58 protein-coding genes (2 of these 58 only partly in view) are annotated in these 57,671 nt (G+C 44.7%); 12 read left to right on the top strand and 46 right to left on the bottom strand.

The window, feature by feature from the left end:
* The 7 genes from MHB46_RS22885 to MHB46_RS22855 all read right to left on the bottom strand — a co-directional run.
* On the bottom strand, positions 1-809 hold the 5' portion of the coding sequence (locus MHB46_RS22885; protein WP_341163529.1) for an ABC transporter ATP-binding protein. It extends 193 nt beyond the left edge of the window; the window shows 809 of its 1,002 coding nt (coding positions 1-809); its start codon is at positions 807-809; the stop codon falls past the left edge of the window.
* A complete protein-coding gene (locus MHB46_RS22880; RefSeq protein WP_061829731.1) occupies positions 793-1,782 on the bottom strand; it encodes an ABC transporter ATP-binding protein in 990 nt (329 codons plus the stop codon). Before MHB46_RS22880 ends, MHB46_RS22885 begins: the two co-directional genes overlap by 17 nt.
* Positions 1,783-1,845: 63 nt before the next feature.
* On the bottom strand, positions 1,846-2,781 hold the full coding sequence (locus MHB46_RS22875; protein ID WP_341163528.1) for a DUF1177 domain-containing protein: 936 nt from the start codon (positions 2,779-2,781) through the stop codon (positions 1,846-1,848).
* A gap of 13 nt (positions 2,782-2,794) precedes the next feature.
* Positions 2,795-4,066 carry a M20 family metallopeptidase gene (locus tag MHB46_RS22870; protein WP_023989677.1) on the bottom strand — a complete coding sequence of 424 codons (1,272 nt, stop codon included), beginning with the start codon at positions 4,064-4,066 and terminating at the stop codon, positions 2,795-2,797.
* A 134-nt stretch (positions 4,067-4,200) separates the two neighbouring features.
* Complete coding sequence (locus MHB46_RS22865; RefSeq protein ID WP_341163527.1) at positions 4,201-5,793, bottom strand: ABC transporter substrate-binding protein; 1,593 nt, start codon at positions 5,791-5,793, stop codon at positions 4,201-4,203.
* A gap of 35 nt (positions 5,794-5,828) precedes the next feature.
* Positions 5,829-6,737 carry an ABC transporter permease gene (locus MHB46_RS22860; protein WP_341163526.1) on the bottom strand — a complete coding sequence of 303 codons (909 nt, stop codon included), beginning with the start codon at positions 6,735-6,737 and terminating at the stop codon, positions 5,829-5,831.
* A 36-nt stretch (positions 6,738-6,773) separates the two neighbouring features.
* Positions 6,774-7,784, bottom strand: coding sequence for an ABC transporter permease (locus tag MHB46_RS22855; RefSeq protein ID WP_341163525.1), 1,011 nt, complete (start codon positions 7,782-7,784; stop codon positions 6,774-6,776).
* A gap of 309 nt (positions 7,785-8,093) precedes the next feature.
* Here MHB46_RS22855 and MHB46_RS22850 point away from each other — a divergent pair, with 309 nt between their 5' ends.
* Together MHB46_RS22850 and MHB46_RS22845 are read left to right on the top strand one after the other, a co-directional pair.
* Positions 8,094-8,321 (top strand): hypothetical protein, encoded by a 228-nt coding sequence (locus MHB46_RS22850; RefSeq protein WP_341163524.1) that lies wholly within the window; start codon positions 8,094-8,096, stop codon positions 8,319-8,321.
* Positions 8,272-9,096 (top strand): hypothetical protein, encoded by an 825-nt coding sequence (locus tag MHB46_RS22845; RefSeq protein ID WP_341163523.1) that lies wholly within the window; start codon positions 8,272-8,274, stop codon positions 9,094-9,096. The genes MHB46_RS22850 and MHB46_RS22845 overlap by 50 nt, the downstream gene beginning before the upstream one ends.
* Here MHB46_RS22845 and MHB46_RS22840 read toward each other — a convergent pair.
* Together MHB46_RS22840 and MHB46_RS22835 are read right to left on the bottom strand one after the other, a co-directional pair.
* Positions 9,074-9,235 carry a hypothetical protein gene (locus MHB46_RS22840; RefSeq protein WP_341163522.1) on the bottom strand — a complete coding sequence of 54 codons (162 nt, stop codon included), beginning with the start codon at positions 9,233-9,235 and terminating at the stop codon, positions 9,074-9,076. The genes MHB46_RS22845 and MHB46_RS22840 overlap by 23 nt on opposite strands.
* A gap of 171 nt (positions 9,236-9,406) precedes the next feature.
* Complete coding sequence (locus MHB46_RS22835; protein ID WP_341163521.1) at positions 9,407-10,609, bottom strand: MFS transporter; 1,203 nt, start codon at positions 10,607-10,609, stop codon at positions 9,407-9,409.
* A 380-nt stretch (positions 10,610-10,989) separates the two neighbouring features.
* Between MHB46_RS22835 and MHB46_RS22830 the strand changes: the two genes are divergently transcribed.
* The 3 genes from MHB46_RS22830 (at position 10,990) to MHB46_RS22820 (ending at position 14,351) form a co-directional block, all read left to right on the top strand.
* Positions 10,990-12,750, top strand: a complete 1,761-nt coding sequence (locus MHB46_RS22830; RefSeq protein ID WP_341163520.1) for a methyl-accepting chemotaxis protein — start codon at positions 10,990-10,992, stop codon at positions 12,748-12,750.
* 306 nt (positions 12,751-13,056) lie between these two features.
* Positions 13,057-13,923: an Ig-like domain repeat protein gene (locus MHB46_RS22825; RefSeq protein WP_341163519.1), complete on the top strand. Its 867-nt coding sequence runs from the start codon at positions 13,057-13,059 to the stop codon at positions 13,921-13,923.
* 20 nt (positions 13,924-13,943) lie between these two features.
* A complete protein-coding gene (locus MHB46_RS22820) occupies positions 13,944-14,351 on the top strand; it encodes an S-layer homology domain-containing protein (RefSeq protein WP_341163518.1) in 408 nt (135 codons plus the stop codon).
* A gap of 83 nt (positions 14,352-14,434) precedes the next feature.
* Here the strand turns inward: MHB46_RS22820 and MHB46_RS22815 are convergent, their stop codons facing one another.
* The 4 genes from MHB46_RS22815 to MHB46_RS22800 form a co-directional block, all read right to left on the bottom strand.
* Entirely contained in the window at positions 14,435-15,397 is a 963-nt protein-coding gene (locus tag MHB46_RS22815) for a helix-turn-helix domain-containing protein (RefSeq protein ID WP_341163517.1), read from the bottom strand.
* 141 nt (positions 15,398-15,538) lie between these two features.
* Positions 15,539-16,522, bottom strand: a complete 984-nt coding sequence (locus MHB46_RS22810) for a sensor domain-containing diguanylate cyclase (protein ID WP_341163516.1) — start codon at positions 16,520-16,522, stop codon at positions 15,539-15,541.
* A 21-nt stretch (positions 16,523-16,543) separates the two neighbouring features.
* Positions 16,544-17,353: an alpha/beta fold hydrolase gene (locus MHB46_RS22805; RefSeq protein WP_341163515.1), complete on the bottom strand. Its 810-nt coding sequence runs from the start codon at positions 17,351-17,353 to the stop codon at positions 16,544-16,546.
* Between the two features lie 183 nt (positions 17,354-17,536).
* Positions 17,537-18,091, bottom strand: a complete 555-nt coding sequence (locus tag MHB46_RS22800) for a TetR/AcrR family transcriptional regulator C-terminal domain-containing protein (RefSeq protein ID WP_103744715.1) — start codon at positions 18,089-18,091, stop codon at positions 17,537-17,539.
* Positions 18,092-18,287: 196 nt separating this feature from the next.
* Here MHB46_RS22800 and MHB46_RS22795 point away from each other — a divergent pair, with 196 nt between their 5' ends.
* A complete protein-coding gene (locus MHB46_RS22795) occupies positions 18,288-18,782 on the top strand; it encodes a nuclear transport factor 2 family protein (RefSeq protein WP_341163514.1) in 495 nt (164 codons plus the stop codon).
* Positions 18,783-18,870: 88 nt separating this feature from the next.
* Here MHB46_RS22795 and MHB46_RS22790 read toward each other — a convergent pair whose 3' ends face one another.
* From MHB46_RS22790 to MHB46_RS22680, 23 genes are all read right to left on the bottom strand, one after another.
* Positions 18,871-19,707: a methyl-accepting chemotaxis protein gene (locus tag MHB46_RS22790; RefSeq protein WP_023989690.1), complete on the bottom strand. Its 837-nt coding sequence runs from the start codon at positions 19,705-19,707 to the stop codon at positions 18,871-18,873.
* A gap of 253 nt (positions 19,708-19,960) precedes the next feature.
* Positions 19,961-21,418: a glycoside hydrolase family 1 protein gene (locus MHB46_RS22785; RefSeq protein WP_250260784.1), complete on the bottom strand. Its 1,458-nt coding sequence runs from the start codon at positions 21,416-21,418 to the stop codon at positions 19,961-19,963.
* A 31-nt stretch (positions 21,419-21,449) separates the two neighbouring features.
* Positions 21,450-23,363 (bottom strand): beta-glucoside-specific PTS transporter subunit IIABC, encoded by a 1,914-nt coding sequence (locus MHB46_RS22780; protein ID WP_341163513.1) that lies wholly within the window; start codon positions 23,361-23,363, stop codon positions 21,450-21,452.
* A 106-nt stretch (positions 23,364-23,469) separates the two neighbouring features.
* Positions 23,470-24,300, bottom strand: a complete 831-nt coding sequence (gene licT / locus MHB46_RS22775; protein WP_341163512.1) for a BglG family transcription antiterminator LicT — start codon at positions 24,298-24,300, stop codon at positions 23,470-23,472.
* 585 nt (positions 24,301-24,885) lie between these two features.
* Positions 24,886-25,902, bottom strand: a complete 1,017-nt coding sequence (gene moaA, locus MHB46_RS22770) for a GTP 3',8-cyclase MoaA (protein ID WP_341163511.1) — start codon at positions 25,900-25,902, stop codon at positions 24,886-24,888.
* A gap of 37 nt (positions 25,903-25,939) precedes the next feature.
* Positions 25,940-26,173 carry a MoaD/ThiS family protein gene (locus tag MHB46_RS22765; protein WP_069290094.1) on the bottom strand — a complete coding sequence of 78 codons (234 nt, stop codon included), beginning with the start codon at positions 26,171-26,173 and terminating at the stop codon, positions 25,940-25,942.
* Complete coding sequence (locus MHB46_RS22760) at positions 26,166-26,609, bottom strand: molybdenum cofactor biosynthesis protein MoaE (RefSeq protein ID WP_341163510.1); 444 nt, start codon at positions 26,607-26,609, stop codon at positions 26,166-26,168. Before MHB46_RS22760 ends, MHB46_RS22765 begins: the two co-directional genes overlap by 8 nt.
* An 85-nt stretch (positions 26,610-26,694) precedes the next feature.
* Positions 26,695-27,714 carry a ThiF family adenylyltransferase gene (locus MHB46_RS22755; protein ID WP_341163509.1) on the bottom strand — a complete coding sequence of 340 codons (1,020 nt, stop codon included), beginning with the start codon at positions 27,712-27,714 and terminating at the stop codon, positions 26,695-26,697.
* The gene (locus MHB46_RS22750; RefSeq protein WP_341163508.1) at positions 27,707-28,861 is read right to left on the bottom strand and encodes a nitrate/nitrite transporter; all 1,155 of its coding nucleotides are present in this window, start codon (positions 28,859-28,861) and stop codon (positions 27,707-27,709) included. Before MHB46_RS22750 ends, MHB46_RS22755 begins: the two co-directional genes overlap by 8 nt.
* Positions 28,862-29,026: 165 nt before the next feature.
* Entirely contained in the window at positions 29,027-29,557 is a 531-nt protein-coding gene (locus tag MHB46_RS22745) for a hemerythrin domain-containing protein (protein ID WP_341163507.1), read from the bottom strand.
* Between the two features lie 22 nt (positions 29,558-29,579).
* Complete coding sequence (locus tag MHB46_RS22740) at positions 29,580-30,227, bottom strand: response regulator transcription factor (RefSeq protein ID WP_165178753.1); 648 nt, start codon at positions 30,225-30,227, stop codon at positions 29,580-29,582.
* A 7-nt stretch (positions 30,228-30,234) separates the two neighbouring features.
* Positions 30,235-31,299, bottom strand: coding sequence for a PAS domain-containing sensor histidine kinase (locus MHB46_RS22735; protein ID WP_341163506.1), 1,065 nt, complete (start codon positions 31,297-31,299; stop codon positions 30,235-30,237).
* A gap of 1 nt (position 31,300) precedes the next feature.
* Complete coding sequence (locus MHB46_RS22730) at positions 31,301-31,753, bottom strand: GAF domain-containing protein (protein ID WP_341163505.1); 453 nt, start codon at positions 31,751-31,753, stop codon at positions 31,301-31,303.
* 45 nt (positions 31,754-31,798) lie between these two features.
* A complete protein-coding gene (gene narI / locus MHB46_RS22725) occupies positions 31,799-32,482 on the bottom strand; it encodes a respiratory nitrate reductase subunit gamma (RefSeq protein WP_028542277.1) in 684 nt (227 codons plus the stop codon).
* Positions 32,482-33,048, bottom strand: a complete 567-nt coding sequence (gene narJ / locus MHB46_RS22720; protein ID WP_220028170.1) for a nitrate reductase molybdenum cofactor assembly chaperone — start codon at positions 33,046-33,048, stop codon at positions 32,482-32,484. Before narJ ends, narI begins: the two co-directional genes overlap by 1 nt.
* On the bottom strand, positions 33,041-34,618 hold the full coding sequence (gene narH / locus MHB46_RS22715; protein ID WP_028542275.1) for a nitrate reductase subunit beta: 1,578 nt from the start codon (positions 34,616-34,618) through the stop codon (positions 33,041-33,043). Before narH ends, narJ begins: the two co-directional genes overlap by 8 nt.
* Positions 34,608-38,282, bottom strand: a complete 3,675-nt coding sequence (locus MHB46_RS22710; RefSeq protein WP_341163504.1) for a nitrate reductase subunit alpha — start codon at positions 38,280-38,282, stop codon at positions 34,608-34,610. Before MHB46_RS22710 ends, narH begins: the two co-directional genes overlap by 11 nt.
* 197 nt (positions 38,283-38,479) lie before the next feature.
* Positions 38,480-39,157: a molybdate ABC transporter permease subunit gene (gene modB, locus MHB46_RS22705; protein WP_028542273.1), complete on the bottom strand. Its 678-nt coding sequence runs from the start codon at positions 39,155-39,157 to the stop codon at positions 38,480-38,482.
* Complete coding sequence (modA, locus tag MHB46_RS22700) at positions 39,154-40,005, bottom strand: molybdate ABC transporter substrate-binding protein (protein WP_341163503.1); 852 nt, start codon at positions 40,003-40,005, stop codon at positions 39,154-39,156. The genes modB and modA overlap by 4 nt, the downstream gene beginning before the upstream one ends.
* A gap of 29 nt (positions 40,006-40,034) precedes the next feature.
* Positions 40,035-40,754 (bottom strand): iron-sulfur cluster repair di-iron protein, encoded by a 720-nt coding sequence (gene ric, locus MHB46_RS22695; RefSeq protein WP_341163502.1) that lies wholly within the window; start codon positions 40,752-40,754, stop codon positions 40,035-40,037.
* Between the two features lie 108 nt (positions 40,755-40,862).
* Positions 40,863-42,284: a protoporphyrinogen oxidase gene (hemG, locus tag MHB46_RS22690; RefSeq protein ID WP_341163501.1), complete on the bottom strand. Its 1,422-nt coding sequence runs from the start codon at positions 42,282-42,284 to the stop codon at positions 40,863-40,865.
* Positions 42,268-43,383, bottom strand: coding sequence for a TIGR04053 family radical SAM/SPASM domain-containing protein (locus MHB46_RS22685; protein ID WP_165178594.1), 1,116 nt, complete (start codon positions 43,381-43,383; stop codon positions 42,268-42,270). Before MHB46_RS22685 ends, hemG begins: the two co-directional genes overlap by 17 nt.
* Positions 43,384-43,397: 14 nt before the next feature.
* A complete protein-coding gene (locus tag MHB46_RS22680; RefSeq protein WP_341163783.1) occupies positions 43,398-44,186 on the bottom strand; it encodes a YwiC-like family protein in 789 nt (262 codons plus the stop codon).
* 169 nt (positions 44,187-44,355) lie between these two features.
* Here MHB46_RS22680 and MHB46_RS22675 point away from each other — a divergent pair, with 169 nt between their 5' ends.
* Positions 44,356-44,778: a hemerythrin domain-containing protein gene (locus MHB46_RS22675; protein WP_025718091.1), complete on the top strand. Its 423-nt coding sequence runs from the start codon at positions 44,356-44,358 to the stop codon at positions 44,776-44,778.
* Positions 44,779-44,807: 29 nt separating this feature from the next.
* On the opposite strand, the gene MHB46_RS22670 is transcribed toward MHB46_RS22675, so the two are convergent.
* The 4 genes from MHB46_RS22670 to MHB46_RS22655 all read right to left on the bottom strand — a co-directional run bounded on the left by MHB46_RS22670 (position 44,808) and on the right by MHB46_RS22655 (position 47,977).
* A complete protein-coding gene (locus MHB46_RS22670) occupies positions 44,808-45,605 on the bottom strand; it encodes a hypothetical protein (RefSeq protein ID WP_341163500.1) in 798 nt (265 codons plus the stop codon).
* 78 nt (positions 45,606-45,683) lie between these two features.
* The gene (locus MHB46_RS22665) at positions 45,684-46,151 is read right to left on the bottom strand and encodes a hypothetical protein (protein WP_341163499.1); all 468 of its coding nucleotides are present in this window, start codon (positions 46,149-46,151) and stop codon (positions 45,684-45,686) included.
* Between the two features lie 177 nt (positions 46,152-46,328).
* On the bottom strand, positions 46,329-47,039 hold the full coding sequence (locus MHB46_RS22660) for a DUF1963 domain-containing protein (protein ID WP_445667599.1): 711 nt from the start codon (positions 47,037-47,039) through the stop codon (positions 46,329-46,331).
* Positions 47,040-47,050: 11 nt separating this feature from the next.
* Positions 47,051-47,977 carry a cell division protein ZipA C-terminal FtsZ-binding domain-containing protein gene (locus MHB46_RS22655; RefSeq protein WP_341163497.1) on the bottom strand — a complete coding sequence of 309 codons (927 nt, stop codon included), beginning with the start codon at positions 47,975-47,977 and terminating at the stop codon, positions 47,051-47,053.
* A gap of 160 nt (positions 47,978-48,137) precedes the next feature.
* Here MHB46_RS22655 and MHB46_RS22650 point away from each other — a divergent pair, with 160 nt between their 5' ends.
* The 4 genes from MHB46_RS22650 (at position 48,138) to MHB46_RS22635 (ending at position 51,589) form a co-directional block, all read left to right on the top strand.
* Entirely contained in the window at positions 48,138-48,884 is a 747-nt protein-coding gene (locus MHB46_RS22650; RefSeq protein ID WP_254325676.1) for a hypothetical protein, read from the top strand.
* Between the two features lie 271 nt (positions 48,885-49,155).
* The gene (locus MHB46_RS22645) at positions 49,156-50,241 is read left to right on the top strand and encodes a WXG100 family type VII secretion target (protein ID WP_341163496.1); all 1,086 of its coding nucleotides are present in this window, start codon (positions 49,156-49,158) and stop codon (positions 50,239-50,241) included.
* A gap of 33 nt (positions 50,242-50,274) precedes the next feature.
* Positions 50,275-51,111 (top strand): hypothetical protein, encoded by an 837-nt coding sequence (locus tag MHB46_RS22640; protein ID WP_341163495.1) that lies wholly within the window; start codon positions 50,275-50,277, stop codon positions 51,109-51,111.
* A complete protein-coding gene (locus tag MHB46_RS22635) occupies positions 51,104-51,589 on the top strand; it encodes a DUF5381 family protein (protein ID WP_254350422.1) in 486 nt (161 codons plus the stop codon). Before MHB46_RS22640 ends, MHB46_RS22635 begins: the two co-directional genes overlap by 8 nt.
* Before the next feature lie 18 nt (positions 51,590-51,607).
* Here MHB46_RS22635 and MHB46_RS22630 read toward each other — a convergent pair whose 3' ends face one another.
* From MHB46_RS22630 to MHB46_RS22620, 3 genes are all read right to left on the bottom strand, one after another.
* The gene (locus MHB46_RS22630) at positions 51,608-52,318 is read right to left on the bottom strand and encodes a 5'-methylthioadenosine/adenosylhomocysteine nucleosidase (RefSeq protein WP_341163494.1); all 711 of its coding nucleotides are present in this window, start codon (positions 52,316-52,318) and stop codon (positions 51,608-51,610) included.
* Between the two features lie 42 nt (positions 52,319-52,360).
* Positions 52,361-53,536: an aminotransferase class I/II-fold pyridoxal phosphate-dependent enzyme gene (locus tag MHB46_RS22625; protein ID WP_341163493.1), complete on the bottom strand. Its 1,176-nt coding sequence runs from the start codon at positions 53,534-53,536 to the stop codon at positions 52,361-52,363.
* A 69-nt stretch (positions 53,537-53,605) separates the two neighbouring features.
* Positions 53,606-54,445: a MetQ/NlpA family ABC transporter substrate-binding protein gene (locus MHB46_RS22620; protein WP_341163492.1), complete on the bottom strand. Its 840-nt coding sequence runs from the start codon at positions 54,443-54,445 to the stop codon at positions 53,606-53,608.
* A 290-nt stretch (positions 54,446-54,735) separates the two neighbouring features.
* Here MHB46_RS22620 and MHB46_RS22615 point away from each other — a divergent pair, with 290 nt between their 5' ends.
* On the top strand, positions 54,736-55,293 hold the full coding sequence (locus MHB46_RS22615; protein WP_165178607.1) for a YdhK family protein: 558 nt from the start codon (positions 54,736-54,738) through the stop codon (positions 55,291-55,293).
* An 87-nt stretch (positions 55,294-55,380) separates the two neighbouring features.
* On the opposite strand, the gene MHB46_RS22610 is transcribed toward MHB46_RS22615, so the two are convergent.
* The 3 genes from MHB46_RS22610 to MHB46_RS22600 form a co-directional block, all read right to left on the bottom strand.
* The gene (locus MHB46_RS22610) at positions 55,381-57,171 is read right to left on the bottom strand and encodes a stalk domain-containing protein (RefSeq protein WP_341163491.1); all 1,791 of its coding nucleotides are present in this window, start codon (positions 57,169-57,171) and stop codon (positions 55,381-55,383) included.
* A gap of 167 nt (positions 57,172-57,338) precedes the next feature.
* Positions 57,339-57,626 (bottom strand): antitoxin Xre/MbcA/ParS toxin-binding domain-containing protein, encoded by a 288-nt coding sequence (locus MHB46_RS22605; RefSeq protein WP_341163490.1) that lies wholly within the window; start codon positions 57,624-57,626, stop codon positions 57,339-57,341.
* Positions 57,627-57,646: 20 nt separating this feature from the next.
* Positions 57,647-57,671 carry the final stretch of a hypothetical protein gene (locus tag MHB46_RS22600; RefSeq protein WP_341163489.1) on the bottom strand. It continues 176 nt past the right edge of the window, so 25 of the gene's 201 nt are visible here — the last part of the coding sequence; its start codon lies off the right edge, out of view; its stop codon occupies positions 57,647-57,649.

Raw genomic sequence — 57,671 nt, 5'->3', positions numbered from 1 at the left:
ATCCGATCACGTTCCGCTTCCGGATCAGCTACAGGTACCGCAGACATTAACGCCTTTGTATACGGGTGCAGCGGCTCTCTGAACACTGCTTGGGTCGGTGCGAGTTCGACCAGCTTGCCCAGGTACATCACACCCACGCGGTCGCTGATAAATTTGACGACCGACAGATCATGGGAAATGAACATATACGTCAGGTCATATTGTTTTTGCAGGTCCTTCATCAGATTGAGCACTTGCGCTTGAATCGACACATCGAGGGCCGAGACTGGCTCGTCACACACGATAAATTTGGGATGAAGCGCCAGTGCCCGTGCGATCCCGATCCGCTGGCGTTGACCACCCGAGAACTCATGCGGATAACGATGGGCGTGATAAGGAGACAATCCGACCACTTCGAGCAGCTCGTCCACCCGCTCTTTGAGCTGCGTTTTGCTTAGCTTTTCATGCGTGATGAGCGGTTCTTCCAGCACCTGCTGTACTGTCCATCTGGGATCAAGCGAAGCAAACGGATCTTGAAACACCATCTGCATATCCGTTCTGAATTTGCGCAGCTGCTCTGTGTTTAGCTTACGTATATCCGTGCCATTAAACAGAATCTCTCCATCCGTCGGTTCGATCAATCTGAGAATTGCCCGTCCAGTTGTGGATTTGCCGCAGCCGGATTCTCCCACGATTGCCAGGGTTTCACCCTGCTGTACAATCAGGTTAATACCATCCACCGCTTTGACTGCTCCCACTTGTTTGGAAAAAAGTCCTTTTTTGATCGGATAGTGTTTTTTCAAATTACGTATTTCAAGCAGTGTACTCATGATATCCCTCCTGCTGTAGCAAGCAGCGGCTTTTGTGTCCGGGTTCCACTTCTGTAAGCTCCGGGGCCTCTGCACGGCAAATTTCCTTAGCAAACTGACAACGCGGTGCAAAGCGGCAGCCTTTTGGCATATCGAGCGGGTTGGGAACCTGGCCCGGAATGGAAGCCAGACGCTCCTGATCACTGTTCAATTGCGGCAGTGAGGCTAGCAAACTTTGTGTATACGGATGCTTGGGATCTTTAAAAAGCGTTTTTACATCGGTTTCTTCTACCACTTGTCCGGCGTACATAATCACGACCCGATCGCACATTTCAGCAACGACACCAAGGTCATGAGTAATCATCAGAATGGAAGTTCCTTCGGACTTCTGCAGCTCACGCATCAAGTCAAGAATCTGTGCTTGAATGGTTACATCGAGTGCCGTTGTCGGTTCATCGGCGATCAGCAGCTTCGGATTGCACACCATCGCCATCGCAATCATCACCCGTTGGCGCATACCGCCCGAGAGTTCATGCGGATAAGAAGCGGCTACTTTTTCTGGACGTGGAATTCCTACTTTCGTCAGCATTTCCACAGCCATGTCTTTTGCTTTGTGTTTGCTTACACCGTGGTGGTAGCGGGCAGACTCCGCAATTTGCTTGCCGATTTTGAACACAGGATTTAGCGAAGTCATGGGCTCCTGAAAAATCATAGCCATCTCGTTGCCACGAATCGAGCGCATTTTCCGCTCCGAAAAATCCAGCATGTTTTCACCGTTAAACCGTACTTCCCCAGCGGCTACTTTCCCAAGTCCCTTGGGGAGGAGCTGCATAATGGAAAGGGAGGTAATGCTCTTGCCGCACCCGGATTCGCCAACGATTCCGAGTGTTTCGCCTTTGCCAACCGATAGATCGACGCCGTCCACAGCCCGGATGGTGCCAGCCGCAGTCTTGAACTCCGTCCGGAGGTTGGTTACTTCAAGCAGTTGTGCCATGCCCTCTTCCTCCTCCTTGTCCATCATTGATCCTTCATGTTCTTTTTTTCTTAGGGAATAAGCTTATTCAGACTTACCCATCGTTTGCAGATGCCTCATGGTACCGTACAATTTAGTAATATGTTGAAACTCCTTTTCCGAATGAAAAGAGCATTGCCCACGTCCATAAGCTTTGGCTGTTTCTACAGCCAATTTGGCCGCCAGCGCAATATCGCTTTCGTGGCTGGCCCCCGTTGCACTGCCTGGGACAGGAGCAGCGGCCGTGATGGCTACACCAACCACTGGAGCGGAAGTTGCCACCGCTGGTTGCAAAATGCTGTTGATGTGATACAGGTCGTTACCATAAGGTGTGATGTCCTGCGTAGTTACAGCAAACGTGACACACGGTTCGCCAGTAACGGTCTGAACAATATCGACGAGGTCTTCACTAATTCGTAGCACATAGCCTTCACGTACAGTAGGGGAAATGGCAATACCTTTATGGTTAATGACCCGATTCCCTTTGGTCGTATCAATGGACAGGATCGCTTCCATTTCGGGTGTCACTTCATATTTGTTCATCGTCAAAATATCTACGGGTGAATCCATAAATGGAACCGGATCATGGGGCTGAGTAGGTGCATCTGGACAAATATGTGTACAGATAATCACATCTCCATCAAGCACATCTCCTTTGGACTGCATGCTCAAAAGTTTAGCCGCCGCAGAAATTGCCGCTGCCGCACCGTCACCATCGGATACAAATCCGATCATCTCCGGTCGTGCTCCAAGTCCACCAAGTCGCCCTACTACACCCAAGGTTGGAGAATCGCCCCCCTGAATGCGACCCGTTTTACCGGCAATGACAATTTTAATAAAATCCGTAGACCCCTTTTCACCTTTCACGGTGGAGACCGTAATCTCCGCTTGACCCAGTTGTTCCAAATAAGCTTTGACTTCTGCCCCGCTGGCAAACGGACTATCCAAAAGGTCATAGACTTCAAAAACTTGTTTCATCATACGGCAGATCCCCTTATGCTTCTTTTTGTGTTGTTTTCAGATATTTAAGCGCCGTCAAGGCGTATACTTTCGCAGATTGAATGATCTGCCATACCGGAGCTTTTTCATTAAAATTGTGAATGGTCGACAGTTCGGCAGGACCGTATTGCAATACCGGGATATTGTATTTGCGGAATGCACGTGCGTCGCTGGTTGCCCATTGCAGTACGCCATAGGCCTCTTTACCGCTGACCTCAGCGATAGATTCCACAAGTTCCTGTACAATCGGCTCGGTTGGAGGGGTCCAGTTGGCATTACCATAAAATCCGAATTGTTTGGGTTCCGCGTCAATGCCTACACTTGCAAGCAATTCTTTGGCTTTGGCCAGTACATCCCGGTGGTCTACGCCAAATGGAACACGGGAATCCACTTGCACTGTGCAACGGTCTGCAACCACATTGACTTTGGTGCCTCCCTGAATCGTACCAATGTTCACTGTTACATGATCAAACGCTTGTCCATAGCTTGGGTTCTCCCGTTCACTTGCATAACGCTTGGAAATTTCAATGATCTCTTTGACTTCTTCCGGGATGTCCGGCTTGATGTCCCACAGTTGTTGCAGCGCTTCAATTCCTTTTGCTGCCTTCAAAATAGCACTTTCACCTGCTATCGGCTGCAAACTGCCATGACCCGGTGTGCCTTCAACGGTAAATTCAAACCAGCAGCTTCCTTTTTGCCCGATGGTCGGGTTTTGCGGGCCTGAAGGCTCTGCGATCACAGCAGCTGTTCCTTCAATCAGCTTTCTTTCCAGCACCCAAGGTACTCCAAGATGTCCCCCGGTTTCCTCGTCTGGAACTACAAGCAACGACAACGCACCTTCGAGTGGTACGCCTAGTTTGGAGAACAGCGCAACGGTAAATATTAATCCGCCCAGTCCGGCTTTCATGTCCGAAGCACCGCGACCCAGGAGATAGCCATCACGTATTTCACCACAAAACGGATCAAAATCCCAACGAGTACGATCCCCTGCCGGCACAACGTCTGTATGCCCACAGAAAATCAGTTTTTTTCCGTCCGCCGTTTCAGCGCCATAATCAGAAATGAGATTCCACATATTCGGCCCGGATTCATGCACCGTTGTTTCTATACCTGCTTCTTTAAGATAGTCCATAATGAACTGACTAATTTCGCGTGAATCACCTGGAGGATTTTCCGAAGGAAATTGAATCAACCGCGAGCATAGCTCAAGCAATTCGTCCTGCCGTTTATCTATTTCATCGAGAACTAACGTTTTCCAATCTGTCATTTCCATTCAGTCCCTTCACGTTTTCCATTTAGCCAACTACATTTTTTACGATCCATCGGGATCAGCTTCCTCCTTCAGGTGTAAAATGATAGCCTTCGGCTGTAAAAACCGAAGGCATAAGGTAAGATCACAACTTACTCTTTATTCAATGAATAGAATCGGATAACCTCATCTGGGTAGTAGACATATCCAGTGACGTCTTTGCTCATGCCAACAACGCGATTGTATTCATACAGGTACGCCCATGGCGAATCTTGATTTATAAGTTCTTGTGCTTTGCCATACAGCTCTTTACGTTTATTTTCATCTTGCTCTTTGCCTGCTTGTTCCCAAAGCTTATCCACTTCTGCATTAGCGTAATGCATATAATTCGATGAACCGCCGCTGTACATCAGAAACCCGAGATGATAACCAGGGTCGTTGACGAAGGAAGTCCATTTGGAAATGTATGCTGTCAGGTTGCCTTCTCGTTGCTGTTCAAGGAACTGTGCACGAGCAACATTGACAACATTCATCTTTACGCCAATCTTGGCAAGTTCAGCTTGAATCAATACGGCATCATCTGCCCAGTCCTGGAAGCCGGAACCCAGTGTCAGGTCAAAATTAAACCCATTAGGATAACCCGCTTCTGTAAGCAGCTGTTTTGCTTTGTCCAGGTCGTGCTTATAGCTGTAACCCGCATCAGTGTAGCCAGGCGTGTTACTCGCTACAGAACTCTTCATTTGTTTCGCTTGACCGTACATGACATCATCGATTAATTGGTCGTAAGGGATGGCATAAGCAATCGCTTGACGCACTTTTGGATCATTAAAAGGTTTGACTTTGTTATTCATGGCGAAATACAGAATCCGGTTACTTGCATTGGATTGAACCTTTAGATCGGCGTTGGTTTCCAGCTTCGAAACATCCTTTGCAGGAATCTCAATCGCCATGTCGACATCGCCTTTATCCAGCAGAAGTACACGGTTGGAAGCTTCCTTGGTAAACTTCATCGTTACTTTGCTCAGATTTGGCGCTCCTTGCCAGTAGCTGTCATTAGCATTAAAGACAGCTTCTGTCGCAGGGTCCCATTTTTCAAGCTTAAACGGGCCTGAACCTGCCGCATGTGTTTTCAAATAGTCACCATCGCCATTTTCTTTGACAAGCACATCATCCACAATGGAGAAGTTGTACAATGACAGGATTTGCAGAAACATATGATTGGGTTGGGACAATGTAACGACAACGGTGTGCTCATCAGGCGCTATAGCGGTTTTAATAGAGCTCATACCATACAGGAAGCTACCGGAATCGGAATTTTTAAGCCGTTCAAAGGAATACAACACAGAATTGGCGGTCAGCGGGTTGCCGCTTTGGAATTTAACGTCTTTACGCAGATGGAGCGTATAAGTCATGTTATCCGCGGACACATCCCATTTTTCAGCCAGCATGGGCTTAATTGCTTCCGTATCTGCCACTTCGCCGCTATCCGTAGATTTTTTGCCATAGGTCACAAGCTGATCATAGAGCGCAAGCACAAGGGTGTCCGATGTAAGATCACTTGCTTCAGCAGGGTCCATGGTTGACCCTCCCTCCGAGTAAGCAAGTGTAATCGTCTTTGGTGGGGATGGGGCATCTGCGCCTTTCTCTCCAGATGAAGCGGACGGGCTGTTAGCATTGCTCGCACAACCTGCCGTCCATAGCAACGTAGACAAGACGACAATTAGAGAAAGACTTTTTTTCAACATGGCTTACGTTCTCCCCTTTAATGATCTATTTATTTTTATTTGCTAGAGCGCAGTCTAGGATCAAGAACATCCCGCAAACCGTCTCCAAGCAAATTGAAGCCCAAAATAGCTGTCGCAATTCCAAGACCTGGGAAGGTTACAATCCACCACTCACCGGAAATGATATACGCTCGCCCTTCTGAAATCATTGCGCCCCATTCAGCAATCGGGGGTTTCACACCGAGTCCCAGGAAGCTGAGACTGGCTGAAGTGAGGATGGCAAAGCCCATTCCAAGCGTTGCATTCACAAGCAGTGGGGCAAGTGCATTAGGCAAGATGTGGCGAAACAGGATCGTTCCGTTCGTTACACCAATCGCCCGGCTGGCCTCAACAAACTCCTTTTCCCGGAGAGAGATGGTTTGCCCATGAATCAGTCTGGCGAATTCGGGTATGCCTACAATGCCCACGGCGATGAGTGCACTCATCAGTCCTGGTCCCATCGCTGCAGCAATGGCCATGGCGAGTACCAGCGACGGGAAAGCCAACAGAATATCCATACAGCGCATAATAATGCTGCCCATTCGACCGCCATAGAAACCTGCGATGGCTCCAAGCGGTACGCCGATGATAAATGAGATTGACACGGCAATCATCCCGGTCCATATGCTGATTCTGGCTCCGTAAATGACACGCCTGAGAATGTCACGTCCGTAATTATCGGTCCCAAACCAATGTTCTGCACTTGGCGGCAGCAGCTTGTTCGCCGGGTCGGTTACATAAGGATCATGTGGAACGATCCATGATGAGAGGATGGCAATGAGCGTCCAGCCAACGATAAAGATGAATCCGATTAAAGCGAGTTTATTGCCAAACAGCAATCGCCAAAAGGTCTTGCGTTTCGGTATAGCGGCTGCATTGGGCTGAGGTACAGCCGCTTTTGCCACCAAATCACTTGCAGTGCTCATCCGAGTACCTCCCCCTACTTTTGTGCTTCATTGTTATCACTCGTACCGGATACGTGGGTCAATCAATCCGTAAACCAAGTCGACTCCAAGATTGATAAAGCTGTAAATCAGCGCACTTACGAGGGTAAATGCTTGAATCGGTGCGTAGTCAGCCGCCAAAATGGAGTCCGTCACATAACTGCCCACTCCTGGCCAGGTAAAAATGGTTTCGGTAATAACCGCTCCACCAATCAGGTAACCGACCTGCAAACCAAGTACGGTAAGTGTTGGAATAAAGGCGTTAATGAGTGCGTGCTTATAAACAACAATTCCTTCGCGCAGACCTTTGGCTCTGGCTGTGCGAACAAAATCCTGACCGATCACTTCCAGCATGCTGGAACGCATCATCCGTGCCACAATCGCCATAGTGCCTGTACTGAGACAGACTGCTGGCAGAACCAAATGGGATAAACTGCTTTTTAAAGCTACAAAATCACCGGTCATCAGACTATCGAGTACATAAAGTCCCGTAACGTGCGTCGGCGGATTGATATCACCGCTAATTCGACCCATGGGCGCAGGAGCGATGCCCCATTTAGCATAGAAAATATAAATGAATAACAGGCCAATCCAGAAAATGGGCATACATGCACCGATCAAGGAAAACACGCGTGAAATGTGATCAACAATCGATTCTTTACGGGTTGCCGCCAGAATACCGATCGGGATTGCCACCAGAATCGCAATAACCAAGCTTGCCAGTGCCAACTCGATGGTTGCTGGAAACCGGGTAGCAAAGTCGCTTGCCACTGACTGTCCGGTGTGATAAGCCTGACCCAGATCACCATGGAACAATCCCACTACATAATGAAAGAATTGAATGTACTTCGGTTGATCCAGTCCCATACTGCTGCGAATATTTTCAATCGTCTCGGGTGTAGCCTGTTCCCCCGCAAGCATCACAGCAGGATCACCTGGAAGCACTCTTGAGATCATGAATGTAATGACGACAATACCAAGCAGTGCTGGAATCATTTGTACCAATCTACGTAGTGTGTATACGGCCACAGTTCGTCCCCCCTTATCCGTAATCCCTTGCCTCTTTGTCATCTTTCTTTTCATCACTTGTTATTTTTATCATTGTACTAAGGAACAAGAACGGTTTCCACGTCCTGAACAACTAAAAATAATGACGAAATTTGTCGTCCGTGCACTAAAGTGACTCAATATGTAGTTTAAATGTTATGTATTCATCCGGTTTGAGAAATTAAAAACAGCATAATGCAAAACAGGCAATCCCCTTTTAAAAGGAAATCGCTTGTTTTTTGTAAATATGGATTGTAGTATTAGGTCGATCAGGAAAGGAGAATCACAGTATTGGAAATGAACTACAAAAAGCTGTTGGAACAGATGATGACACCCTATGATGAAATGCTGCAGAGTCTAATAGGTGATCACGCCGATTTTTCGAAGGTCGATTATTTGGAAAAGCACAGTGAGAAATATGGAAAGAGTGATGCCAATTATACCAATCCGCTTGAAGGTGCTTTTGGCTATGTACAATCGCGAGGATCGATATGCCCCGCATTACGAACCGATTGTTAGAAGGTTGCTCGTTAATGAAATTATAGACAGGGAAACGAACAGTTTTCAGGGGATTGGCGATGCTCTGTATTACGCCGTTTTTTTACTGCAAAAGTATGAGCGTGAGCAGGACCAAATCTTGTTCCAGCAGGCCAAGGAGGCCAATTTCGATACATATGCCGGGTTTGACCCAGAGTTGATTTTGGAAAATTATTTATTCAGCAAAGATGCAGCTAATATCGAGGATTGCATCAATATCGCGAGCGAGCTCGGGGAAGATGTTTATCTATCATTATTTATCGATTTGTGGATCAAGGATCAGACGGATTGGAACAAAGAAAATTTGCAGACACTCGTTTATCATGAGAGATGGCGCAACCATGCAGAAGGTGAAATTGAAGCTCTTAAAAAGCTGACCGAAATAGAGAAAACCGAAGGGAATCATCATAACTACTGTTCTACTGCATCTAGCCTAGCAGAGAAGTTCATTGAAGCAGGACGATTAAATGAGGCATGGAGAATGATGGAAACCATTATTCCGCTTATTACTAAGGAAGAAGAATGGTTTCTGTACGGACTTGGTCGCAATATTATTACGGCCTCTATCCACATCATCTTCCATTTTGGAGCAGAAAGCCGGCAGGCCGCTTCGTTATGGCAAACGATAAAAGAGATTCTTCAACCTGCCGCTAACCATATGGGGACCAATCAATATCAGCTTGCTGTATCTGTTAGCAAATTTATGGGAGATACCAAATTGGAGCAGAGGTTAATCAGACTTCAGAAGCAAAGGTAGTAATCCAGTTGCGATGAGGGGCCTGTCGCGCGTTCTGCAAAGAACGAGGCATTCGACTCAGCGCTCGCCGTTCGGTCGCCCCTCGAAGCAGCGGTTCAAAGGTATATCCAGTATTGTCTTCGGCTACAGCTCGAATCATTCCGCAGCACGCTCCTCTTCTTCCAGCACCCTGTACATTCCTTTCCTCCACTTCACCGCATCTTCGCCACCAATATGAAATAGACAATTGAGACCTTTTGACTATCATTCAAACCAGCAAACAAAATAGGCTTCTCGTGAATATAGCGCGAAAGCCTATGGGTTCATCAAATTATTTGGCCTTCTGAGATACCAGTTCACTATTCCCTTTTCTCTTTCTTATCCCCAACATAATGACGGCCATAACAGCTACCAGAACTGCTATAAGAGCAAAAGGAATATATTTATCCACCCGATATAGCGTCGTTGTCAAAATAGGAGCAATAATCGAAGAAATGCCTTGGACAGTAGCCACCAGACCAGCGGCTCCTCCTTGCTGTTCTTTACTGACAGAAAGAGAAGCCCCCGCCATAAATCCAGGCATTAGCAAGCCTGTACCTATACCAAACATAAAGAACGCAAAATAGTAAACGACCATGCTGGCTGACATGAGGAATAGCAGCATACCGACAATAAGGAACAGAGAGCCAAGCAAAATCATTGGCTTGGGTTGCCATTTAAGCCATTTCATTTGAACGATCTGTACAATCAACATCGCCGCCCCAGAAAACATAAGCCCAAAGGAAACCACTCTTGCTGTTTCTTCGGATGAAAGGCCTAATTGATCTTGAAAATAAAATCCGCCTATAACCTGGATGGTCACAATACTAATCATCGTAACCAAACCTGCAAACAAATACATTCGTAGACCAGGTTGAAAAGGGTTAATCCGAGCTGGCTTTTGCTGAATAACAGGCTTGGCAGACGGAATTGCCAGCAAGGCTACTACAAATGCTACAGCCGCAATCACGATTCCAAAATACAAAGGCCACAGCAAGCCTATTAAAGTAAAGGCGCCTGCAATAGCGGGCCCAAATACTAATCCAAGTCCATTGGCCGCGCTAATGATAGCCATGCCACTACCTCGATCTTCGCCCTCGGTCACGTCTCCCATGTAAGCTTGGGAGGATGACAATACCGCCGGGATAAACCCGCCGATCAAGCCGCGTGTAACAATCAGCACGACTAACAGCATTCCCCCGCTGAGCCAACCCTTTAATCCTGCAAAAAGAGTAAGCGTAAACAGCAAGCAGCTTACACACATCCCTATGAATCCAAGCAAAATCACAGGCTTGCGTCCCTTTGCATCACTCAGATTCCCCCAAATTGGAGCCATTAAGGCCATCGTTATGGAGCCAAGCGATATAATTAACCCAGAATGACTTTCTCTTAACCCCAGCTCACGAATAAGGGGCGGCATAATTGGAGCAATGAGCATGAGCCCTAGCATAGCCACAAAAACACTGAAAAAGATGCTCCCTTTGATTCTATTCATCCTCGCACACTCCTCTGGTATAGATTCTCTCTATGCAGAAGTATACGGAGCATACCAAGAAACTACTGCCTGTATACGGATAAATTTGCGGTTAAACGGATTTAATTTAGCATATAAAACAGCGGCCAGCCTTCAGGACAGTATAAGATGATCTTAATTCTATGATCCAATGGGTTCCGTTGATTATAGTGGCCTTGACGCATAGTTCACCTGGGGGCCGTAACATGATACGAAGTTTAGACGGTTTCATCGCTGACAAGATGAAAGGGCTTAACTTCCTGACATGTTATTACGATATATGATGTACAGTCTTTTTACCCTTTAGTAACTAGCGCAGTTGTGGGTTGAGTCTGTATATCGATGTCTAAGGGGGAAATGCAGTGAAAACAAAGATAGGATCAAATATGAAGGTGAGATCACTAAGAACGAAGTTAACCATAATGTGCTTAATTATTTTAATTGTACCCACATTCGTAATTGGAATCAGTTCTTATTTTGTTTCCAAGAATGAAATGAATGAATCAGGCAAAGTGGCACTTAAGAATAGTGTGCAAATGGTAATTGGTATGATTAGTTTCCTCAATGGGCAAGTCGAAGCCGGTAATTTAACATTGGAGGAAGCACAGGAAAAACTGCGCATCGAGCTGCTCGGTGTAAAAGATGCTAATAACAAAAGACCGATAAAGATTAAATATACTGTAGGTAAAACAGGTTATCCGTGGGCAGTCAACCAAGATGCCGTTTCAATGATGAACCCTTCAAATGAAGGCCAGAATTTAATGAATGCCGTGTCGGAAGACGGTGTGCATGTGGGAAAAGAGTTTGTAGAAGTCGGTACAAACGGCGGGGGATTCGTCACTTATAAATGGGCTTTACCTGGTACAGATCAAGTGGAGACGAAAATTTCTTATGTTGAAAAGGATCCTTATTGGGGATGGATCATCGGTTCTGGAGCATATTTTAACGAATTTAACAGCGGGGCGACCAAAGTCCTTTATATTGTCCTGATTATTACGACTGTTGCGGTTATTCTGGGAGCAATTATCGTAAGCTTTGTTTCGGGACGTTTTACGAAGCCTATCATCATGATTGCAAAGCGGCTTAACGCAGTTGCGGACGGTGATTTAACGGTCGAAGAAGTCAAAATTCATTCAAAAGATGAGATCGGCGAGCTTGCACAGGACTTCAATCATATGATTAAAAATATTAGATTTCTGATCGGTGAGGTAAATCTGTCCACAAAGCAGGTAGCTACTTCCTCGAAAGAATTGACCCTTGGAGCAGAGCACACTGGACAGGCAACCGAGCACATCACCATCGCGATTCAAGAATCGGCGGCCGGTGCTAAGGAGCAGCAGATGATGCTCCAGAAGACAACCAGCTCGCTTGAAGAAATTTCAATAGGTATGCAGCGGATCACGGAGAGCTCCTTGGCCATTGCTGATTCGTCTGCAGACGCGATGGAAATGGCGAGCGTTGGTGGTACTGCTGTACAACATACGGTGAAGCAAATGGACCTGATTAACCATTCCGTCAATGAAACCGATGCGGTTATGAGAATGTTGGATGAACGCACTCAACAGATCGACACGATGCTGCATGCCATTACGGATATTGCACAGCAGACCAACCTGCTTGCCTTAAATGCTTCGATTGAGGCTGCTCGTGCAGGCGAAGAAGGCCGCGGTTTCTCCGTCGTTGCTTCAGAGGTAAGAAAGCTGGCCGAACAATCGAACCAGTCTTCCGGGCAGATTTCCGAGTTGATTCAGAATATGCGCAAAGATATGGAGCATTCGCTTAAGACCATGGAACGCGTAAAACAGGATGTCGACTCTGGTATTAAAATTGCCAGTGAGACGGAGCAGCAGTTTAACAAAATTGTGACGTCCACCAATCATATCGCACAGCAAACAGAAGAGCTCGCGAGCATCACGCAGCAAATAACCGCAAGTGTCCAAGAAATTTCGGCGAGCGGAGAGAATGTATCAAGTCTGGCGCTTCAAGCGGCGGACAACTCGCAGAATATTGCAGCGTCTGCAGAAGAGCAGTTGGCTTCAATGCAGCAGATCACCAGCCTGGCAACGACCTTGTCGGATATGTCTCAGAAGTTACAGGATCTAACGGTCAAATTTAGATACTAGTGGAATAAACTGTAGTTTCCAATATGGTTTCATTAAAAGCCTTCTTACCGTGAGATTAGCATTAGTTCATGGTAAGAAGGCTCATTTTTTTCCGAAAACGTCGCGCTAAACTGACCATTCGTATTATGAAGGGCTCGCAAATCGTGATCTGTTAATTGGGCATGGTTTTTGTCGATTTTGTTCAGAATTGGTTCAGAAGCATTTAGTATAGTAATCCAGTAGTGTAAGAAATCATATTAGCAGGTTAGTCATCATGGAGGATCTTAGTCTATTCATCGTGACACCGGAAATTTATGGAGGAAGTTTATGAGTAAAGTCAAGTATTTTTGTTTATCTTATCTTGCTGTTATCGTCTTATTTGGGACCTGGACATGGAGTTTTTCTGGGAGTGCTGTGTATGCGACCTCCTCACCAGTACCTAGTGTAACGGATGCTGTGTATGCTACTGAAACCACGGTAACGAGTTGGACAAATCCTTCTAAACAAGGTCAATCCGTGACGTTTAGCATCAAAACTATCTCAACCCCACAAATTACGAAAGATTTAACCGGCACGGTGGTCCTTATGGACGGTATGAATATATTAGATACGCTTACAATGAAGCCAAACGGCATTGCAAATGGATATGCCACTGCGACCTATACCACAAGTAATTTAAGTGTGGGAAGTCACCCGATTACAGCTATATACAGTGGGGATGCTCGATTTGTCCCGAGTACAACTGAAGCGTATATACAGGTTGTAAATGGAGATAACACTGGTGGTACTGGTGGTAATGGAGATAACACTGGTGGTACTGGTGGTAATGGAGATACTGTCGGAACCGATGATACTACTGGTAACGACAGCAGCAATAGCAATAAAAAAGATAAGAAGGATAACGCGGATAGTAGCGATTCATCTTATTCCAGTGAAACAACCATACCTTCATCACCATCGGTTTTACCGACGGATTTATCGACGACTCCGGAAATCAAGCCAGTAGAGCAATCTGAGGTTGTGCATGAAAAATATATAACGGGTTATAAGGATGGTTCATTTCGACCGGACCAGTCGATTACACGAGCTGAAACCGCTGCGATGATGGCTAGAATTATGAAGTTGGAAACAAAAGAAAGCTCAACGACATACAAAGATGTACCTACACGTATTGGGCAAAGGATTCGGTTATAGCACTCACGACACAGCACCTCATGAATGGATATGCAGATGGAACATTTCGACCAGAGCAACCCATTACCCGTGCAGAAATGGCAGCCATACTCGCATCCTGGAAGCAGCTTAAAGGTACACAAACCGCAGCATCCCCTTACACTGATATCGAAAAGCATTGGGCAAGAGATTCCATTGTGGCCCTAGCTGATGCAGGATGGATTACTGGTTATAACGACAGCAGCTTCCAACCCAATCAATATATAACACGAGTAGAAACCGTTACATTTTTGAACACCATCTTAAAACGAGGACCCCTGGAAGGTACGACCCAGGCCACATGGAAGGATGTACCAGTAGATTACTGGGCATTCAAAAATATTGAAGAAGCGTCTCGTACCCATACTTCAACCATCGATTCAGAGGATACTGAAACTTTCGTGAATTAAGCCCCAAATAAAGGCTGGACCCTTTCTATGCAGGGTTCCAGCTTTTTATTTACCTGTTTTTTTTAAATGGTCAAAAAGAAATTTTAAAATACCTTCTTTAAGGATGATGGCTTCACTCCGTATTCTCGGAAAAATTGCTCTGAAAATGCACTCACATTGCTATATCCTACAGCCATCGCAGCTTCAGTCACATTGCTTTCTTGGCTTCGGAGCAGCTTCATCGCATAATCAAGACGAATTTGGCGCAAATATTCAAATACAGTAGTTCCAAAGCAGGCTTTGAATCCTTTTTTTAATTTAAAATCGTTTAATCCAACCTTTTTGGATAATGTGATCAGTGAGGGTGGATCAATCATGCTGAACTCAAGTATCTCCCGAGCCATATGCAGCTTTCTGACATCTTCTTTGGACAAACCTTCGGGCATAGGTGTTAAATCAAATAATTGAATCATAAATCGATTTAAAATTTCGAGTGCCGCTGCTTCCATTAACAAAGGAGATTTATGCACACTTTTCAAGTCTTTGATCAAATGTTCAATCATCACTATACTTCTGTGATCCAGTTCAAAACTAAAGTGATGGAATGCAGCTCCCTTAAGAATTTGATTAAATTCAATAGCTACCTGCCGACGAGCCGCTAACTGTGAAGCCGCATAATTAAACAACGAAACGGGAATTCCAAGTGCAAATGATTGGTATTGTTCGTTAACCGGAGGATGAAAGCGCGCTTTAAAATCCTGTAAGAAAATAAGTGCCCCCTGTCCCATCGGGAGTGTATAATCCAATCCAGCCACATTCACATGACGTTGACCCGAAAGCGCAAATTGAAGTTCAATCATTTGTCCTCTGGAAGAAAAATTGGTCGGGTACGGCTCGTGATATTGAATATGCGAATACACGATCTCAATTCCACTATAAGTTGTAACTCGGTAGATATGTCCATGGCCCGCTTCCGGTAAAATCATATACGTATGCTCGTTCTGTTGTCTGAACGGGGTCTTTTCCAAATAATGCTGATATATTAATGATAACGAATTTGAATTCACAAGCGTCCACCTCAAATGTTTTCATTCATTCCGATGCTACAAATGAGAATCGTTATCAATAATAGTAGCCGAATTTGAATGGTTTGACCAGACCTATTGGAGTAAGCTCAACTCTTCATACAGTTTTAAGAAGCCTCTATACTATCTCTTTACAAGATTTGCTGAATGAGTGACCCGATTTCTCCCGCCACTTTTGGAAGCATACAGTGCCAAATCCGCTTGATGAACAATCGTTTGTTCCGTATCCTCTTGCGTAACCGTTGCCACACCAATACTCACAGTAATGGTATATTCTCCCCAATCCATCGAGGCTGTCGTGGAGCGGTATCTTTCTGCTGTACGAATGGCTTCTTCTTGATCGTTGCCCGGAAGAATAATTACGAACTCCTCGCCGCCATACCGAGCGACAATGTCCCTGTCCCGTGACATGGATTGCAGTAATTCTGCCAGATTCGTAAGCACTAGGTCGCCCACTGGATGACCATAAGTATCGTTAATACTTTTGAAACGATCAATATCAATGATAAGCAGCGAAAAAGATATTCCACTCTCACGAAAAGACGCGAGGCTAGCTAGTAATTGATCTTGGAAATACCTTCTATTTTTAAGACCGGTTAACGGGTCCGTTGATGCCATCGTTTCAAGCTGGAGATTAATCCTTTCTAGCTCCTGCTGTTTGATTTCATATTCTTCGTGCAACCGTTCAAGCTTCTGGTTCGCTTCATTCGTAGCCTGATATAATTCCTGAAGCTTGGTTTTGGTCTGCAGAATATCTCTCTCATGTTCAATTCGCTTACGCATCATAAGCACTACACAATCAATAACAGTTTCTCCGTTGCGCTCCTGACGTACCCCATTTAGAAGTACAGGCACATCCTGTCGATCACTTGTCCGAAACGAGAAGTACATCTCATCGACATGCCCGTACAACTGAATATAGGGATAAAAATAAGTATGAAAAAATAGCTTGTTGGTAACAGACATTGTGGATTCAATAGGCCGTCCGAGCAATTCATTCCGATCATAAAGTAGCATATCCAATAAAGTTTGATTTACCGATTGAATGAAGCCAGAATCCGAGATTGAGAAATATCCACAGGGAGCTTTATCTAATTGAGTATCCATTTCATAACTGCCTTTCTTCTGTTAATACACACTGGCTAAATACTCTTTAATCAGCTCGCTTGTTTCTCCAGGTTGACTTAAGTGAGGATAATGCCCCTTTGCCCTCATCTGTTGAAGCCTGCTGTTTTTAAGATGAGTACGTAAATAATCCCCTACCTCAATCGGAGCAATGCTATCGTCCGAGCACTGGAGAATCAGTGTAGGAACTGAAGCATGCTGGAGATCGACACGGCAATCCGAAAAAAAAGTCACTTCCGCAAATTGTCGTGCAATATGAGGGTCTCTTGAGCAAAAGGTTTTCTCCAACTCTTCGGTTAATTCCTGTCGTTCAGGATTCTGCATAACAATGGGTGCCAGATAACTAGCCCAGCCAATAAAGTTCATTTGCATCATATCAAGCAATTCATCGATGTCACTCTTATCGAAGCCTCCATAATAATGGGGGAGGTCATTCACATAACGAGGAGAGGGACCGAGCATGACGATGCGCTCAAAATTTTGGGGATTGCGGATAGAAGCAAGCATTCCGATCATACTACTAACGGAGTGTCCGACGAATATGACATTTTTTAATTCTAGCGCTTCCATAATATCTAGCACATCTTGGGCATACCCTTGCAAGTCACTGTATTTTTCTGAATTATAGTACTTAATTTGAGAATCTCCAGAGCCTACGTAATCAAATAAGACGATTTGGTAGTTGTCGATAAAGCTAGGGACGATATAACGCCACATATCCTGATCGCATCCAAAGCCATGAGCAAATACGATCGTTTGGCTACCTGAGCCCAGCACTTTTACATTATTACGTACGAGAATGTCAACGGTCATTATAAATCACCTCTCTGAGGTAGTATCTGTTCTATCGACTGCTTTTCATTATTATATCGGAAAAGATTTGATTATGGATAATGAATCTCATTCAGAAATACATGTACCCCATATTCTTCTAGTTCGGAGTAACTCTGTTCATTTAACTCATTCAAATTCATATCTGTATCCTCTCCGCGGCATTTATTCATCTAAATGAAAATGTTTTTTTATAGGCAAGGGCATCGCAGAGAATATTAATTCGCCTAATTGCTCTGGAGATTCCTTCATGCCATTCTCAAGCCAGTCCTTAGTCACATTCACTCCCCCATAAGCGTTAAATCTTATAGCAAAAAGGATGTCGGGAGGCAACGAAGTCCTATTTGTTTTCTTAAGAATATAATTGGTGTGGCATTCAACCGTATAGTTAAAGATATTATTATAAAAAGACAAGTGCGTATTGTCGTCAAAAGCCTTTTTAAAATAGATGTAATCCTCTTTAATAAACTCAACAATTCTCCCGGCAACGCGTCCCCAAGGCTCTTTTTCTATATATTGTTCAATAATTTTATCTGCCTTATCACTATATATCCATGAGATCAGGTCATATTTACTGGAGAAATGATAATAAAACATCTGTCTGCTAACCTGACAATTGTCAGTAATATCCGTTACGGTGATAGACTGGATTGGATGTATTTTGGCTAAGTCTATCAAAGATTCAGCAAGAAGTTCCTTAGGAGTTGTTTTTCGAATCATGTTAGCCCTCACAAAATTTTATTTTACATTTGTACACTATGAAGCATTTGTCTACATTTTTAACACTCTTAAAAATCAGTCTATTATTATTTAATTGCCTATATTTTATACTAATGATGTGAATAGAAGCTGGACAGCCATTTGTCAAATGAAAAGGTAATGGCTCAATATCTTTTTCATAAAGGAGAATAACAGCATGAATCCCAAAAAGATAAGAAATGTAACTATTAATGCTTCATTCAACAGCGAGAATGAAGTTGCTAAAAAGAACATGGATGTGATTATAGACTTTTTTTCTTTATATTTAGGAGATACGGACAAATTTTATTCTTTGTGGGTTGAAGATAATCCGGCTGTAATCACCCCATTTACCACTAATGATGTGGCAGTTTTGCACAATTCTGTTCAAGAAGGCTGGGATGCTGTAAAAGGCTTCTTTAATCCCATTTTTAATGATATGAAAGGGACATTCGAATGGACCATCGATGAGTTTATAGTCGGAGAAAATCCTAACACGATTGTGACAAAAACACGCAGCCATATTGATATCACAGCGAATGGACCATGGGGAGAAAATAAAAAAATAAAATACAACGGGATCTATGTCCAGATCTTTAAATTTGAAAACAATAAAATCAAATCTTTCGAAGAGTATTATGATACTGCACTGTTAAACCAACAATACTCGTAAATATTTACTATTAGAAAAAGTCTCGGCCTGTAATCTACATTTCCATTACGGAATGTACAATTCACAGACCGAGACTTTTTTTCATTCTTTATTCTGCTTCAACATCATCCGTAATTTTTTCTACTAACCCTCTCAAGCCGTGGTTGGTTACATTTAATTGATCAATAATATTCATAAATTCCGTTACAAGCTTGGCTTGCTCTTGGGAGGAAACCGCAATCTGTGTGATTTCTTGTTCCATGTTATAAACCGATTGTCTGACGGCTTGCAAGGACTGCTCAATCCGTCCGGTTGCTTCCTTGGTGCCCGTAGACATTTTCCGGATTTCTGTAGCCACAACCCCAAAACCAGCTCCTGCCTCACCCACTCGGGCTGCTTCAATTGCTGCATTTAATCCAAGCAAGTTCGTCTGCTCTGAAATTTCCTTAATGTAGCCGGCCACCTCAGTCACGTTACCGGAGTCCTCAACCGCCTGTTTAGTATTGCTTAGAATTTCTTCAGCTGTCGCACTAAGCTCCTCCGAATGAGCCGCCACATGCTGAATCCCTTCAACTAGCTTACTTGTAACATCCTCGGCTTGAGTCATCAACTTCTTCAGTTGATCTTGATTATCCATACTATAGGTGATACACATTACGGCCTCGATCTCATTCTGTTCATTCTTAATCGGATGAAAGTAAGAATCAGCAGCGATGCCGAAAACTTCAGCAGCGTAACGCTCTCTGGTCTTTTCACCGCCTACTAGCATTTTGAAGTCTCTGTGTACATCAGGAAGAGGATCGCCTGCTTTGAAGTCATAAACTAAGCTTTTACCCGACTGAAAGAACAGAAATTTTTCCCTGTCCATTACGGAAATTGAAACATCTTGTCGTGCAGCTTCTTTGATAAATGGCATGGCGGTCAAAACAGCTTCTACTTGATTCATAATATGTATCCACTTCCTTATATTTTGATATAAGTCCTATCATCTATTTCGACATTTTCATCCCATGTGTTTAGTGAATTTAAAAATACTATTGATGATGTTAAGTCCCCAACCTATAAACAATCTCCGTAGTTTCCTGAAGGGAATCCATTTAAGGTATTGTTTTCGTTTCATAATGTAAATTCTAGTAGCGCGTACCATTAAAAATTGGCACGCGCTGATGGTATGACTTTTATGAAACAGGCACTAAGATTTAATCCAGCTGCTCTCCATTGGTTTCGATCACATTCTTATACCAATAGAAGCTCTTCTTTCTGGATCTGGCAAGTGTCCCTTTGCCTTCATTATCCTTATCGACGTATATAAACCCATAACGCTTTTTCATTTCACCGGTTCCCGCGCTTACCAGATCAATACATCCCCAAGGCGTATACCCTATTAGGTCTACTCCATCAGCAATCGCTTCTTTCATTTGCTCAATGTGTTGCTTCAGATAATCAATTCGATAATCATCGTGAATGGAGCCGTCTTCTTCCACGGTATCTACGGCGCCAAGGCCATTTTCAACAACCATTAACGGGATTTCATATCGGTTATAAATATTATTGAGGGACCATCTCAATCCCTGTGGATCGATCTGCCAATCCCAGGCACTTGCTTTCAAATGAGGATTCTTTAAGCCCATAGATAAATTTCCTCCCACCTTCTCCTGGTTGGGATCGGCGCTGACACAAGTAGAGGAATAATAGCTGAAGGTATAGAAATCTACGCAGCCTTCCTTTAAGATGTCCTCATCCTCTTCTTGCATTTTGATCTGAATATTATGATCTCTAAAATAGCGTTTGGCAAATCCCGGATAAGCTCCTCTTACTTGAACATCTGAGCATAGGAAATTACTTAAGTTATCCTTTTGTTGAGCCAGCAGAATATCATCAGGATGACATGTAAGTGGGTAGGAACACATATAAGCAATCATACAACCGATTTTAAAGTCCTTGTTGATTTCATGGCCCAGCTTTACAGCCTTTGCACTGGCAATAAATTGATGATGCAACGCCTGATACAGAACCTGCTCATCCTTCACTGTAGCATGGGCAAGCTCTCCATTCCCCTCCGGCATCATAGCTCCAGCCATGAACGCGCCAAATGACAAGGTTAAAATATTGATTTCATTAAAAGTTAACCAGTATTTTACGACATCTTTGTATCTATTAAAAAGCACTTCACAATATCTCACATAAAAATCTACGACTCTGCGATCTGACCAACCATTATATTTTTGGGTCAAATGAAACGGTGCTTCATAATGTGAGATCGTAACCAAAGGCTCAATATTATACTTTTTCAATTCTGCGAATACACGATCATAGAACTGCAAGCCTTGCTCATTCGGCTCTGCATCATCTCCGTTAGGAAATATTCTTGACCACGCAATGGACATTCTAAAGACCTTGAATCCCATTTCCGCAAATAAGCGGATATCCTCTTGATAGCGGTGGAAAAAATCAATAGCTTCGTGACTCGGATAGTTCACTCCTTCTTCCAGTATAGGTGTAATTCTTCGGGAAGTCGTATGCGTTCCAGCCGTAATCACATCAGCAGTGCTTAAGCCTTTACCTTCTTCATTATATCCACCTTCAAATTGGTTGGCAGCCGTTGCACCTCCCCATAAAAATCCTTGTGGAAATTCCAATTTAGTTGTATTTTTCATTGTTTAATTCCTCCTCAACATTTAATTAGGATCAGACTACGACGGTCAATAAATCCTCTTGATACTCAATTGCCTTCTTCTCTGTTTCAATGACATCCAGGTAATTCGTAGTATTGGCAACGATAACAGGTGTGGTCAAAACATAACCAGCCTCTTTTATAGCTTCCATATCAAACTCCATAAGCAGCTGGCCTTTTTTAACAGCATCTCCCTGTTTTACTTTAGGATAAAAATGTTTGCCTTTTAATTTGACCGTATCTTTGCCTACATGGATGAGGACCTCAACACCGTGATCACTTGTAATTCCAATCGCATGACCTGACGAAAATAATGATGTTAATACACCATCTACAGGTGAAACGACCTTACCTTCAGAAGGTTCAATGGCAATCCCTTTACCCAGAGCACCTGTTGAAAAGGCTTCATCTGTTACTTCAGATAAAGACTTCACTTCACCTTTTAATGGACTCATCACCGTCTCTTGTTTTACTAAAACTTCTCCTTTGGCTGCTCCTGATGCGCTGTCTTCCTTTTTTGCTTCTTTCACTTCATCATCTTTAAATCCGCCAAAGAACATAAGCAAGAAACCTAATACAAAGCTTACCAGGATACCGATAACAGCCCCATAAAATCCGTTGTCTATTCCTGCCGGACTGATATAGCTCGGGATAGCGAAAATACCCAATCCACCAATGATGTAGCCTTTAGTTCCCATCATTCCTATAATACCGCCGCCTACTGCAGATGCTATACAACTTAAAATAAATGGTTTCTTACGTGGTAATGTAATCCCGTAAATCGCTGGTTCTGTCACACCAAAAATCCCGGAGATGACAGCTGGAATGGAAAGTGATCTCAATTTTACATTTTTGGTTTTAAACAAAATCGCCAGTACGACGCCTGTCTGAGCAAAGGAAGCTCCCAGCGTAGCCGCAAGAATCGGATCGAATTTAAGTACTGCTAAGTTGTTCATAGCGATAGGAACAAGTCCCCAGTGTAATCCAAAGATAACAAACACTTGCCAGAAAGCGCCCATGATTATGCCTTCAATAATTGGACTTAAGTTATACACAAAGAGGGTTGCTGCCCCAAGCAGTTGACCTGCCCAAGTCGAGAGAGGTCCAATCACAATCAATGCTAAGGGTACAATAACTAACAATGTGAAAAACGGAACCAAAAATGTTCTCACTACGCTAGGGATTACCTTCTTAAAGAAGTTTTCTATTTTTGAGCCTACATAGGTGGATATGATAATTGGAAGAACGGTTGACGCATAGCTCATCAGAATGACCGGAATACCTAAGAAGGTGATATATACCGGTGACTCAAATATAGTACCGCTAAATAGAGTGTATAGTGGTTTCCCCGAAGCTGTTATCGTGCTAAATGTCGGATATACAAGCGATGCACCTATAGCCATACCTATAAAAATGTTGGCATTGAATTTTTTAGCTGACGTATACCCCAGGAAAATAGGAAAGAAGTAGAACAAACAATCACCTAAAGCATTGAGAATTTGATAGGTACCCGATGTAGTGGTCAGCCAGCCCAAAGCTACAAATAGGGCAGTGAAGCCCTTAATCATACCCGTGGCACTTAAGACACCCAACGTGGGTGTAAATACACCTGAAATGGTATCGATGAATCTATTGAACAAACTCATTTTTTCACCTGAGGCTTCTTCTGAATCTCCTGTCTGAAAACCGCCTACAGCAGTAACTTCAGCATAAACCTCAGGTACATGGTTACCTATAACAACCTGGTATTGCCCGCCACTCTTTACCACAGTGACAACACCATCCATATTTTTCAAAACCTCAGTATTGGCTTTACTTTCATCTTTTAGTTTGAAGCGCAAGCGTGTAATACAATGAGTTAGACTATTCACATTTTCTTTGCCGCCGACATTTCTGATGATGTCTTTTGCTAATGTCTCATACTTCATTGTAACTTCCCCTTTATTTGTATTTATAAAAAAAGGCGAAACCAAATAGATCAAATTCGATCTAGGTTGGTTTCGCCTGCATTACCAGTAACAATCCAAGGGTTATTCAATTTTGTCTTTGGGTCACACGCTGAATATGAATCGTTATATACAGCTTTTCCTCATCTGACAATACCATATCCAAGTATTTCTCAATCTTCAGCATGCAGCCATAAGCCTTTTTGTACTTTGTTTTCACTTGCCTCCACAAAAAATCGTCTTCCAGTTCTGCTTTTTCTTTTTTATTTAATCGCTGAAAGAAGAATCTTAAATGTGTAATAAATCGCTCATAACTGATCGAGTGTTCATCTATGGTGGTATTATAAGAGTATTTAATAATATTCAAGATGTCGTGTATTTTTTGAGTTTGCTGAGCAACATCTGCTACCTTGTAGGAGCTGTTTACTTGAGCATTTATTAAATGAAGAGCAATATTACCTGCTTCATCTTCTGACAATCGTTTGCCTGTTTCGTCTTCAATAAACTCCAGTGCTTTTAATCCAACCGCAAATTCTTTGGGATAAAATTTTTTAATCTCCCAAATTAATGGATTTGCATTTTTAAACCCTTCATCAAACATTTTAAATGCATTGTTCATATGATCCGTAAGCGAAACATATATATAATCGCTCAATTGTGCTTCTAATATGCTTTTTCCATATTCAATGATGTCATAGCATAACGAAACATATTCTGATGGAACATCCTCTAACAATAACTTGAATTTCTCTGAAGCATCTTTATGTTTAAGCACAAAGACCTTTTCAATTAGATGCTCTTCTACTTGTTCGCCTGCACTCTTTTTGAATGCAATACCACGACCCATAACAACAAATTCATCTCTTTTTTGATCTTTGGCTATTATGGCGTTGTTATTAAATATCTTCGTTATGATCATCTAACTGCCCCCCTTATCCCATCAAATTTAAAAAAGGATTTAGTTGCTGGGCGAAATTTCAGATAGGTCACAAGACGGTAATAGCCGATCAAACCTTCGTCGTAAATCAAATTCAAATGTATTGATTTACAATTTCGTGTTATGAAAACGCATTCATAATAAGAGACAAAGCCTTACGTTTTCCCTGAATGATCTTGAGTGCTTCCAAACCGATCTGATATTCCGTTTTGAAAGTGAATATAGTCGGTTAACCACGTCCTATGACATCATTTTTCGGATGTCGATTCGTTGGTCGACGTCATCATCTTTGTTGTTCAGCACTTGTAAGGCTTTATATCACTCACCTTTCTGCGTTATGGCTGGCCAGATATTCATATCATGCAGGATATCGTAAAGCTTGTATTCTAAAAAGAAAAGGCAAAACCCAACACATGGAAATTGAATTCCATGCCTCGGGTTTTGCCTTTTCAGTAACAATCCCAAGATCATAATAACATCGAATTTAAGTTTTGCCAACAAAAATGTTTGCGCTTTCTTTTTCGAGGCAACCACATTAAATACAGCACATTCTCATGGTGTAAAATGTCAGCCGCCAATGTAGGACATGTTAATCTTTTTTTTGTTGTTGGCTGTCTGCTCCGTACGTTCATCGGAATACCGATCTGTGCGTTGTTCCCATACTGAAGTAATCACATCGAGTAGTTCCTGGTCATTCGCTCCATTACGAAGCATCTGACGTAGATCAAATCCGCCTGAAGCAAACAAACATGTATAAAACTTTCCATCGCACGATAAGCGGGCACGTGTACAAGACGAACAAAACGATTCAGAAACCGAAGTAATAAAACCAATCTGTGCGTCGCTGTCTTTATAACGATAACGCTTTGCCACTTCTCCAAAGTAATCCCGATCCATCGGCTCCAGCTCGTACGCATTCTTAAGTCGTTCAACGATTTCTTTTTGGGTTAGTACCTTTTTGAAGCTCCATCCGTTGTCATTACCTACATCCATAAACTCGATAAAGCGAAGGGTTATTCCCTGCTCCTTAAAATAAGCAGCCATCGGCAAAATCTCCGAGTCATTAACGCCTTTTTGAACTACCATATTGATCTTGATTTCAAAGCCGATTTCTCTTGCATATTCGATCTGCTTCAAAATAACATCAGGCTTAATCCCCCGGCCATTCAACCGCCCAAATAGCTCGGGGTCCAGAGCGTCCAGACTGACATTAAGCCGTCGTAGCCCCGCGTCATAGAGAGGCTTAGCCTGCTGTCCTAGCAGCACACCGTTGGTGGTCAAGCCGACATCTTCCACTCCGTCAATGGACAGGATTTGGGACACCAGGTCGGATAGATTCCTGCGCATTAATGGTTCACCGCCCGTGAGTCGGATCTTTTTTACGCCCAGGGATACAAAGAGCTTCGTCAGCCGGTGAATCTCTTCAAACGACAGACATTCATTTTGGGGAAGAAAGGCGTAATCGTCACCGAAAATTTCTTTAGGCATGCAATAGGAACAGCGGAAATTGCAGCGGTCTGTAACCGATATACGCAAATCACGAATGGGCCGCTGCAACTTGTCTTTCAGTGGATGAAAATTCATACGCCCCCTCCTTTCTAGTTGTTTAACATCGTTATCATTAGCCGCCGCTGACTGGGGGAATGAAGGCTGCAATGTCTCCATCCTGTAATACATCCGTAGACAACGCATACTCTTCGTTTATCGCAATTCGCACAGACTGGATTGGCATATCTGGATATTGATCTGTTATCCAATTGGATAAATCGCCTACCGTTTGGCCCGCCAAATCTGCCAATTCTTCTGTTTTTCCCGTCACCTCACGGAGTCCCGCAAAGTAGTACAGCTTAATCATGACTGATCTCCCCCGCCTTTTTCTTTTGACCTCCGACCCACTGCGTTCCATCTTCCCAAATCTCTCGTTTCCAAATAGGAACTATTTCTTTAATTCGTTCGATCGCGTATTCATTTGCCTCATACGCATCCGAACGGTGAGGTGAAGAAACGGCAATGACAACGGCGATATCACCGATTTGAAGCTCGCCAATGCGGTGCGCGATCGCCACTCGCGTCCCTTCCCATTTCTGTTCGATCTCGCGACCAATCTCTGTGAGTTTTTTTTGGGCCATGGGGACATAGGCCTCATAAGCAAGGTATAAGGTCCGTACGCCTTGAGTCCATTCTCGTACGTGCCCTGTAAAAATAGTCACCGCTCCTGCTTCCGGCCTTAGGACATAATCCGCATAAGCCTGCGGGATAATGGGCTCCGTTACGATTTCAAATACACTCATCTTTTCCACCTTCCAGCCACCGGACAAGCCACTTTCCGGTGACAGACACTTTTAAATGTTTCTGCTTTTTGTATCTACATCTCATTTAACCAAACAGCTGATGATATAGTTTTTGGCCGTTGGCAACACTCCGTACACCGTGTATGAGAAGCCTTCCGTTTTTGAATAAAATCATTCGATGCTTAAAAGCATAAAATTCAACGAAATAAGGGGTTCTTTTTACACGATCTGCTATAAGCCTGCCCATTTTCTCTGCATCATCAAGCGTGATTAGACGATGTGGGTCTGGAAGAACCTGTACCACGTTCCGTCCGCACAGAGCCGCATACGCCGAGCGACGTGATGCTGTCAGTGCAGGAAACGTAGGATGCTCTCCACAGGTTGGACATTCTTGGTTACGGATGCGGGAAATCCCTATGTCCATCTGCGTGTTCTCCCATAGATCAAATAGATGAACCTTGTGGCGTATCTTATCACGTCTGTCGCTCAGCCACTTCATGGCTTCTGCACATTGGAGGGCAGCTGTCACCTGGACTGCAGGCGAGATGATTCCAGCCGTATCGCAGGTCTGATTGATCGCAGGCAACGATGGCAGAAGGCAGCGTAAACAAGCAGACTCGCCCGGCACGAATGGAAAAACAACGCCTGTGCTTCCAACACAGGCTCCATAAATCCATGGAATTCCTGCCTTCAGTGCAGCATCGTTGATAAGCAGACGAGTTTCGAAATTGTCCGTAGCATCCATTAGCAATATACTTTTGCTGGCAAGTTCTTGAACAAGCTCGGCATCCAAGTTATCGAGATATGTGTGCAACCTCACGTCTTCTCGTATGGCTTTCAACCTTTTTTCAGCTGCCATGACCTTAGGTTGCATTTCCGCGGCGTCCTGCTCCGTAAACAACTGCTGACGTTGCAGATTCGATATCTCCACATAATCCCTGTCAACAAGATGAAGCTCCCCAACGCCCGCTCTTACCAGTGTTTCGGCAATGGCGGAACCCAGTGCCCCGCAACCGATAATGGTGACGACAGCAGCGGATAAATTACGCTGCCCTTCGCCACCAATAGGTCTAAATAAGATCTGTCTGGAATAACGTTCATTCATTAGATTGTGTCCCTTGATAATACAGCCATATAACGAGGATCAGGCTAGCCAGCGCCACTTGAGAGAGTAGCATGAATCCAATGGAATATTGGCCAGTAGCGGCATGAATCGTCGACAACAAGATCGGAGGGAAAAAGCCACCGAGGCCGCCCATCATGGATACAATTCCGTTAACTATACCTGCTTGTTTATTAAAATAAAATGGAACTAGCTTGAAAATAACGCCGTTCCCCACTCCAGCACATACAGCGATCGCCAAGCAGCCTACTGTATAAAGGGTAATCCCTGGTGAAAAAGCCAAAAGAATCGCAGCGACCGTATAAACAGAGAACGTGCCTACCAGCAGGAACAGGGGCTGAAACCGATCCGCCAGCCAGCCACCGATGGGGCGGAAGAAAGTGGCAATCGCTATGAAGCCTGCTGTACGCATCCCTGCATCCACTTTGGTCAGTTCAAAATTTGATACCAGGAAATTCGGCAAGTACACCGTGAACGCTACAAATGAGCCAAATGTAATAAAATAAAAGAGCGAGAAAAACCAAAGCTTCTCATTTTTGTAAACGCCTTTAATCTGCTCCATAATGGGCGTCTTCACTTTAGCTTCATGACGGTCCCCTAAGAAGAAATTCAAAACGATAAAAACTAGCAGCAGAATGAGATACAGCTTCACTGTAGGGGCCCAGCCAATTTGGGTAGCCACAATAGGGGCCGAGAAGGTAGTGATGGCTGTTCCCAAATTTCCTATACCATACATCCCATTTACAAACCCATGCTTTTCCTTTGGGTAATACTTCGGCAGCGAAGTCACCCCTACCGAGAACACAGCTCCTCCAATCCCAAGGAACAAGCCACCGATAATTAAATCCATCATCGTAGAAGCTTCACTGATATAGTAGACGGGAAACAAAAGCAAAATAAAGCTGACGAGAAAAACGATTCTTGCTCCGAAGATGTTGGCATAATAACCAAGCGGAATGCGCAGAACCGATCCCAGCACGACCGGAATCGCTGTGACCATGGCCAATTTTCCGGGTGGAATAGCAATATCCTCCGTAATGAACGGCATAAGCGAAGAAATGATAACCCATACCATGAATCCAAGAATCAAGTTCAATGTTTGTAGCGGCAACTGCATTTTTCTAATCATTTAACTCACCTTTTCAACGTTTTTTCTGTCGAATTATTAATTGAATTTTCTGTCCCCATTGTAGCCGCTAGCCGATCCATTCGAATATAGGGGACTCCCCTTTACCTGACAGGGGACTCCCTGAAAATATAAAAAGCCGCTTCTATAGGAAGCGGCTTGGTCAATTCAAGAGATAAGCGTATTTAATTTGTCACATAACTTGGTCAGATCATTCCGATTGATCTGATGCTCTGCCATAGGAAAAAGTACGGTTTCTTCTTTTATAAAATGTACAGTCAGGACTTCGAACGCCTCTCCCGCGTTCTTGGTCGCCTCCTGAATCTCATCAAGCGTGAGCAAACTCAGATCGCCCTCCGTTTGATAAAGAAAATGATCGATATAGCCCTCTATTTCACGGTGCTCCTCCTGTATACCGACGAGCGGTCCCTGCTCAAAACCAATGTAGGTTCCTAGCATAGAAAAGAAGTGTTCTTCTTCCTTTTCGGTATGTTTCTTGAGGGGTACCCTAAAATCGATAATCTGCGTTCTCAGTTTTTCCAGTTGCTTGCGGCCTTCTTCCAAATCTAGTATTCTGTGCTGCTCAAACCACAATACAATGGCATGCCATTCATCCATCAGATAGGTTAGATAGCGATGCTCATTTTCAAGAATACGCATGGCAGGTTTGGAAAAGCGCAGTTTCTCATTTTCCAGCACGCGGATTTCCTCCATTCATCGGCTAAAAATCCAGCATTTTTTTCTTTAATGCATATTGGACCAGTTCAGGCCGGCTTCTTAAATTCAATTTCTCCATGATTTTCGCTTTGTTCGCTTCCACCGTCTTGACAGAGATGAACAGCTTTTCCGCAACTTCCTTGTTACCGTAACCTTTTGCGACCAGAGGCAGAATCTCCAGTTCCCGCTTGGACAGGATCTCATAAGGATCTTCTGATTGTGACGTCGTATCTTTTTTGATGAACTCACGAACGAGAGAAGTAGCCATTTTAGGATGGATATAAGTCCCACCCCCATGAATGGTTCGTATAGCAAGCAATAGCTCCTCATCTGGAGCATTTTTCAAAACGTATCCTGAAGCACCATTCTTTAAAATATGAAAAAGATATTCTTCATCGTCATGCATGGTCAGAATCAGAATTTTAGTATCAGGGTGGTCCTCTTTAATCTTACCTGTGGCGATCAATCCACTTTCGCCTGGGGGCATGCTGAGGTCCATGATTAGAATATCCGGACGATATTTAGCTACCATCGCATACGCTTCAATGCCATCCGCAGCCGTTCCGACAACCTCCATATCCGATTGGAAGTTCAAAATCATGGAAAATCCACTTCGTACAATAGCATGGTCGTCCGCTAACACAATTTTGATCAAGTCTCTATTCCTCCTCTTGGCCAATCGGAATTTGTAAAAAGACTTTGGTTCCCTGACCAACATTTGAAAGGACGCCAAAACTTCCGCCTACCAGCTCTGCTCGCTCCTGCATGCCATATAAACCTAATCCCGTTCCAATAGGCTGGCTCCCCTTTTCAAAGCCAACTCCATCGTCCTCTACAGTCAAACGAAGCGTATGATCGTGCTCAGTCAAAGAAACTTTAACCATGTCTACCTGGGCATACTTCAAGGCATTGAGAACAGCCTCCTGGCAGACACGGTAAATGACCGTTTCCTTTTCACTTCCATATCGTTTTTGGGAAAGATCCGACACAAATTCAACGACAAGACCAAAGCTTTGTTCAACCCTCTTAAAGTGGGAACGAAATGCCGCTTCAAGCCCAAAATCATCAAGTGTGGCGGGGCGAAGTTCCACAGACAGGTTGCGGATATCATCCAGCAATCGCGTCATGGATGCTTCGGTCTGCTTCATGTTTTTGATGAGCTGTTCATCATTCGTCATGTATTTTAATACCCGCAGTTCAACAACCGCGCTCATCAATTCCTGGGCGACACTGTCGTGCAGTTCCCTGGAAAGCCGTTTACGCTCATTTTCCTGCGCTTCAATGACATGCTTCATCATTTTGTTTTGATACAATTTTTCCTGCGTCTGAAATTGCGGAGTCAAGTCTCTCAACATCAACACCCGTGTTCCATGTTCAGAATCAATGGTGTGAAAAGAAGCAGCATAGGGAACCATTCGGTTGCTCTTCGTTTCCAGATACACCTGAAAAGAAGCAAAGTCCTTGGATTCTGGCATATTGAAATAACAGTCAAGGCAGGTACGGGGCTCCGTTTCGCTTGTATAGCCCCTGCATGTTCCACATAAGGCTCTTTCCTTCCCTTCATAGAGTTGAATGAGGACGTCATCGCCCACAATCTCCTCAGCTGCCGGGTTCATGGCTAGGGTATTCCCTTGTCTATCAAAAAAGAAAATGGCTTCCGTACTGTTCTCAAACAACTTCACCATTAGCGCACTCAAAGAGCCAGTCCCTACAGACAATGTCAATTCACATCACTTCCTTCCCGTTCAACTCTCCAATTCCCTTATGCGCCAAGGCTTCCAAATCACGCATCATGGCTTCGGTCATCAGCTGTTCTTCCCGAAATCCACCAAGCAGTACACCCGCGACACGAGCATCATTCCATAGGGGAACAGCCCCGAGACTCTTAAGTTTCTCGGATTGAACGATCGGATAGTTAAACAGGTTGTCTGCCCCCACATATTGATAAACAGATGGAATGAAAACGGATTTACCGGTTTTAAACACGATTCCTGCTATGCCCTTACCGGATTGCAGCACAATCCGCTTAAAGCGATCATTTAAATTACCGGCTGCATTTTTCCATTTAATTACGTATTGATATTCGGCCGGTTCAACCAGAGCAAGCGCCATGAAATCATAACCGAAATGTTCGCGTATTCGCTCAAGCTCCCTTTGATAATCCATCCTATTATTCATCGCTCTCTCCTAATAGAATTAGGAAAGAAGGCAGAGCCCGCTTTCCTAATTCGATTTATGTCTTCTGTAAAGGATATAACTTCTGCGCACATAATTCAACGGAACACTCCACACATGTACAAGCCGGGTAAACGGCCAGAATGCAAAAATCGCAAAGCCCATAAGTATATGAAGCCTGAAAGACATCGGCACGTCTCTCATCAGAGTCGGGTCCACACGGAATATGAATAAACCGCGGAACCAGATCGAGATCGTCTCCCGATAATCGAATTCCGGCTGTACCGCATTCGTTACGAGAGTCGCGAACATCCCCATGCATACAATGGCCAAAAGCAATACGTTTACAATCAAATCAGACGCTGTACTTAAACGGCGCACATTGCGCATTGTAAAACGACGAGAGGTAAGAATCAACATACCGAGGAATGTCATCGCTCCAAATATTCCACCAACATAAACTGCTCCAATATGATACAGATGATCGTTTACACCCAGTGCATGCATCCAGGTTTTTGGTATGCCCAGACCGGATACATGACCCATAATAACTGGGATAATACCCAGGTGGAATAAGAGACTTCCGATCATCAATTGTTTTTTTTCAATAAACTCACTTGATTTTGCTGTCCAATTGAACTGGTCGTTTCTATAGCGGAAAATATGGCCTACAATAAAGACCACCACGCACATATAAGGGAAAATAACCCATAAAAACTGCTCTAGCATCATCATTGCGCGGCTGCCTCCTGTTCTACGCAAACTTTAAGCGTTTCACGCAGTCCCTTCACCAAATGAAAATACGGGCTTTCCATTTTTTCCAGCGCTTTAAGCAAATGATATGTGCCGTCTTCCAAGATCGCGATTGGCATGCGGAAGTTTTCTGTCGTCTTCGGATCTTGCGACCATTCGGCGGCATACAGAAATTCACACATGAGCGGCAGGTAATCTGGCAGCTCTCCATCTGGCATTTCAAGACCATACATCTCGTATAGCACCTTTAACTTGACCAACATTTGTCCCCGTTCTTTTGCATCTTCGAACTTGAAGTAAGTCATATATAGTGCACAATTCTTTTGAAAATCAAAGGTTTCCGTATACATTTCCTGAATCTCTTCCATACTGAACTCTTGCATAAGGGACCAGTAGGTGTTCGCATACGTATATGCCGGATGGTTCGGATCAAACGATGCTTCCAGAAAAGCCGGATGAAAATCCAGCTTTTCCGGGTACATGAGTTGCTGAGCGAAAAACCCGAATGATGGCTTGCATTCATACAACTTCGCTACATTAATCACGCCAAATACCCCCGTAGAAGTTTTCTTCATACATTTCTTTGCCCGTTTTCAAGGGCTCTTCCATCCCCATCGAACTTGCCATACTACAGCCGTCACATCCAGAGCCAGAACCCATGTTTCCCATGGTATCGCCGTAACCAGCAGATCCTTGAGCCCGATACGGATTCGAGTATCCTTCTTTATGCGATGTCGGAATGACGAAACGATCCTCATACTTGGCAATCGCCAGAAGTCGATACATCTGCTCAGTCTGCCGCGGTGTCATGCCGATGCGCTCAAGACGGCTTTCATCGAAAGATTGTCCTGTGGACTGGGCACGCATATAGGAGCGCATCATAGCCATTCGCTGCAAGGATTCCTTCACGGTTTGCGTGTCGCCCGCCGTCAGCATATTGGCAAGATACTGAATGGGGGTGCGCATCTCTTCGATAGCCGGAAAGATCATATCGGGATTCTCAATCGAGTCTTTCCCTTCAAAGTAATTCATGATTGGACTAAGTGGTGGCACATACCAGACCATAGGTAATGTGCGGTATTCTGGATGAAGCGGGAATGCCAGCTTGTGCTCAATGGCAAGCTTGTAGACCGGCGAGTTCTGCGCTGCTTCGATCCAGTCCTCCGAGATACCGTCTTTTCTCGCTTGAGCAATCACTGCCGGATCACTTGGATCCATGAACAGGTCGCATTGCGCTTTATAAAGTTCTTTCTCATCCTGTGTAGAAGCGGCCTCAAGCACTCGATCCGCGTCATACAGCATAACGCCGAGGTAGCGAATTCGTCCTGTACATGTCTCGGAGCAGACTGTCGGCAGGCCAGCTTCCACACGCGGGAAACAGAAGGTACATTTTTCCGCTTTGTTCGTCTGCCAGTTAAAGTACACTTTTTTGTATGGGCAACCCGTCATGCAATACCGCCATCCACGGCAGGCTTCCTGATCCACGAGCACGATTCCGTCCTCGTCCCGCTTGTACATGGCGCCCGAAGGACATGACGCGACACAGCTTGGATTTAGGCAATGTTCGCAAAGCCGTGGGAGATAAACCATGAAAGACTTCTCAAAGTTAAATTTAATCTCTTCTTCGATTTTCTGAATATTTGGATCAAGCGGACCCGTTACATGCGCACCCGCCAGATCATCTTCCCAGTTTGGACCCCATTCCAAATCCATTTTTTCACCCGTTACCGCAGAATGCGCGCGTGCCACAGGTGAATGCTTCTGTTCGCCAGCGTTGGTCAGTTGCTCGTAATTATAAGTCCAGGGCTCATAATAATCTTTCATTTCCGGCATGTCTGGATTGTAAAAAATCTTACCCAGTGCTATCTTGGACAGCTTGTTGCCTGACTTCAGTTCCAGTTTCCCTTTGCGGAGCTGCCAGCCCCCTTTATATAATTCCTGATCTTCCCAGCGCTTCGGATAACCGATACCCGGTTTGGTTTCCACATTGTTAAACCACATATATTCCGCACCTTTGCGGTTCGTCCAGGTTGTTTTACATGTCACGCTGCACGTATGACAGCCAATACACTTATCCAGGTTCATGACCATGGCAATTTGAGCTTTAATCTTCAAGCCAGTTAACCTCCTTCATTTTACGTACCGCAACGTACACATCACGCTGGTTGCCGATCGGACCATAATAGTTGAATCCATAACTAAGCTGAGCATATCCACCGACCATCTGGGTTGGTTTGAGATGAATTCTTGTAGGTGCGTTATGACTACCGCCGCGTGTATCCGTGATTTCGGAGCCTGGCACTTGAATGTGCTTATCCTGAGCATGGTACATGAACATCGTTCCTCTTGGCATCCGGTGGCTGACAACAGTCCGGGCCGTTACGACGCCGTTACGGTTGTATACCTCTACCCAGTCATTGTCGGCAAGATCGTGTGCCTCTGCGTCTTCGTTGTTGATCCACACCGTAGGACCTCCGCGAAACAGTGTAAGCATGTGCTGGTTATCCTGGTAGGTGGAGTGAATATTCCATTTACCGTGCGGTGTCAGATAACGGAGCACGAGTGAATCTTGCCCGCCTTTTATTTCCCGATCGCGAGGGCCGAACACCATTGGCGGCAGCGTCGGTTTGTAGATCGGCAATGATTCCCCAAATTGTTGGAAAATCTCATGATCAATATAGAAATGCTGTCTTCCCGTCAAAGTACGAAACGGAACGAGACGTTCAATATTCGTTGTAAATGGTGAATAGCGGCGTCCCTTCTTGTTCGATCCAGTGAATACTGGTGTCGGTATAACTTCCCGTGGCTGTGCCGTGATACTTTGGAAAGTGATCCTTTCCGCTGCCCGATCGGCCGAGATGTCTTTGAGTTCCACACCGTGAAGCTCTTCTGCCTGCTCATAAGCCTTTTGCGACACCCGTCCATTAGTCGCGGATGAAAGGTGAAGAATTGCATTGGCCACTTGGCGAGCTGTCTGGATTTTGGGCAGCCCATCTTTAATGGACTCATCGTAATAAACTCCGTTCAACTTTTTCATTTCCTCATATTCGTCCGCTACGGAGAAGCTGACGCCATGCGCACCTGCTTTCCCAGTAGTCAAATTAGGACCGAGTGAGATAAATTTATCGTGAATTTTAGTATAATCGCGTTCGATGATGCTGAAATTCGGCATGGTTTTACCCGGAGTCGCTTCAATCTCGCCCTTCGTCCAATCCTTTACAAGACCCATCGGCTGTGAAATTTCGCCTATACTATCGTGTGCGAGCGGCGCAGTCACAAGATCTTTATATATGCCTGGCAGGTGCTCTTTTGCCATATCCGAAAAGACTTCGGAAAGCTGGCGGTAAATATCCCAGTCCGCGCGGGATTCCCACAGAGGGTTAACAGCCGGATTAAACGGATGCACGAAAGGATGCATGTCTGTTGACGACAAGTCTGTTTTTTCGTACCAGGTTGCCGCCGGAAGCACGATGTCCGCGTACAATGGAGTTGTTGTCATCCGGAAATCAAGTGCAACCATCAAATCAAGTTTTCCTTCTACATCTTCTCTCCAGACAATTTCCTCAGGTTTCTGTTCTTCGTTCGGCCGGGCAAGCAGGGCATCAGATGCTCCGAGTAAATGTTTCATGAAATACTCTTGTCCCTTCGCCGAACTGGAAATCAGATTTGACCGCCAAACAAAGAGTGAGCGCGGGAAGTTCTCGGCTGCCCCAGGATCTTCTACAGCGAAGCGTGTCTTACGTGATTTAATCTCTTCCACAGAATGATTAATGATTTCCTCGTTGGACTTCTTGCCTAATTGCGCAGCCTCTTCGGCGAACAGCAGACTGTTTTTATTAAACTGTGGATAAGAAGGCAGCCAACCCAGACGCGCTGCGAGCACGTTGTAGTCTGCTGGATGTCTGTAACTGACATCTCCGCCAATCGGTGACTTCAAGGTGTCTGTTCCACTTTCTTCGTAACGCCACTGCTCTGTTGCAAAGTAGAAAAACGATGTAGCATTTTGCTGTCGAGCCGCCCCTTGCCAGTCTTTTGCAAAGGCAATCGTTGACCAGCCTTCGATTGGGCGAAGCTTTTCTTGACCCACATAATGCGCCCAGCCTCCACCGTTTACACCTTGGGAAGCAGTCAACACGACAAGATTCAAGATGGACCGATAGATCGTGTCACTATTGAACCAGTGGTTGATACCCGCACCCATAATAATCATGGAGCGACCTTTAGTATCGATAGCATTTTGGGCAAATTCCCGAGCAATCTGTACCACAACAGACGCCTTCACACCTGTGATCTTCTCCTGCCAGGCAGGGGTATAATGCGAAGCTTCGTCGTAATAATTTTTGGCGTTATGAGGGCTGTCATTGCGTGCGACACCATACTGGCTCATCATCAAATCGTACACAGTTGCTACGTAACGTTCCGAGCCATCTGCCAAGCGTACTTTTTTGGCCGGAATTACACGTTTGAACGTTCCATTACCAGCGTTATCAAAGTAAGGGAATACGATTTCTTCCCATTGCTCGCCATGACCTTCCACAGTGAGCGCGGGCTCAACCTTTGTTCCATCTTCCCGTTCCAGAATCAGGTTCCATTTCTTATCCTGCTCCCAGCGCTGTCCCATCGTACCGTTCGGGACCAGCATTTCCCCCGCCGCTTCGTCATATATGACCGGCTTCCAGTCCGCATGCGGCGAAGCATCCCCCAGGTCACTCGCCCGTAGAAAACGTCCACCTTTCCAGGCTCCCTCGTGTGGATCAAGCAGAATCATAAACGGCATATCCGTATATTGTTTGGCATAGTTAATGAACATCGGTTCTTGGCGCTCTTTGTAAAACTCATCCAAAATAACATGCGTCATAGCCTGGGCTACGGCAGCATCTGTACCCGGATTTGGGGCAAGCCAGTTGTCAGCGAACTTCACATTCTCCGCCAAGTCGGGAGCCACGGATACGACTTTTGTTCCCTTATATCGTACTTCCGTCATAAAATGAGCGTCTGGCGTCCGGGTAAGCGGTACGTTCGATCCCCACATAATCAGGTAACCCGCATTGTACCAATCAGAAGATTCCGGTACATCCGTCTGCTCACCCCAAATTTGAGGAGATGAAGGAGGAAGATCGGCATACCAGTCATAAAAACTCAACATCTGCCCACCCAGTAGCGAAATGAATCGAGCTCCTGAAGCGTAGCTTATCATTGACATCGCCGGGATTGGCGTAAAGCCCGCGATCCGGTCAGGACCGTATTTACGAATGGTATAGATGAGTTGTGCCGAGATCAGACGCAGGACATCGTCCCAAGTGACACGGACATGACCGCCTTTTCCGCGAGCTGATTTGTAGAGCTTGGCTTTCTCCGGATCTTCCACAATGCTTGCCCATGCTTCCACCGGATTGGCATGCTCCTGGATGGCCGCCTGCCAAAGCCGCAACAGCTTACCGCGCATATAGGGATATTTCACGCGTAATGGACTGTATTCATACCAGGAAAATGTAGCCCCACGCGGGCATCCCCGCGGTTCAAATTCTGGCATATCTGCACCGCAGGAAGGATAATCGATCTGTTGATTTTCCCAGGTAATGATGCCGTTTTTGACAAAAACCTTCCAACTACAGGAACCGGTGCAGTTCACTCCGTGAGTCGTCCGAACCACTTTGTCGTGAGACCAACGCTGACGATACACGTTTTCCCATTCTCTATTTTTTTCCTCAAGGATTGACCAATTTCCCGAATAGCTTTCGATCGGTTTAAAAAAGTTGAGGTTGTATTTCTTTTTCATCGATGACCAACACTCCTTTTTAGAAAGAATCATCCCAACGCAAGTTCCAAGGGAAGACTCATTCGCTTACTCTCATTATGTAATTCATTCATCTCTGTTCCCATTAGGGAATGTCCTATAGCGCTACAGGAAATCCCTCGTTCTATGGAAAGATACAAAAAAGCCTCCCCTGCTAAAGGGAAGCTTGTATGAAGTAATTAATTGTTCTTTTGACCCGTTAACAGGAGCATGATAAAAGAAATGAGTATGATAGAGCATGTCCACGCCCACGCCATAGGAAGATGACCAGCATCCACTGCAATATAAATGGCCGTCGGAATCGTTTGTGTTTTACCCGGAATATTTCCGGCAATCATCAGCGTAGCACCAAATTCGCCCAGGCCGCGGGCAAAACCGAGTATGAAGGCAGCTTTAAAAGAAGGGAAAATTAAAGGGAAGGTGATGTATCGAAAAACCTGCCATTCACTTGCACCCATCGAACGTCCCGCGTTTTCCAAGTCCCGATCAACAGAAGACAATCCCATTCTCAGCGTCCGATAGACTAGAGGAAAAGCTACTACCACCGCTGCTATAACCCCTGCCCACCACGAGAATATAATAGGCTCGCCAAACCATTGCTCCACAAACCGTCCGAACCCGCTTTTTCGTCCAAGTAATATGAGCAGTAAAAAACCAACAACCGTCGGTGGGAGTACCAAGGGCAGCATAAGCACGGTTTCAACAACCGTTTTCCCTTTAAATAATCCCAACCGCGACATTGACCATGCCACAAGCAAGCCTAATATGATTACCAGAACGCTGGATAACAGTGCAACCTGCAACGATAATCGGATAGGAGGCCAATATTCATTCCAATCTATATCTTGCATGCTCACTTCGGTATGGTAAATCCATACTTATCCATAATATTCAGAGATTCTTGCGATTGTAAGTATGCATAAAAGTCTTCGGCTTCTTGAATGTGCTTTGTAGCTTTGACAATCCCGATTGGATACTCAACAGGTGAATAGGTTTTGGGATTCACCTCAAAGGCGATTTTTGCCTTTTGCGAAGTCAATGCATCTGTTTTATATACAAATCCGACATCTGCATTCCCAGTTTCCACATATTGCAGCACTTGTCTAACGTCTTTCGCTTGAACCAGCTTGCTCTGTAACGTGTCCCAAAGCTTCGCTTTCGTCAGCGCTTCCTGTGCGTAGTTACCCGCTGGAACACTTTCAGGAATTCCGATTGCAACTTTCTTCACTTCTTTTTTTGTTAAATCAATTACACTCGCGATGTTCATCGTCCCGTCTGCAGGGATAACCGCGACCAATTCGTTCTTCAGCCACGTTTTTTGTTTTTTCGTATCTATTAACTGCTGATCAACAAGGGACTTCATGTTTTTGGGCGAAGCGGACAAAAACAAATCCGACGGCGCTCCTTGCTCAATTTGTTTTTCCAACGCACCAGAGCCGCCGAAGTTAAAATTCAATTTGATGCCTGTATGGGTTGATTCGTATGAATGCTGAATTTCTTTGAGCGCATCCGTTAAACTTGCTGCTGCGGATATGGTAAGCTCAATAGTTTCAGCCGTTTTCGAAGATGTCTGGCTGGAAGATCCGTTCTGATCCGCACTGCCAACATTTGAATCTAGTTGTTGTTTCGTACCGCATCCTGATAATAATAAAATGATGGACATAACCAAAACGAAAACAGTGCTACTTTTAATTAATTTATGCATTTGGTTCGGCTCCTCATGTTAGTTCATCATCAATTAATCGGTTTCGCTATTAGCTGCGCCTGTCTCGTACGTTCGATCAGTGTACAATTTTCAAGTAGAATATGATTAAAAATATCTGCTTCCAGGTCTTCTAACCGCTTCAATACGAGTCGGTGCGTACCACAAGCTTCCTGCATCGGCTCAAAGCCGTTTGTGATCAAGCGCATTTCCTTCAGGAATTCCACCACCGTTTGATGCTCGTCTTGCAACTTGGACAAAATTGGATTCAACTCATCTGCTCGTTCCACTGTTGATTCTTGTAAAAATGCTTCAATCATCGGAAACACAAGGTCCTCCTCATTTTGAATATGTTCCGATAATTCCTGTTTAAGCAAGGTGAACAGTTCATTAACTCGCTTGAGATGCGAATAACGTTCACCGTGAACCCGCGTTAGTTTGGTTACGTACGGCGTTAAGGCCGAGAGTTCTTCCCGAAGCTTCGTATGATACTCATTTTGAATATAGGCGATTAGTTCTTTTGGTTCGAGTGAAGGAGGTTGCATTTGCTTATGCTGTGCCTGCTTTTCTTCCACTTCATGTATCTGCGTCAGCAGTTCACCAGCGTGGAGGCCTCGATTGGCTGCTGCTTCACGGAGCGATATTTTCCCTCCACAGCAGAAATCAATTCTCAGTTTGCGGAACAGGTCTCCCGTTTTGGGTACTGCTTTCACGATGTCCGCCACCCATGTTTCTTCCGTTAACTGGCTCATCTTCCATTCCTCCATTTTACTTCGATTTTATGCTCAACTTTCATTCTACGTCTCCCTTAAAGCTGAACCAATCAGGGGGTTCCCTCTTTCACTGTGGAAAGAGCCCGATTATAAAAAATCAGAAAGCAACTGTTCAGCCGCTTCTTTCCCTTGAGCGATGCAATCTGGAATTCCAACGCCCCCATAGCCGGCACCGCATAGAAAAACACCCGGTAAATACTGTGCGAAGTCCTGTCTCATCTTCGCCATATGCTCTTTGTGTCCAATCGGATATTGCGGCATCGATCGATCACACCTACTGACTTCAACGAATTCCGGTTCCGCTTCCAGGCCCATTAAATCTTTCAAATCTTTGCGCGCGGCATCCACAAGTTGATCGTCTGTCATCTGAATCCACTCCTGTGCGCCTGCATGTCCGATGTAGGTCCGTAAAAGCGTATATCCTTTAGGAGCAGTATGGCTCCACTTCGTCGAAGACCAAGTACATGCCGTAATCTTTTTGCCTTCTTTGCGGGGGACTAGAAATCCCGTTCCCTCAAAAGCAAAATTAAGATCTGTGTTTTTATAAGCAAGAGCAATATTGGCTACGGAAACATAGTGAATCTTGTGTAACCAGCTAGCGCTTGCAACGCCGGAAAATAATGTAGCCGCTTCAAAAGCTGGAACAGCGCAGATCACCGCATCCGCATCTATTTTTTGTCCGTGTTCTAAAATGACCTGATAACCACTTTCCTTCCTTACTTCAACTACACCTTGCCCCATAACAAAACGTACGGTATCCAGCCTTTCCTTTAGCCGCTCCACGATCGTAGATAATCCTAGCCGATAAGAAAGAAACATACTTTTCTTGGCGATATCCGGCAGTTTGTCTTGTACTGCTGGCTTTCTTCCCGCCCCTTTAGACATACCCTTAATCAGACTTCCATGCTTTTGTTCCATTAGTTTAAATTGAGGAAAAGTTGACATAAGGCTCAGAGAATGAGTATCCCCAGCGTAAATTCCAGACAGCAGAGGTTCTGTAATCTGGTCCAGAACTTCTTTGCCAAGACGCCGTTTGATAAAATCACCTAGAGATTCGTCCGCATCACCTTTCTTCGCCGGAATGATTAAATCCAGAGCTGCCCGTGCTTTTCCCAGTGGAGAAATAAGTCCAGTCCGAATGAAAGGAGTCAGCTTTGTTGGGATGCCCAGAATGAAGCCCATCGGCATCGTATGAAGTTTGCCCTTATGCAAAATGCAAGCAGATTTGGCTTTCGGGTTTGTCGATACCAGCTCTGCTTCCAGCCCCAACTCCATGGTCAGATCCAATATTGCCGTCTTTCTGGCCAAGAAAGCATCCGGTCCTTTTTCGATCATAAAATCGTTTTGGCGAACGGTTTGCAGCTTTCCTCCCAGACGTTCACTTTTCTCCACCAGTGTGATCTCCACTTCAAGCTGCCGATCCTCAGCCAGCTTTTTCACATAAAAGGCAGCACTTAAACCGCTTATTCCTCCACCGAGAATAACGACTTTTTTAGAACTTTTTTTCATGAAAACACTTTTCCTCTCCAACCCCGGGTATATAAGCGCAATAAGGGTCACTCTCCAAATAGTCTCCTGTTATTGCAAAAGCCCTTGCTCTGGAGCCCCCACAGATGGCCTTGAATTCACAGACTCCACATTTACCTTTAAGTAGGGACTTATCTCTAAGATTCATCATGATCGGAGAGTTGCGATAAATATCTGCCAGGCTATCGTTTCGTACATTCCCGCACATAAGAGGCAGAAAACCGCTCGGGTATACTTCTCCGATATGACTAATAAAAACAAATCCATCTCCATCATTTACGCCTTTAGGAGCACGTCCTAAAACATCTGCCCTCTTTTGTCCGTCTGCTACACTGCTCTCACCTGCTTTGTGCTTTTGCTGCAGTACGACCCTCCGGTAGTGGGGAGCTTCTGTAGCCTTCACACCGTACGGCATCTGTTGCTGTATTTGATACAACCATTTCATTACGGCTTCATGCTCATCAGGAGTAATCATATCTTTCTCCATGCCACGTCCGGTTGGAACAAGGAAAAATAAACTCCATAACACGGCCTGCATTTCCTTTACCCTTTCTGCAATTCGCTCCAGATCATGGAGGTTGTACCGGGACACCGTAGTGTTCACTTGAATAGGGATATTCAGCTCCTTTAAATAACCAATTCCTCGCATGGTTGTATCGTAGGAACCCACCGTACCCCGAAAATGATCGTGAATGTCTGCACATGAACCGTCTAGACTAAACGCCCACCGCGATAACCCAACTTGCTTTGCTTTTTCTACCGCTGCTCGTGTCACTTTAGGGGTGGCACTGGGGGTCATCGAAACCGACAGGTTTTTCTCTTCAATTGCATATCGAGCCAGTTCAAACAGATCAGGACGCATCAAAGGATCTCCGCCTGTGAATACAACCAACGGATGATTCATTTCAGCGATTTGATCTATAAGCTTCTTACCTTCTTCTAGTGTCAGCTGGCGAGGATCAGGTTTGTACTGAGCTTCCGCTCTACAGTGAAGGCACTTTAAAGCACAAGCTCGTGTAACCTCCCAGATGACTATAAACGGATCTGTATGATAATCACGCGGCGTTTTCAAAGATATCATTGATGTCTCTCCTTTTAGAAGTATAAAAACAACACAAAAACATAGAGCATCGTTGAAAATCCAATTTCCGCCATGCCAACTTGTTTTGCCTTTAATCCGAGTTTAGGAAGCCATATGGCCCGTATCAAAAAAATCAAAAAAGGAACAAACAGAGGTAACTTTAACCAAGTAGCAAACAACAAAATCACCAAATGATAGATGACGGAAGCATAATGGTAACGTATATTTTTTCTTTCACGAATGATCGTTTTGACATACAAAGCAGTTCCGATAAAGTAAAGCACCAAAAGCAAGAATAGCTCTGTTGCTACTCTCCAATCCTCTCCTCCCCCCATATAAATAACGGGGTATATAAAAGAACAAAAGAGTAGAATTGCAACAATGTCATTGAGTAAAGCACGTTCATTTTTCGTTTTTGCAAAATAAATATTAGCCATAAAAAAGAGCAATAGAAGAGCTCCATACCAGATCAAGGCAGGCTCAAACCATATCAGTGAAATTAACAAAGGAAGTAATATCACTCCGTATACAACGGCGGGTTTGCGGTATCTTTCACTGCTGCCTGTTTTGATCCATTGGAGGACAGGAAAACTGAATAAGTAGATAAAAAACCAGCACACAAATAGGGGGATATGAATGAGTTCCCCTCGAGAAGCAGCTAAACCGAATAAAAATGGAAGAATGAGCATGGCCCAGGCTCCATGTTGATTGGGTATGTATCTGCTCATCCCCTTCAAACCCTTGATCCTTTTTTCACAATCTTTTTTATGTCTGTTATTTCGGTTAATCGATTCATCATCCATTCCCCCAAGATTGAGTTTTATCATCTAACTTCATTCTAAGTATTATATGAAATTGAACCAATTAGGGAGTTCCCTTTTCCTTAGGGGGGAAAATCCTAACCGGAAAAATAACGCTATTTTCTTATGCTATACTGTACTAAAAAAGGGTACAAAGAAAGGATGAACTGTTATGGGAGGACCTTCTTTACGTCAACTGCATGCTCATCATGCCATTCATCAAGGCGGGCTATCTGGCGCTCTAGATAAGACGAGAGAAGTAGAGGAATTACTCGAAGCAAAAGAATTCAAGGTGGCGCGCCAGGCTGCCGACCACTTGATCGAATATTGGGAAACCCGCATTCTTAGCCATGCTGATGCAGAAGAGGAAGGATTCTATCAGGAAATGGTCGAGAAAAAACCGGAACTGCAGGAGGCTGTCGTCAAACTTACACGGGATCATGATCTGCTCCGAATCATTGTAAAAGAGCTCAAAGCCATGATCCGTGAAGAAGGGCTTACGCCTGAAGTTCTTCAGCAGTTCCACGCGCTTCTGGTTGTCAATGCCATCCATAGTCGGGAAGAAGAACGTTTGTTGTTTGAGGAACCGTCATGATCAAGATGTGACATAACGATTCACTTTCTCTATAAAAACGTACCGAAGAAATAGTCCAACGCCTCCTGTGAGTATCCGTCATCTCCTTGCCAAGCTGCTACGGAATAAAAATCATGATTGCCGTGCTGTCGTTTACGAGGCGTGTCCTGTGGAACCAGCAGTCCGGCATATCCCCACACCTCCATGACTACATCACGCTCGTTTTTGCTGGATGGAAACACATCCTTCCAGCGCTTTTCCAATTGACGCGCACTACTTTGAGCATCACAGTTCTGAACAGCTTCGAGCATGTTATGAAGTATAGCTAGATCCTCATCAGAAACCTGAACATCCTCTTCTTGACTGAACAATTCAAGGTCCATCCAGCAATATAAAAGGTGGTTCAGACGAATACCGCCCCATTTGATTCGTTCAAAATTCAGTACATTCAAATCTTCATTGACATATTCCTTATCAGACATCAATTTATTAAAATTACAATCCCCACAGCTACTGTAATTGGGCAAGACGACAGGCCGCTCCCCATAGGTGTGCAAAGGAAGCCTCGCGGTTAATGCCCAGCTCGATAAGGCACTTCGTAAATGAACCTTTTTCGTGGAAAGACTGTGCAAAAACGCTGCTGCCACTCGCTCTTTTGTAGCCTTTTGCTGGTGCAGCTCATGCATCCTGTTTATAATCTCGTTATGTGTAATGGTGATCGGATCGAACATCAAGCCCTTACTTTTGGCATATTCAAAATCCTCACCCGAAAAAGATCCCCGCTCCTGCTTCCAGCCGCTAGAGGACCAGAATGTGTTCATCAGTATTTTTTTCGCCTTTTTATCCACAACACATCTCCCTTACTCATCCAACACCCTCACCTCCAGCACAAAGCGCAGGGGTGTCGTGTATTTTATGTAAGATCACTATTCATCTTTATACTTAAAAGCAATGGCCGTATTTCCCGACCGGGGGTCAAAATAAGAAGAGATTTTCCCCCAGTTCAGTTCATATTCCATATAGGGGTAAGGCTTTGTTTGACGATAGCTTGGCTTTACGGACAAATGTTGCTGTAACAAACGATCATGCTCCCTTTGTCGCTTTCTCTCTCCTTCCTCAGACCAATTATCCCACGAAGTTGGAAATTCATCTCCCTGGAGCGAAATCTCCACGACAATTAGGTTTGTATCCTTAAAGCATACGGACACAAAAAAATGCCGACACAGCAAAGAAACCTGATCGAAATGATACCAGATGTAGTCATTCCCTAGCTCTCTTACAGAATGAAAATATTTCGAATACCAAGTGGTCTCTAACAACTGATCTTCCGTTAAAGATGAGTAGATCGCACACTCACCATCGATCTGAATGATTCCCGATTCCCAGTCATTCATTGCTGTCACTCCTTCAGCTATTATGCCAATCTCCTACAGTTACTCTCTGTCCTCATTTGTCCACATGATTGAAAATGGCCTGCCAGGCCCGCTCCAGCACGATGATTTGCTTGTGAAAATCATTTTCTACCTGCTCTACAAAACGATCGGTTCCAGACTGCTCTCTAAGTGAGCTTATTAGTAAAAATCAAAGTAACCCCGCCAGACTCCTTCATTCTGATGCTTGGCAAAATAAAAGCTGCCTCCATCCACAATATTCAATTCGGCTTTAGCATCTGAGGCAATCTGAAACACAAATTCATAGCCCTCGCCAAAGTCGATGCCTGGTTGAATAAAGCTGGGATAGCCACCGATTTTGTGAACTGCATATATTTCCTCTACGATGTCCTCAAAATAGTCAGGTTCCTCCTCGTCCATCTGGTTGAGAGCATCGCCGTATTCCTCAGGGATATCTTCACCGTCCCAGACCGGATAATCATTCTCTTTAAGTTCGGGGAATAGCGGGAATGCTTTGATTTGCATAAATGCCGGACCAAAATCTTTTTCAACTAAATCCTCTACCGACGTATACTCACGAATACACATATATCCTTCCATGTCCTCATGATCCAGTACATCGGGAGACAGGAAGACCGTCAACAGCTTGACACTGCGCATAGCTTCAGGGACAAAGGGCAAGGCAGGCAAATACAATTGCATGATCGGAGCCATAACATTCCCCTGTACATCAATGGGTTGTTCCTCCGTTGGCAAAGCCACTGTAACTCTACCAATCCAGCTCTGATCAAGGGAATCCGACGGTCTGCGACCCCCTGTATGAAAAATAGTAGCATTACGTTTTAGAATCGTTCTTAGCTTCTCAATAGAGTTGCTGGACAACGAAATCACTCCTTTCTAAACTAGAATAGAAACGCAACAACATCCTCGCCTGCTTTAAATCCAAACTCACTTAATCGATCTTCCATCTCTTGAATCTGATGTAGATAATCTTCCCGCATAGCTGGCAGACCCTGTTCATTCACTAATGTCCCGCCGAGTCTGGCGCGTGCATATTCGGCACTTTTCCACATTGCCTCAAACACAGTTTGCGGCTGCACGGTCCGTACGCCTTCCATACCGAAAATCAAATCTGCAAAGCGATCCTCCGCGAGTGTACTCAACCCAAAAAAGCCAGGCTCGGTTCCCGTATGTACGCTAAATAGTTCATCATAGCCTCCCTGACCGTGATGGTGTGCATGGAAAATATCCATATCTCCCCACTCCATTCCGAGGCTCAGCATGACATCCCAGATATCCGCTCCACGGTAAGATTGGCCTTGATCCGCTACTAGCCTAAGCATGACAGCGTGTTCCCTTTCACCTTCCTGATCTGTAAATGCTTTAAGTTTTTCCGCTTTTGCACGTGCATGGGCAGCATCCTCCCGAGGAAGCACATGAACAGTGCCCTTCTCCTGAAAACACGCTGGCAGTGTGTTCATAAAGTCTGCAACCTTGGCTTCATCTAAACGAACCTGCATCTCTACATTATCGAATATATCCATACAAATACAGATTTTATCAAAATGGCATTCACCTGCCGGTCTGCGCCCCACACTAGTCCACATCTGCAAATCATGGACATGCCCATACACAATATATCCTTTGAGCAATTGCAAAATATCCTCATCTGACAACGTAAAACCACTGAATTCCACATCAATCAGCCAATAAATATTAGCATCTGGCTCCACTTGATGGATTCCTTTTATGGTCTTCACAGGCTCATATTCCAACTTCACGGCAAGGATGCTAGATACATCCTCACTCCCATGTTCAGGTAAATTCATGAATCTCTCTCCTAACTAGCTGTTTTCACTTTACAGTTTCCTATAATTCTCAATCTATATTAAACTATAAATCACCAAGCACAAAATAGTATAAAAACGGTGCTGGGTTGTTGAACATAACTTTTTAGAATTTCAAAGCTTCGAAAGGGGAGAAATCATGATGCAAAAACTTTGGCAAAAAGGGAAAGCTCTGTCTCTGCCTATTATGGTGTCCGCATCGCTGATATCTGGAGCGCTGTCTGTAAGTACACCTGCGGCGAATGCGGCTGCAACCAAGGAATTGCTTCAGCTATCTGGTCAGACGACTTACTATGGAGAGGTTGAGAATGGGCAGCCCAACGGACGTGGTACGATCAAATGGAGCGAATATAAGCAGTATTCGGGTGATTTTGTGAATGGCAAGCGTTCAGGTACTGGAAAATATAAAAATCAATACACGGATGCAGATGGACAAAATCATAAAATCGTATACAACGGCACATGGAACAATGACACGATGAGCGGCAAGGGTACGCAGACTGAAAAAGTGACACAAATGGACGGAACCGTACGTTCGAACGAGATTCAAGTAGGTACTTTTCAGAACAATGGATTACAGAACGGCTACCAAGTGATCCACGCTGTGGCCGATCCAGACTACAGCTTCACTTATAAAAATGGAAAAGAAGTGTTAAATATCTTGCACAGTAATCAAGATCTGGTCCAAAGGTGGCAAAAAGGAGAGCTCTTCTCCGTAAATTATAAAAATGGCTCTGTCCAAAAGGAATACTCCATGTTCCCTGAAGAGACTGCTACCAAGGAACGTCAAAGACAAGCGTCCATCAAGTATTTCAAAGGAATTACCGCCAAGGTCACTCCTCACTTGCAGCAGTTTGAAAAGCTGTCCAAGCAGATTCCGCTAAAATAATTAATACGACGCGAAACATGCATTAGCCTCTACGCAAGAAGGCCTCTCTTTCTAATGGAAAGCTCCATTTGAAAAGAGGGGCTTTTTTCGTTTCGTTATGAATGACATATAAGAACTTCGGATCATAACACCTCCTACTATTCTCCCTTATGCCCCCTCATGAACTCATACAAATGACTTATTTTTCACTTAAATCCCCTCCTTTTTTTGCTAACCCCCACTAGATTCACTAAAATATAAGTAATTATTTTAATCATCCGAGGTGGACATCATGGCTAAAATTATGGTTCCTCCTGAGAAACTAGAGGCGGTTTCCAGGCAGTTCGCACAGGCACGTGAGCTGGGGGCACAAATTTGCGGACAACTGTCACAGCATATTCAGATGTTGGAAAATAGCTGGGCAGGAACAACACAGCAGCGCTTTTATCAGGATTTTCATAAAGCTCGTGGACAAATGGATGCTTTCACTCAAACTGTCGGTTCTGTCAGCACAGAGCTGCGTTCCATTGCAGTAAAATTCAGGGAAACAGATACCCAAGCAGACACGGGTATTAATAAAGGAGATCACAGCGGACAGATCGGCAGCAGTGAAGGGACAACTTCCGGGAAAAAAGGACCCGATCCAGCAGATATAGCCATTAACAGCATTTCAGAAGCCAATAAATGGCGCGGGCAACTGGGATTTGCCGGAACAGCTATCTATAGCGGTCTGGCTTCCACACTTGTGCTCACCAAAACAGTAGAATTCAAGAAAAGTCTGAAGAATCCCACTCGAGCGGTTATACATAATGCGGCATGGGTGAAAGGCAAGGGTAACAATGCTTTTATGCGTAATTTAGGCAAAAGCCTAAACCGCCAATTCGCCAAACCCGGTATTGTGATGAAGGGGTTAAAGGGCTTTGATCGATTAGCTGGAAAGCTTCAAATGGGTAAGCTCGGCCTCGGATTCAATAAAGCCAATAGCTTTCCTCAGTGGACGCGGAACGTCATCGCCGGGGTGGAAAAAGGCCGATATGGCATAGCCACCCGCCAAATTCCCGGCATGATTGCCAAAAAGCTGTACCCTATTAATGCCACCATGAATATTGTGGGCGAGGGTATCAGTCTGGCTGGAAAATGGAAAAGCGGGAAGCTTACCGGAACGGATGTGGCTGTATCCGCTTCTAACGTAGCGATTAAAACCGCCGCAACTTATGGCGGTGCTGTCGCTTTGGGAGCCGTAGGCGGCGCTATCGGTGGTCCGGTCGGTGCAGCCGTCGGTGCTTATGTCGGCGGTACGGTGGGAAGCTGGGCAGGTGGAAAAGTCGCCAAATTCGCCGAAAAAGGGATACGTTGGGCCAGCAAACTATTTAAATGACATATACCTAACAGATGGAGAAGGAGCCTGACTATGGATAAACAAACGGTAATTTTAACGCTTGAGGAACTAGGCTTTGCCTTGACCGCACTGGGCGCAGAAGATATGGCTTCTGGTCTGCTCCAATCTTATTACGGGGAACTAACCGAAGATCGCTGGGAACTGCTTTTTCATGCTGCAACGCATAGCCTGATATCCAAGGGTCTGATGGAACAACGGGATGACGAGCAACAACAGCTCGAATTTGATGAGTTCATTGTTGAAATGCTAGCTCATCTGGTACAAAGTCGTCAGATGCTACGTGGCTACAAGGAGCAACAGGATAAGCAAAATACATTAACGATACACCATGGAAATGAACGTTTTCTCTATCATTTCTCCAGTCACAATGAACTTCATTTCTTTCGCTGGTCTTCCCCAGAAGACTGGCATCATGACATTGATCAATTGTTCGGCCTGCTTGCTTCGAACTTCAATGCGCACAGCCGATACGTCGATCTGACAGAAGAACAGTGGAATGAGTTAACCTCTTCCAGCTTCAGCATGCAGCAAATGACAACGTGGAAGCTTCATGAGTCGGCTCAACAAATGATACAAGACTGGCGAGAGGATTTTGATCGTAATCAGTGTAGCCTTGATAATTTGAGCCAGATGATATACGCGGATACAGATGAAGATGGACCTTCCGTTACAAATCTGCTATTTGTTCTTAAAGGAACGAATGATGTGTGGATCGTAAGAAATACAGAACTGGATATGCAGGCCACCCCATGTCTGCGTATTGAAAGTGTAACCGAAGCTGACTGGAGAGAACGGATAACATATTTCATTCAGGAGTTTGTTCGCGACGAGGCGGTATTCCGTGGATAGAATTGTATATCGCAGATCTTTGGCATTTTGGAAGGCCATGGGCAGCTTGATGTTTGTGCTGATTTGTCTGTTTTTGCTGCTGCTCATTTTTATCGACGAAGATATCTCAGCTCTACAAATCTTCTTCTTTATTACGTCCGCCATTGTCGGACTTCCTTTTTTCGGTAGCTATCTTGTGGTTTGTTTGAGCAGAACGCTTCGTAAGGATACCTACCTGTTCATCTTTGACGAACACAGCATTTCCGATGGTATTCGAACTGTCCCGTGGGCTGCAATCACTAAAGTCGAATTCGAAGGGGCCTCCATCCGCAAATGGCTGCGCCCTCGCTTTCCCGCCTTTATTTTTCATCTGAATGACCGCAGCACCTGGGAAGTCAGCACCGATTATGTGTTGAACGATATGGAGCTGAACCAAGCCGGGAAACAACTTCGAACTCTCATTAACCAGCATGGCAAGCCAAAGAAAAAACGTTCCTGAATAGTGCCATTGAATATATCAAAGCTTGTCTCTATCATATGCAGCTACAAGAGCCACAACCACTGCTGCCGAGTTGGCCGCAGCCAAATCAAGATTGGAGTCAAAAGAATCCGCCGCTTCTACACCGGCAAGATCAGACAAAGAACGGACAGCCAAAAATGGAACACCAAACTGGTACGCAGTCTGAACGACCGCGGCCCCTTCCATATCTGTCACTTTCGCTTCAGGAAACTGGCTACGGATAAAATGGGCGCGCTCAGCCTGGGAGATAAAAGAGTCTGCCGTCGTAATCAAACCGCTGACGATCTGCCCCTCAATCCTGGTCTCCGCCAGCGCTTCTGTCGCAAAAGCAAGCAGCGCTGGATCGACAGGATAACTTGCCGGCATCTGTGGCACCTGTCCGTAGGTATAGCCGAACGCCGTTCCGTCCACATCGCTGTAAGTCAGCTCGGTCGCCACTACGACATCGCCAACATGCAGCGCTGGATCGAGCCCACCCGCAGATCCGGTATTAATGACAAGCTCCGGGCTAAATCGCTCAATCAACAGCGCCGTAGTCGAGGCTGCGTTCGCTTTGCCAATTCCTGATTGCAGCAGAATAACTTCCTTGCCCTCAAGCTGGCCCGTATAAAAAATCCCGTTCGCAATCTGAATCATCTTTATCCCTTCGATCTGCGCTTTCAAATCTGCTATTTCTTCCTCCATAGCTCCGATAATCGCTATACTCAAAGTTCTTTTCCCGCTCCCTCCATGAATTCCTTGTATTCCAGCTTATACTTGAAAAACACCCGTTGCTGCGATGCGCTGCACCGCCTCCAGCAGCCTTTCCTCAATGTTTACCAGACTGACCCGCACATGAGAAGCTCCTGCACGACCAAAGCCTTCTCCAGGAGCGACCGCAACATGCGCCTCGTCCAATAAAAAGTCTGCAAAGGAAGCAGATGTATACCCTTCTGGCACCTTGAACCAGGCAAAAAAAGACCCTTGGGGAGCAGCAACATCCCAGCCAATACCCCGTAACGCTGCAATCAGAACATCACGGCGCCGCTCATATAACGCCGCGAGCTCCCGTACCGGTTCCTGCGTGCCCAGCAATGCCACAGCTCCCGCATCCTGTACCGCTCCAAAAACAGTGCTGTAGGCATGCGTATGATAATGCTTGAGCGCACCAATGATGGACGAATTTCCCACTGCAAATCCGAAGCGCCATCCAGCCATGTTATACGTTTTGGAAGCCGTATACGTCTCGACGCCATACTCCTTGCCGCCGGGGATTTGCAATAAACTAATCGGCTTATATCCGTCAAATCCAAGAGCACCGTAAGCAAAATCATTCATAACCGGAAACTGGTACCGAGCGGCATAATTCAGCGTCTTTGTCAGGAAATCTGCTGTAGCTACTGCTCCAGTCGGATTGTTCGGATAATTAATCATGAGCAATTTGACCTGCTCTGCAATTTCTTCCGGCACGGTTGTATAATCAGGCAAGAAACCATGCTTCTCATCAAGCGGAATCGTATGAATATGGGCTCTTGCCAGCATAGCAGCGGAATAATATTGGGGATAGGCCGGATCGGTGGTCAATAACCAATCACCTGGATTCAATAGCGCCTGTGGAATCCCCATTACGCCTATGGCTGAGCCGTTGAATATGGCAATCTCACGGTCTGGATCCAGCTCCACCTGATACTCCCGTTTATAGAACGCGGCGACAGCCTCCAGCGTGCTTTTTTTTCCATGAAAAGGCGGATAGCCCTGATTGATCGGTTGATCGACCGCTTCCTTCAAAGCGCTGATGATATGCGTCGGTGTCGGCTGATCCGGGTTGCCAGCTGCCAAATTGATTACATCTATTCCCTTACTTTTATACAGATTCACCTTGTCATCCATTGCGCTAAAATAGTTGTCAGGCAGAGCCTTGACGAGATCAGAGGATGAAAAAATCACGTTCATCTCCACCTTCTATCCATAAGATACAGGCTGACAACGTCAGCCCGCAGAAGATAATACCCTATACTATTTGAAATAGCTTGGCAGCTTGTAGCCTTCATAATCAGGATTCGATTGGATGTACTTTTGGAATTCATCTGAATGATATCCTTCAATAATGTCTTTGACGAAGGGCTTATCCTTGTTCTTGCTGTCCACAGCGACCACGTTCGTGAACGGATCTGTCATATTTTCAAGCTTTAATGCCGAGGTCAGCTTTATTCCATTCGATACAGCAAAGTTCCCTTGTATAGCCGCAAAATCAACATCCTCCAGTGCACGTGGCCCCTGTGCCGGGTCGGTAGCAACAAATTGCAGATGATGCGGATTAGAGGTGATGTCGTTCACCGAGGTTTGCAGTGGATCAATATTGTCCTTTAACGTAATCCAGCCTACTTCCTTCAAAATATTCAGCGCACGCAGCATATTGACTGGCTCGTTGGGCAGGTTGATTTGGGCTCCCTCACTGATTTCGTCAAGGCTGGTATGCTTGCTGGAGTACAATCCCATTGGAGGAGTCGGGACCTGCACAGCACCAATCAGATCAATATTCTCCCGCTTATTCATAGAATCCAGGTAGAGCGAGTGCTGGAACACATTAGCATCAATATCCCCCTTAGCCACGGCTACATTGGGCTGAACACCGTCTGTAAACTCTTTATATGTAATCGTATAGCCTTTCTTCTCCAAATATGGAGCCACACCATTCTTAAACTGATCGCTATATGGACCGGGATTAAAGCTGATATGCAGTGTTTTCTTTTCTTCACCCGTAGCGTTGCCCGACGTATTCTTGCTGCCGCAGCCTGAAATAAAAAGCACGACTGCTCCTAGCAGCAATATAAATGAAATCCATGGTTTCTTCATTTTGATGTCTCCCCCTGCTCCTTGATATCATCTACTTTTGGTGAGTTAGAATGTTTACAGCCACTCAAAATACCAAGTAACTTGATGCGTTTTATAGATATTACAATGATTTTTTATTCACTGTCAACAACATTTAATTACGCATCTTCTGCATAGCAAAAAAGCGGGCACAACAGGAGATCCCCTTGAAAGCAAAACACTTCACACGTTTGTCATATACTTCCGTTTTAAACATACCCCATAGGGGTACATTTAAAATATATAATTAAAACCCTAAAGGAGCTGTAAATATGAGAATGCAATGGGCTTTGCTCGCTGGTACAATCATGATTATTTTGAGTGGGTGCGGAAACAGTAACACGCCGAACCAGGAGCACACGACAAACAGCAGTCAACAGCACGACACATCGGATATGAACCATTCCACTTCCAGTGAGCTTCCTACCGGACTAAAAGAAGCTGAAAATCCAGCCTTCAAAGTTGGTAGCCAAGCGACTATTCGGGCTGACCATATGGCAGGCATGAATGGGGCCACTGCCACGATTGTTGGTGCTTATACGACTACTGCTTATACGGTCTCATATACTCCAACCACTGGAGAAGAAAAAGTGAATAATCATAAGTGGGTTATTCATGAAGAGATTAAAGATGCAGGCAGCGAGCCCTATGCACCCGGAACGGAGGTTATCCTTACAGCAGATCATATGAAAGGGATGGATGGGGCTAAGGCTACCATTGACTCCGCAGAACCAACGACCGTATATATGGTAGATTATACGCCGACTACAGGAGGGGAGCCTGTCAAAAATCATAAATGGGTGACGGAGAGTGAGCTTTCAGCCCATTAGAACTCTTTTATCACAGGTCGCTTGTGATAGCAAAAGGGAGCCTTACATCGGCTCCCTTTATACGGCTTTATTTGGGTTTAGACAAACCTACTTCGCTAAATTCAGCTTGGCATCCTTGATATCATGCAAAGCCCCTTTGTTGGTATCTACAAGCTTTTTCATTTGTTTGTTGGCTGGTCCATTTGCAGGCACGATTGCATTAAAAATAACGCCATTTTTCTGTAATTGCTCGTTGATTTCATCTACTGAAAAACGTGCTTTACCCAGATCTGTATTCTTATCATGAACTGGGGCATCTGTAATGAATATGATCGTTTTGGAATTAGAATTTTTGGGGAATTTACTTATAGCTAACTGAATAGCCTCTAATCCCGATTCCTTCAAATCCCCACCAGCGGAAGGGCGCAGCATATTCAAATTACCTTTTAACTTGTTTTTATCGGTCGTAAACTCCAAAAATTCTAAATCTTTATCTGCCTTCAGATTGATATCCCGAAATGCAACGACAGCAAATTGGGAACCTGCTGGAACGGAATCAACAAAGCCTTTCACCTTCTGTCTCACATAATCCAGCGTCCCTGTCATACTACTCGTAACATCTATGACGAACACAATATCCGTAGATTTGGAGAAGGTGGTGGATATCTTTTTCAGAATCGTTGGATTGGATTGTGATTCGGAAGCATCTTCATTTTCCTCCATTAATTGTTCACTTTCGCTGGTTGTCAAAACCTGCGGTGGAGCAAGAAAAATCACAACGCTCTGAGCTGCAATATTCCACTTTACCTTCGCACCTAGCGCCTCACTTACAAAGCGAATAGGAACCATTACTTTGCCGTTAATGAGCCTCGGCGCCGCATTGAGACGCACTAATTTACCGTTGATATAGGCATCTCTGGAGCCTACAGTTAACTTGATCGTTGTATTTCCTTTGGTTGCAGTAACAGTCTTGGTAGCTCCATCCCATTTCACTTTCGCCCCAAGCGCCTCAAAAACGGCACGAAATGGCACCAGCATACTTCCGCTAATAGAGGTCGCAGGCTGCTCATATTGTTGCAGTTTCCCGTCTATAAACACCTCAACCTTCTGAGCCTTGTTATTATTTATGGGAACAAATTGGGGTACAGACGCTGCCGAATTTCCCGACTGGTCGATCATTTTGATATAAAAGTAGTATCCACCCGTAGATAAATTCAGGTTACTCAAAGGGTAGGTAAACGTTGTTTCCGGATCGAACTGAATCCGTTTAATTAATTGAGCATCTGCATTTTTGACCATAACGTATGAAGTGTACGTGGGTTGAATATTTTTTATTTTCAAACGAACCGAAAATGACGTACCTGAAGAGTTGATCGTAAATGTACCCGGAAAATTTTCTCCAGACGGGATAGTCAAAGGGATTTCCGGTGACTCATCAACAGCTTGGTCCACTTTAGGCTCCACGACAGGCTGGGTTACTTGAGGTTCAATGACTTTCGGCTCCTCCGCAAGTGGAGTTACTTTAGATTCATCGACTGACTGCACAGCCCCTTTCACAGTTATAGGAAGTTCTATATGATTTTCTGATCCTGGATAAGGTGCTGGTCGTGAATCCGCAATCGTAATTGTAGAGTTGGCATAATCAATCGTAAAGTCACCAGAAGGAATTTCAATATAGTTGCTATACAGACGAATTGGCGTATCAGGCTTAATCGTAAACGGGAGATCGAATTTAAACACTCTGTTTACTCCATTCCCATCATCAAGGGTAAGCTTAAGCTTATCTCCATCTCTGAATACTGTCGAATTGGCAGCATGAACACTTTCTGTACACAAAGTGAACAACCCTACGAGTATCGTTAAAAACGAAAGTAGGAACATCATTCTTTTGAGCTTCATTCTTATTTCCCCTTTTGAATCTATAGTCTTGTCGGTAAATCATAGCATAGGGTTAGATGAAGTTCATGCCATCTGATTACAGTTATGGATATGCGAACTCACTTTTTCCATCATTCGCGCTCTGTTCATCTGTTCAATGTTCATATGTATCTCCTTAGCCCGCTTCTTCAACGTGGCATACATAATATGGCCGCCTTCAGTGCTTTAGTCCCTTCTTCGCTTTTCAAATAATCCGACGGTGTTTCGTTGCCGAGTGCGGGGACTTTTCGATCCATCCAAGTCAGCAAATATTCCCCCATATCGGGCAGCAGCACGATCTGAATCTCCTTTGGAATTTTACTTTCAGCCACTTTTACTCTTATAGCCGGATCTACCTGATCATACCGCTCCTGATAGAGCTGAACCATGTTGGCCCAGCTCTCCAGCTTAAACTCTTTCAAATAAATGTCTCTCATCTACGAACCCTCCTAGGGCCTCAGACAACGCTTCTCATGCTGGAG

The organism is Paenibacillus sp. FSL H7-0703 (assembly GCF_038003485.1).
GTDB lineage: Bacteria > Bacillota > Bacilli > Paenibacillales > Paenibacillaceae > Paenibacillus > Paenibacillus polymyxa_B.
This window is presented reverse-complemented; position numbering and strand designations above follow the sequence as displayed.

What these genes read in the sequence shown, in the direction of transcription:
- MHB46_RS22880 (WP_061829731.1), bottom strand. Translation starts at nt 1,782, where the DNA reads ATGGCACAACTGCTTGAAGTAACCAACCTCCGGACGGAGTTCAAGACT.
- MHB46_RS22875 (WP_341163528.1), bottom strand. Translation starts at nt 2,781, where the DNA reads ATGATGAAACAAGTTTTTGAAGTCTATGACCTTTTGGATAGTCCGTTT.
- MHB46_RS22870 (WP_023989677.1), bottom strand. Translation starts at nt 4,066, where the DNA reads ATGACAGATTGGAAAACGTTAGTTCTCGATGAAATAGATAAACGGCAG.
- MHB46_RS22865 (WP_341163527.1), bottom strand. Translation starts at nt 5,793, where the DNA reads ATGTTGAAAAAAAGTCTTTCTCTAATTGTCGTCTTGTCTACGTTGCTA.
- MHB46_RS22860 (WP_341163526.1), bottom strand. Translation starts at nt 6,737, where the DNA reads ATGAGCACTGCAAGTGATTTGGTGGCAAAAGCGGCTGTACCTCAGCCC.
- MHB46_RS22845 (WP_341163523.1), top strand. Translation starts at nt 8,272, where the DNA reads ATGTACAATCGCGAGGATCGATATGCCCCGCATTACGAACCGATTGTT.
- MHB46_RS22840 (WP_341163522.1), bottom strand. Translation starts at nt 9,235, where the DNA reads ATGATTCGAGCTGTAGCCGAAGACAATACTGGATATACCTTTGAACCG.
- MHB46_RS22835 (WP_341163521.1), bottom strand. Translation starts at nt 10,609, where the DNA reads ATGAATAGAATCAAAGGGAGCATCTTTTTCAGTGTTTTTGTGGCTATG.
- MHB46_RS22825 (WP_341163519.1), top strand. Translation starts at nt 13,057, where the DNA reads ATGAGTAAAGTCAAGTATTTTTGTTTATCTTATCTTGCTGTTATCGTC.
- MHB46_RS22820 (WP_341163518.1), top strand. Translation starts at nt 13,944, where the DNA reads ATGAATGGATATGCAGATGGAACATTTCGACCAGAGCAACCCATTACC.
- MHB46_RS22810 (WP_341163516.1), bottom strand. Translation starts at nt 16,522, where the DNA reads ATGGATACTCAATTAGATAAAGCTCCCTGTGGATATTTCTCAATCTCG.
- MHB46_RS22805 (WP_341163515.1), bottom strand. Translation starts at nt 17,353, where the DNA reads ATGACCGTTGACATTCTCGTACGTAATAATGTAAAAGTGCTGGGCTCA.
- MHB46_RS22800 (WP_103744715.1), bottom strand. Translation starts at nt 18,091, where the DNA reads ATGATTCGAAAAACAACTCCTAAGGAACTTCTTGCTGAATCTTTGATA.
- MHB46_RS22795 (WP_341163514.1), top strand. Translation starts at nt 18,288, where the DNA reads ATGAATCCCAAAAAGATAAGAAATGTAACTATTAATGCTTCATTCAAC.
- MHB46_RS22790 (WP_023989690.1), bottom strand. Translation starts at nt 19,707, where the DNA reads ATGAATCAAGTAGAAGCTGTTTTGACCGCCATGCCATTTATCAAAGAA.
- MHB46_RS22785 (WP_250260784.1), bottom strand. Translation starts at nt 21,418, where the DNA reads ATGAAAAATACAACTAAATTGGAATTTCCACAAGGATTTTTATGGGGA.
- MHB46_RS22780 (WP_341163513.1), bottom strand. Translation starts at nt 23,363, where the DNA reads ATGAAGTATGAGACATTAGCAAAAGACATCATCAGAAATGTCGGCGGC.
- licT (WP_341163512.1), bottom strand. Translation starts at nt 24,300, where the DNA reads ATGATCATAACGAAGATATTTAATAACAACGCCATAATAGCCAAAGAT.
- moaA (WP_341163511.1), bottom strand. Translation starts at nt 25,902, where the DNA reads ATGAATTTTCATCCACTGAAAGACAAGTTGCAGCGGCCCATTCGTGAT.
- MHB46_RS22765 (WP_069290094.1), bottom strand. Translation starts at nt 26,173, where the DNA reads ATGATTAAGCTGTACTACTTTGCGGGACTCCGTGAGGTGACGGGAAAA.
- MHB46_RS22760 (WP_341163510.1), bottom strand. Translation starts at nt 26,609, where the DNA reads ATGAGTGTATTTGAAATCGTAACGGAGCCCATTATCCCGCAGGCTTAT.
- MHB46_RS22755 (WP_341163509.1), bottom strand. Translation starts at nt 27,714, where the DNA reads ATGAATGAACGTTATTCCAGACAGATCTTATTTAGACCTATTGGTGGC.
- MHB46_RS22750 (WP_341163508.1), bottom strand. Translation starts at nt 28,861, where the DNA reads ATGATTAGAAAAATGCAGTTGCCGCTACAAACATTGAACTTGATTCTT.
- MHB46_RS22730 (WP_341163505.1), bottom strand. Translation starts at nt 31,753, where the DNA reads ATGAATAATAGGATGGATTATCAAAGGGAGCTTGAGCGAATACGCGAA.
- narI (WP_028542277.1), bottom strand. Translation starts at nt 32,482, where the DNA reads ATGATGCTAGAGCAGTTTTTATGGGTTATTTTCCCTTATATGTGCGTG.
- MHB46_RS22710 (WP_341163504.1), bottom strand. Translation starts at nt 38,282, where the DNA reads ATGAAAAAGAAATACAACCTCAACTTTTTTAAACCGATCGAAAGCTAT.
- modA (WP_341163503.1), bottom strand. Translation starts at nt 40,005, where the DNA reads ATGCATAAATTAATTAAAAGTAGCACTGTTTTCGTTTTGGTTATGTCC.
- ric (WP_341163502.1), bottom strand. Translation starts at nt 40,754, where the DNA reads ATGAGCCAGTTAACGGAAGAAACATGGGTGGCGGACATCGTGAAAGCA.
- hemG (WP_341163501.1), bottom strand. Translation starts at nt 42,284, where the DNA reads ATGAAAAAAAGTTCTAAAAAAGTCGTTATTCTCGGTGGAGGAATAAGC.
- MHB46_RS22685 (WP_165178594.1), bottom strand. Translation starts at nt 43,383, where the DNA reads ATGATATCTTTGAAAACGCCGCGTGATTATCATACAGATCCGTTTATA.
- MHB46_RS22680 (WP_341163783.1), bottom strand. Translation starts at nt 44,186, where the DNA reads ATGGATGATGAATCGATTAACCGAAATAACAGACATAAAAAAGATTGT.
- MHB46_RS22675 (WP_025718091.1), top strand. Translation starts at nt 44,356, where the DNA reads ATGGGAGGACCTTCTTTACGTCAACTGCATGCTCATCATGCCATTCAT.
- MHB46_RS22665 (WP_341163499.1), bottom strand. Translation starts at nt 46,151, where the DNA reads ATGAATGACTGGGAATCGGGAATCATTCAGATCGATGGTGAGTGTGCG.
- MHB46_RS22655 (WP_341163497.1), bottom strand. Translation starts at nt 47,977, where the DNA reads ATGAATTTACCTGAACATGGGAGTGAGGATGTATCTAGCATCCTTGCC.
- MHB46_RS22650 (WP_254325676.1), top strand. Translation starts at nt 48,138, where the DNA reads ATGCAAAAACTTTGGCAAAAAGGGAAAGCTCTGTCTCTGCCTATTATG.
- MHB46_RS22645 (WP_341163496.1), top strand. Translation starts at nt 49,156, where the DNA reads ATGGCTAAAATTATGGTTCCTCCTGAGAAACTAGAGGCGGTTTCCAGG.
- MHB46_RS22640 (WP_341163495.1), top strand. Translation starts at nt 50,275, where the DNA reads ATGGATAAACAAACGGTAATTTTAACGCTTGAGGAACTAGGCTTTGCC.
- MHB46_RS22620 (WP_341163492.1), bottom strand. Translation starts at nt 54,445, where the DNA reads ATGAAGAAACCATGGATTTCATTTATATTGCTGCTAGGAGCAGTCGTG.
- MHB46_RS22615 (WP_165178607.1), top strand. Translation starts at nt 54,736, where the DNA reads ATGAGAATGCAATGGGCTTTGCTCGCTGGTACAATCATGATTATTTTG.
- MHB46_RS22610 (WP_341163491.1), bottom strand. Translation starts at nt 57,171, where the DNA reads ATGAAGCTCAAAAGAATGATGTTCCTACTTTCGTTTTTAACGATACTC.
- MHB46_RS22605 (WP_341163490.1), bottom strand. Translation starts at nt 57,626, where the DNA reads ATGAGAGACATTTATTTGAAAGAGTTTAAGCTGGAGAGCTGGGCCAAC.